Source organism: Cereibacter sp. Soil_C_27, from assembly GCF_057657095.1.
Window position 1 is genome coordinate 54,442 of sequence record NZ_JBDGJD010000008.1, and the last position, 55,038, is coordinate 109,479.

The window sequence follows — 55,038 nt, forward strand, 5'->3', positions numbered from 1 at the left end:
GAGACCGCACGGGACATCCTGAACGATGCGCATGTGAAGCTCGGGACCCTGCTGGAACGCGAAGGCGTGCTCGTGAAGGACGGTGTCATGGAAGACGAAACCACCGCGGAGAGGTTCCACTATCATCCCGAGGCGGTTCGCAGCATGGAGGCGACGATCCGGGCCGACATGCGGTCCGAGGGTCTCAGCTTCGATCAGATCGAGGCGCGGGACTGGGAGGTCACCAACAGGGCGGAACGTCGGATCGAGCTTGAGCAGCGGGACTATCTCGCGCGGCATCCGGAACTGCTGGCAAAGCCCGGCGATGTGATCGACCGGACGCAGCCTTACCGGGAGGAGATCACGGATGACGACCGGGCCGTTTCCATCACGAAGGAGGTGGACGCGATCATGGCGACGCGCGGTTCCAGGACCCAGATCGCTGATGCCGTGGCGGATGAATTCCGCAGCCGTTATCCGGATATGCCCGATCACCTCGCTCGAGGGCTTGGCGCCACCTACGCCTCTGTCGAGGACGCTTACAACACACGGGCGATTAACGCTGTCCGGCTGGCCAATGACACGCGCGAGAGCCTCGCCACCGCGGGACCCTCCGCCCGTGATGTCGATCCCAGGAGGGCCGAGGCGAGCACCGTCCCGAAGGCCGGTCTCCCGCCAGCGGTTCGCAGCGTGCTGGAGCATGAGCGGGCTGGGGAGTTGTCCGCCCCCTTCGAGACCGACGCGGATCGGCAGGCCTTCCGGGCGGAAGTTGCGCGGGTGCTGGACGACCGCCAACTCGACCGCCTCGCATCCGGCGATGCGGATGCGCTCGACAAGGTCCTCGAGGACCGCCTCGACCGGCTCTATGTCGCCAAAGTCTATCTGCAGTCCGATGCTGCGACGGCCAATACCGATGCCTTGCGCCAGGTCGTCGATAATCTGGCCGACACCGAGTACGAACGACACCGCGCAACGGACGTGGACGGCGAGACCGAGCGGGGCCAGGTCCATTGAGCGCCACGATGGGCAAGGCAAGGATCGCCACGGGTGTCCTTCTGGTGACGCTGGTGACCGCGGCCATGGGCTATGCCATCGCATCGGCCGTGATGACCTATCAGGATCTCGGCTTCGGGGCCGAGATCGACTTCGCCTATATTGCGCAGAACTACGCCTCGATCCTCGATCAGCGCCCGCAGGATGCCCAGCTCATCCATCTCATCATCGGCGGCTTCGCGGCGGCAGGGCTGATGTTGAGCCTCGCTCTCTCAGGGTCCGCCCTCACACGCTTTGGCCAGACCCATTGGCAGAGCGCGCGCGAGATGAAGGCCAATGGGTTTTTCGGGGCGCCTGGCACCGGGTTCATCCTCGGCAAGCTCGGGCCGCCGGGGTCCCGCGCGAACTACATCTGCTCGAAGGTCTTCCCCCATGCGCTGATCGTGGCGCCCACGGGCCGCGGCAAGACCTCGGGGTTCGTCATCCCGAACCTGCTGGCCTGGCAGGGCTCCGTCGTGACGCTCGATGTGAAGGGCGAGTGTTTCGAGGCCACGGCCCGGCACCGCGCCGCCCAAGGCGACAAGGTCTATCGCTTTGCCCCCACCGATTGGGAGGGGATGCGGACGCATCGCTACAACCCGCTCCTGCGCATCTATCAACTGAAGGACCCCGCCCGCCAGCAGATGGAGTTGCAGCTTCTCGCGACGCTCTTCCTGCAAAGCGACAATGACCGGGTGCAGGGCCTCCTCAAGGGTGGGATCGACCTCTTCGTGGCGGCGGGGCTTTTGGCCTTCCAGCGCAAGCGCCCGACCCTCGGCGAGATATACCGCATCGCGGCCTCGGGCGGGAACAAGCAGAAGGAGTATTTCGCGCGGGGCCATGAGGTCGACAACAGGGCGGCCAAGCTGATCTTCACGCGGCTGGCCTCGACCAACAACGACACGCTGACCTCTTACGTTTCGCTTCTGATGACCTCGGGGCTGGACCAATGGCAGAACCCGGCGATCGACGAGGCGACGGCGGTCTCGGATTTCGATTTCCGGACGATCCGCAAGAAGCCCTTTTCGGTCTATCTCGTGGTCCAGCCGCTGATGGTGAAACCGCTCGCGCCGCTGATCCGGCTGTTCTTCTCCGACTTGCTCTCGGCCATGCAGGAGAAGGATCCCGGGCCGGACGAGCCTTGGCCCGTGATGATCATGCTCGACGAGTTCAACCGCCTCGGGAAGATGCCCATCGTGGTCGAGAGCATCGAGACCCTGCGCACCTATCGCGGTCACTTGGCGATCGTCACCCAGACCATACCCGCCCTCGATGAAATCTACGGCGAGAACACCCGCCGCGCCCTGCAAGGCAACGCAGGCGTGAAGCTCTATCTGACGCCCTCGGATGAGAAGACCGTCGAGGAGCTGAGTAAGGCGGTCGGCAAGACCACGAAGACCGTGGTCACGCGGTCCCAGTCGATCGGCAAGAACCCCTTCGAGGGCCGTAGCCAATCAACCCGGACAGAAGAAAGCTCTCTGCTGCCAGAAGACGAAGCGCGCCGCCTGCCGCTCGACGAGATCGTCATGGTGATCGATGCGCAAATGCCTGTCCGGGCGAAGCGGATCCAGTATTTCGACGACCGGCTCTTCAAGGCGATCCACGCGGCGCAGACGGGGGAGTTGCCGTTTCCGAAGCCTGGGAGCGGGGGCGCGCAGGGGAACCTGCCGCTCAGTGTGCGGGCTATGCCGATGACACCGCCGGCGAGCGGGTCCCGCGGAGGTGAAGCCGATGTGGAGAGGGCACAACAGTCTGCTGGCGAGCGACCGTCAGGGCAGGCCCAGGTCACCCCAAAGAAGACCGCGCGTGTCGTTCAAGCCGTCGTCGCCGAGGAACAGCGTCAGATGGTAATGGATTTCGGGAGCCCGGTCGGTGATGCTGAGCCTGCGCGCGAAGTTGACCAGGCGCAGATGCGCTCTGCTGTCGACGGCTTGGATGAGATGGAAGCGGTTTTGCGCGAGGGGGATGGCGAAAAGCTGGGTGCTCGATAGGGTAGCAGGCATGGTTAGAGCGCCGCGATGGGCGAGAAGGCGACTTTCGGCAGCGTGTCGCAGCGACAGTTGCAACCGAGACAAGCCGGCATTCGGATGGTGCACCACAAATTGCAGATTGAAGGCCCCTGAACACCTGATATTGTGGAAGCACTTTAGAGCAGAGAAATCTGATGTTTGGTCGCCATGATCGAGTTTGAATGCGCAGTTAAAGCACTTCCGCACGATACGATCCTCTCTGCCGCAGGGTTTGAGGACGGTCCGAAAATCGACCTTTTGAAATTGATCTTCACCTATGATTCAGAAGAATGGGAAACATTCGTCGATGAGTGGGTTCATTCACTCACCGAACTGTATGCTGATGTAGTTCGCCCTACCGGCTCTGGAGACAAGGGGATAGACGTCGCGGGTTTCAGGGATGCTGACTGCTTCCTGGGTGACTGGGACAACTATCAGTGCAAGCACTATGCGCGTCCTCTTGGCTTCACTGACATCGCGCCGGAGATCGGGAAGATTCTCTGGTATTCGTTCTGCGGTGACTATACGGTGCCAAGGGCTTGCTACTTCATCTCCCCGAAAGGCACGACACCCGCACTTGATCTGTTATTGGGAAATGGGGCCAAACTCAAAGCAAAAATCATCGAAGGATGGGAAAAATCCGTTTCCAAGAGGGTGACGGACAAGCATGCAATCGATCTTGCCGGCGACTTTTCCGATTACGTTAATGATTTCGATTTCCGCATCTTTAGCGCTCCGGCCGCACGAAAAGTGATCGAGCAGCACGGCAAGACCCGGTATCATCAACGACGGTTTGGTGGCGGACTTCCACCGCGACCGAAGTCGGAGGCACCTCCGGATAGAATCGAAGTCCACGAAAAGAATTACGTCGAGCAGTTGCTCGAGGCCTACGCAGACCACACTGGCGAAGCGCAAATATCTTTATCGGAAATCACAAAGTGGAAGAAACTCAACGACCATCTCAAGCGGTCTCGTGAAGCGTTTTTCCATGCCGAATCTCTGCGTGTGTTTGTTCGTGACAAAACCGAACCAGGCACATTCGAGTCGCTGCAGGATGAAATCCACTACGGCGTCGCTGATACGCACGACAAGTCTCACCCAGATGGCTACGCGAGAGTAGTCGCAGTGACTGAGATGGCTCAGACCTTGGCTCTGGATGCGCATCCTCTTAATAGAGCCGCACGACCCGCAGACAGACGGGGCGTTTGCCATCAACTCGCCAACGACAGGAGGCTCACCTGGAAAAAGTAGATAGCCTCGACCGATCGCCATTCAACGGCGCACTTGAGACCGGCTTGAGAGCGGTCATGGTCCTGCACGCGAGTTATCCACGAGAACTCGACATACAGCGGCTCACGGCACTCGACTACCTGATCGTCAGAACGAGTCTGCTGGAAGGTCCCGAGGACCTGCATCCATCGACACCGATCACAACACCTGTGACGCAGGTCAGAAGGAAGGCGGTTTATGCAGCGCTGGATCTACTCATGTCTCGCGAGCTCGTCGAGCGTTCAATTACCGACCAAGGGATCTACTATCGCGCCGGGGAATACTCATCCTTTTTTGTTGAAGCACTGACTACATCATATGCAAAACGCATGATGGATCGCGCTAAATGGATTGCGAAGTACTTCGAAGAGTACAGTGAAACGCAATTCGACACACTGATGTCTCAGCTCTTGGATAACTGGGTTGCCGAGTTTCAGGACGATTTCGCGGGCTCCGAATGACCTATAGCGGTATTCAGATCGAAAGTCTTGCTTTCCATGGCCCCAACAAGGAGCCAGCCATTGTAAGATTTCGTTCTGGACTTAATATTCTCTATGGCGCATCGGATACGGGCAAGTCTTTCGTAGTTGAATCTATCGACTTCATGCTTGGCGCGAAAGGTCCCCTTACCGACTTCAAAGAATCCAACGGATACGATCGCATTCTTCTGGCGATTTCATCTGGTGATGCGAATTTTACGATTTCGCGAAGTATGGCTGGCGGAGCATTCGAGGTCTTTGATGGTCTGTTTTCGGACACCGTACCGGACGGGCCAAGCCGGGCGTTGGGAGATGTTCACAGCGCAAAAGACACCGAGAACCTGTCTGCGTTCCTGCTTGAAAAGGTTGGACTAGCCAACAAGAAGATCAAGAAGAACCAAAGAGATGAAACTCAGAACCTGAGTTTCAGAAATCTCGCTCGACTTTGCATCGTTAACGAGGAAGAGATCATCCAGAAGCGGTCGCCGCTTTCGGATGGAAATGATACCGCCGATACAGCCAATACGTCTGTGTTCAGGATGTTGCTAACTGGGCTTGACGATTCCGCTTTGACCGCAATTTCCCAAAAATCGCCGGAAGAACAAAAGCGAGAAGCGCAACTTGAATTGCTAGAACAACTGATAGACGGCACAGAACGTCGCATCAAGGAAATCTCTGGCAGTAAGGACGACCTGGAAGCGCAAGAGAATCGCCTTTCATCAGCCATGGAAGAACGCTCCAACCAACTTTCCATTACTGAGGAATATTACAAACGCGTATCTTCTGATCGTCGTAATTTGATGGGCCGCCGTGAAGAGAACCGAAATCGCCACGCAGAAGTTGCAACGCTTTTGGTGCGTTTCAAACTTCTTCGAGAACATTACCGGTCGGACATGGAGCGTCTTTTGAGCATTCAGGAGGCGGGAAGCATAATTGCAACGATAGACGCTAACATTTGTCCAGTCTGTGGTTCTTCCTCCAAGTATCACAAAACCGATGTGTGTACAGGTGATGTGGCCCGCGTAACGTCCGCTGCGACATCTGAAATCAAGAAAATTGAACGCCGTATAGGTGAGCTAGAAGAGACAGTCGCCTCTTTGGAAAAAGAGCAAAGCAGGCTTGAAGGCGCTTTGCCAGCTATCGAGGCTAGACTTCGGGAGAGGGAAACCGAACTGCAGCAGGTTGTTGCGCCTGATCTACGCAAGCAGCGAGCTTCCTACAAAGAACTCGCGGACAAGGGAGCAAATGTTCGAGAGGCATTGGGACTTTTCGAATCGATGCAGGGTTTGCTAGAGCGCAAAACACAGCTCGAACAGATTGTTAGTCCGTCAACGGGAACTACCACGTCAGTTTCCCGTCTTACCGATACAATGGTGGCGCCCTTCTCCGAGTTGGTCGAAAAGAATCTTAAAAGCTGGACCTTTCCCGGAAGTGAACGAGTGCATTTCGATCTTCAGGCGAACGACTTGGTAATTTCGGGAAAGGCCCGCATATCATATGGGAAAGGGCTCCGGGCGATAACTCAGGCAGCCTTCTCAATCTCACTACTCGAATACTGTGCGTCACACAACAAACCGCACCCTGGGTTCGTAATTCTGGACTCACCGTTGCTGTCTTACAAAGAACCGGAGAGCGCCGACGACGATCTGAGCGGCACCAACCTCAACGGCAACTTCTATCGATATCTCCTCCAGATTAAGTCCGATCGACAAGTGATTGTTGTTGAGAACACTGACCCGCCGTCGGATGTCGAACTTGGCGATCGTGTTGAACACTTTTCGGGGATGGAGGGTGAGGGTCGATCTGGATTGTTTCCCTTTTCTTAAGTTGACTTGAAAACTGGCGGCTCCCAGTTCGGTGGATCATACATCTTCGACCGCTTGATTTCTCCGGTAAAGCCCGTCTCCTTCTTGAGGCGGGCTTTATCCTTCACCCAATTCGTGCGGTTTCTGTTTGGGTCTGCCATAATCTGAGTGATCATGTCATTTGGCTCCACCACGTACCGATACAGACCCTTGTCGTCGCAATCTGTTGCGTTGCCGAAGTATAGAAGTCGCACCTCGTTTTCGTGTTTGAACGCACGTCGCTTCAGCAGTAGGGCACGTGCGAAGCTGACTGCTGATATCGACATCTGCCCTCCATCTTCGAGGAACGACTTTAGTCCCTTCTCCGTCTTGTAAAGAACCTTACCGAGGAAGCACGTGTCTTGAGGCATCGTGGGGTGCGCTGCAGCCAAGGCGTTGAGTAGCTTGCGCGGAGTAGATCTGATACGGAGGAAGCGCTTCGACGCGTCGTTTGCATAGATTCCCCACATCGCCTCGGACAGAGCGTGCCTGGTCCAGCATTGACCTACGAAGTCGTTCCTAAAAGCGAACTCGACTCGCTCACCATCGAGTATGCCGCCCAGGGCCATTTGGAAATTTTCGAATTTATCTTTCCAATTGTGGATTTGGCTCAATACGTTCCTCTGTTCCGCGAACAACCGGATCACATGTTCTTCTTTCATGATCCGGTAGATTGGCGTGTCGAGTTCTTTTTCTGTCAGATTCAGGAAATTCAGCTTCATCGGAATTCACCCACCCATGTGCTCAGAGTTTTCTCTTGGAATAGGCAGGCGTTGTCCATAGAAATCCCATTGCGTACCGAAAACGTTGGCCGTCACGTCAAGCGAGATCTTTGGTGCCATGACAGCGAAAGCTTCGCTGCGGGACCGCCTGAACGGCTGTTTCGGGGGACTCCATCTAGAAGCATGGAGCGAAGTCGACCGCCGGCTATGATCCATCACCGTCGCCCAAGCCGCGCCAGTCTCTCCAGCTGCGCCAGCATCTTCGACCCAGTGTCAGCGGACCCTGCGCCGCCTGCGGAACCTGACTGCCCCACGCCTTGCCGCGCCGGCATCTGCTGCACCCCCAGGATTTGCCGCGCCCGGATAGCTGCATATTCCGCACCGCTTGCGCCGCCGATGAGGTAACGGTTGTAGACTTGCTGGCTGCCCAGGGCGGCACGGGCGAAGCTGTAGGTGCCTCCGAGACCCCCGGAAAGAGCGGGCATCATGATGTTGCCGGAAATCGCCCGGACGATGAAGGGCGTCGCGATGATGAAGCCTTTCGCCATCAGGACCATCATGAAGAAGGGCAGGAGGGCCCCGATGTTTGAGGCCCCTTCCGGGTCGCCCAACTCGGCGATGAGCGCCGAGGACACCCCGGTGATGGTTGCGAAGACCCCCGCGATCACGATCGGGTAGATCGCGAAGGAGATGAGGGCCGAAAGCCAGCGCGCGAAGTAATCCTTGGTCACCTCGAACAGCGTCAGGAAGATCATCACCGGGGCGATCCCGATCAGGAGCGCGATCATCAGCCGGGAGGCCACGAGGATGAAGGCGGCCAGCCCGCCGAGGATCGAGAGCAGCAGCACCCCGACGATGTCGAGCATGGCACCGGCCATCCAGTTCAGCTCGGACCCGGCGGCATTGAGGTAATTGCCGAGCTCCGCGATCAGCCGGTCGAACTCCTCGGCGAAGGTTCCGGAGGGGCCCGGGCTGCCGCCACCGACGGAGGCCACAAGGGCGCCTGCGATGCTGTCGATCCCGGAGAGAATGGCAGAGGAGAAGGCGTTGAACTGAACCCAGTTGGTCGCGAATATCCCGATGAGGCCGATCTTGACCGCCAACCAGAACGCCGTGCGGCCATCCATGGCCCGGTACTGGAAAATCATGTTGATGAAGACGAGGAGGACCACGAGCGTTGTCGGGACAACGAGGAGCGTGCCTACCGTTGCCGCCACGGATCCGAACTGCGTCTCGGCCGCGCTGTCGAGGTAGCTCTGGGACGTCTCGACGAAGTAGGTGACGATGCTCATCGGGGGGCCGCCTTACCAGTTGCCCGCGGCTTCGCAGATCGCCTGAGCGGCCAGCCGGGCGGCGTTGGCGCGGCGGTTGTAGTCCTCTGAGGCTTGCAGCATCTCCCATCGCTCGTCGCGCGCGTATTTCTCCCCGAACACGCCCTCGGCCGCCTCCCAGGAGGGGAACCGGGTGTCGCAGTCGCAGCGGCCGGTCTCGACGACCCGCTCGAGGTTCTGGGCCCGGTAGATGTCCTGGACCAGCACGCGATGGTAGACTTGGCGGAGCGGGATTTCCTGCATCCAGAGCGGCTCTTCGGGCCGGTCCGGACAAACGTCAAAGCTGCGCTCGAGGGTCGGCACGAGGTTGCGCTCGGCGACGGCGGGGGCGGCCGTCAGGCTCAGGGCCAGCGCACTCAGCGCAAAGAGGCGCCGCGCCCGCCTCATGCTGCGGCTCGGGTTGGTGTGGTTTCGCGCTTCAGGAACACTGTGTGCCCGACATTGGCGAATTCCGAGGTGCTGACCGACACCACCTCCCACCCATCCGCGCCCTTCTGGTTCAGGCTGGCCCGCATCTCGCCAAGGCTGGTCTTCCGGGTCATCGGAAAGGTCAGGATGTCGTATTCAAAGGTCTTCATCGGGCTGTCCTCTCTGATCCGCACCGGGCAGGTAGAATTCAGTGATGCCGCGTCGGCCGTCGTGACGCCCGGCCTGGATGATCACGTCGATGGAGTTTTCGATGTATTGGATCATGTCGGCATAGGTCATCGGGATCTCGGTCTTGAGGGCCGCGATCGCGAGCCGCTGCACGGCCAGTTGCGGGGTCTCGGCATGGAGCGTGGTCATTGAGCCGCCATGGCCGGTGTTGATCGCCTCGAGAAAGGTCATGGCCTCCTTGCCGCGCACCTCGCCGAGGATGATCCGGTCGGGGCGCATGCGCAGCGTCGCGGTGAGGAGCACATCGGCGGATTGGAATTCCGCGTCGCGATTGGCGATGAGGGTCACGGCATTGGGTTGGGTCGGCAGAAGCTCGGCGGCTTCCTCAATGGTGACGATGCGTTCCTCGGCTGGCACATGGGCGAGGATCTTGCGCGCAGCCACGGTCTTGCCGGTGGAGGTGCCGCCCGAGACGATCATGTTGAGCTTGTTCTCGACGCAGAAGGCCAGCGCATCGTCGATCACGCCCGCGGCCACGACGGCGCGCAAGGCGCGCTTCTTTTCGACGCGCAGGTCTTCGAGTTTGCGCTCCTTGCCGTAGAGAAAATCGAGCGCGATGCCCTCGAGAGGCAGGCTTGAGAAGAACCGCAAGCTGATCGACATGGCCGAGAGTACGGCGGGCGGGGTGATGACCTGTGCCCGGATCGGGCGGCCCTTGTAGGTGATCGAGACCGAGACGATGGGGCGATCCTTGCTCATCGTCGTGTTGGCCGAGGAGGCGATCTGGTTGCCGAGATCCCGGACCTGCATGGCCGTGAGCCTCTGGTCGAGCGCGCGCATGAAATGGTCGCCCTGGAACTCACCCCAACAGGTCCCGTCGGGGTTGATGCAGATCTCGATGACATCGGCGCGGGCGGCGGCGTCGATCCGGTCAAGCGATGTCTCGAGATAGCTGAGCGACATGGGGTCAGAAGATCTCCAAGTCGCGGTCGACCATGACGGTGACGCGGGCCCCTTGGTCGACATAGATGACAGGCCCGATCGAGAGGTAATCGCCAAGCACGCTGTCCGTGGCATCGGCCAGATCATCGCCGACATCCTCGAGCGCGTTGGCGGCCGTCTCATTCGGAACCTCGGAGGCTGCGGCACTCGGTGCCGCGGAAATCAGCGAGATCAGAGCGGCCGACCCGAAACGCTCGGCAAAGCGCGTGTCCACGAAACCGGTGACACCGGAGCGGCCAAGTTCATCGCCCCCGAAAGAGCTGATCTGGACGGTCTGGTTGTCGGGCAGGATGATCCGGTCCCAGGCGATGGTGACGCGGCGCTCAGCGATATCCACGCCGGCGCGGTAGCGCCCGATGAGACGCGATCCGCGGGGGATCAGGAGGCGTGTGCCATCGACGCTGTAGACATCCTCGGAGACCACGGCACGGGTCTGGCCGGGAAGCGAGCTGTCGAGGGCGGTTTCCATGACGGCCTGGATCATGGTGCCCTGGATGATGGTGTTGGAGGGATTGGCGATCACCTCGGCCTGCGTCACCGTCGAGGGCAGTGCGCCGTTCAGCACGAAATCCGTCACCTCGCCAAAGCTGCGCTCTGCAAGCTCTGTCTCGGCGGCGCCGGACGGGCCGCCGAAGGCGATGGTAGGCGAGGCGATCCGCCGCTCCTGAAAGGCGCGTTCTTCTGTGGCGCGACGTTCCAGCTCGGCCAGCCGCCGGGCTTCCTCCTCGCGGCGCAACCGCTCCTCTTCGCGTGCGCGGAGTTCATCCTCCGTGGGGCCTGATGGCGCAGGTTGGGGGCGGTTGGCCTCGAGCTGGGCGAGTTCCAGATCCATGCGAAGCTGCTCGAGGGTGCGATCCCGGGCCGTCAGTTCGGCCTGGAACCGCTCCTGTGCGGCTTCCGAGGCGGTTTGCAGCGCCGCGATCTGGGCGGTCAATGCATCGATGGCCTCGGCCGCGGCGGTGTTGTCCTCGACGATCGCTTCGGGGGCGTTGCGCAACTCCTCGATCTGGGCCTGTAAGGCGCTGATCTGCGCCAGCAGTTCGGCATTGGGCTCGACCGGGTCCGGTGCGACGAAGACGACCTCGGGCTCGGGCGGGGGCAAGGTCTCGATGGCACCAAAGCCATCCCCCTCGTTCTGGAAGACATCCGGCGTAGCCGTCGGCAGGGCCACCTCTTCCTCGGGCTGCGAGAGCACATAGAGGAGCGCGCCGCCCGCGCCGATGATGCCGACCACGACCAGTGCAAGAAGGGGCGACCGGCGCGGCGCTGCCCTGGGCCCACGGGCACTGCCTTTCTCGAGGGCCGCGAGGCGTCGTTCCAGCTCGGGGTTCTCAGAATCGCTCATGAGGCCTCCGCGGGCGGGATCGCCTCAATGCAGACCAGCTCTTCGCCGAGGCGCAGGACCCATTGGCGGCTGACGCCGGAGACACGGATCACCCCGTCCTCTGGGGCTTGCGTGTTGACCGTGCGTTCACGGCCGTTCGCGTAGCGGAAGATCGCGGGCAAAGGCGCGTTCGGTGGGAAGGCGAAGTAGGTGAAGGTTCCGTCATCCCAGACCCGGGTCGGGGTGAACTCGGTCTGGGCGCTGGCCCCGTAATTGTCATTGGGGGCTTGCGCCGCGATGACGCGGGCCGGCCGCGCCTCATCCTCGGGATAGCGGAACTGGACGACATAGAAGGTCGGGCTCGGGGCTTCTTCGACGTTGAAGTAGTAGCTGCGTCGGTTCGTATAGACCGTCACGTTGGTGTGGACACCGCGCGCGACGGGCTTGATTGCAAAGGCCTGTCCGCCCGGCACGCCATCGATCTCGAAACCCTCGGTGTCGCCCGCGATGATCGAGCGGATGCTCTCTCCCTCGCCGAACTCGACGGTGGTGACATGGGTGAGCGAGACGCTGATGCGGTAGACCTGACCCTCCTGGTAGGTCGCCACCCGCACGCGGTTGTCATGCGGGCCGCTGCGCGGGATGGCTTCGGCGAAGGCGAGGCCCGGGAGAAGGGCAAGACAGAGGAGGGGCAGGCACAAACGAGACACGGGTCAATTCTCCAATCTGTCGGAGCGGATGGAATATTCGAGCACGGTGAAGCCGAACGGGTTGGTCCAGACCTCGTCGATGGAGCGGCGGGTCTCGGGGCGGAACTCGAAGAGGAGGGTCGCGGTGAAAAGCCCGGTCTGGGTGCCGTTGATGGAGGTCAGGCGCTTGCGCAGGCGTACCGTGGCGCGGTTCAATCCGATCTGGCTGATGCTGAGGATTTCCACATCGAGCCTGGCGTTCGGCCCATAGACGGTGGGGGGGTAGTCCGCATTCGCGCTGTTCCAGAGCTGGCGCAGCCCGCTTTCGGCGGCCCCGTCCGAGCGGCGCAGGACGCTGCGGATGCGCAGATCGTTGTCGAGCTGGTTGTATACCTCCCGGTCGGTCACATAGCGAAAGACCTCGGCCTCGATGATCGCCTGGTTGGCCGTCACCGAGGTCGCGCCCACCGAGGCCTCGGGGAGCGCAAAGCCGGTGGCGGGATCATAGGGAACAACGACGGGTGGCGGGTCGACATCGAGGATCGCGACTGCCGCCGCGCTCAAACAGCCGACGATGCCGAAGACGAGACCCGTCAGGCCAAGGCGTTGCCAGAGCCGTTCGCGGCGCAGCGCGCCATAGACCAGTTCTTCCTCGATGATCTCTTGTTCACTCGCCACGCGTCACACCCCGCACTCACTCGGCCCGCAGCTCGGGCAGGGTGAAATCCATGAAGCGCTGCTCCTCGGCGATGGTGGCGGCATCGATCACGCCGCCAGTGCCGTCGCCCACGGTCTGGATGGCTTCGAGCTGCCACATGGCGACCAGCGCGATGGCGAGCTCCGCCGTCACGCGGGTGTTGAGATCGATGCTTTCCTTGAGCTCGTCCATGTCGTCGATGAGCCCGACGAGACGGTCGACCCGTTCGAGGGACTGGCCTGCATCGTCATAGCTGTTTTGGGCGGCGGCCGAGACGAGCGCGCCGGCCGTGGCTTGCGTCGCCACGCGGTTGGCGCTCGCATTGTCGCTGCGGGCCATTTCCGCGAGCGTGTCCTCGTCAAAGCCGAGATCGGCCAGAACCCGGTCCATCTGGGTTTCGATCTCGGTGGCGCCCGAGCCCGAGAGGCCGGAGAAATCCCCGGTCTTGATCGCTTCAATGGTCGCGAGAATGTCGCCGAACTCCTGGTCGAGAAGGCCGTTCAGCTCGTCTTCCATCTCGGTGCGGATGATTTCGGGAAGCTCGGCGAGACGGGTCAGCGCCTCGTAGGTGCGCTGCAATTCGGCGAGTTGTTCCGTCAGGGTGGCCAGCTGTTCGCGAAGCTGGACCAGCTGCTCGTTCTGCAAGATCTCGTCTTCGATCATCTGCCGCAGCTGCTGGATGCTCTGCGCGATGTTCTGGGTGTCGACGACGGGTACGCCCTGCGCTGCGGCCGAGGTCATGGGTGCGATGTGCAGCGCAATCCCGAGCACCGCAGCCAGGCCCGTGTTCCAGAGGACAGGTCTCATCACTCAATCTCCCTGATCGAAAAATCCATGAAGGTGCTTTCCGCCATCCGGGCGCTGGCCTGGGCCAGTTCTTCGGCGGAGAGAACGCGGGTACGGGCGGCCTGAAGTCGAATGCGGGCGGCCACGAGGCGCACAAGCTCGGCGCGGGCATAGGTGTTGAGCGCGATGCTCTCCTGCACATCCTCTGTCTCGGAAATCCGCTCGACGATGTCGGCGATGCGCAGTGCGGCCTGGCGGATCGCTGTGGGTGAGTTGTCGCCGTAGAAGGCCGCGCCATGACCCGTGAGCGAGAGATTAGCATTGGCGAGATCGGCGGGATCGATCGTGCCGAGCGCATCGATCCCGCCGATCCGGCTCAGATAGAGGTTGTAGCGCTCCGGGATGACCTGGACGTAGTGCTGGGTCTCTCGGAAAGGGGGCACGCCGCCATATTCGAAGACCCGGCCAGGCCCGGCGTTATAGGCGGCGAGCGCGAAGATGATATTGCCGTCGAAGGTATCGAGCTTGGCCGCGAGGTAGCGCGCGCCGCCATGCACCTGGAGATAGGGGCTCGAGAAATATTCCGGGTTGATGCCGAGATCGCTGGCGGTGCCCGGCATGATCTGGGTGAGACCATAGGCGCCAACGGGGGACCGGGCATCGATGGTGAAGCGGCTTTCCTGCCAGATCAACGCTTGCAGGAGCGCGCGCCATTGGACGGGGGAGAGGCGTGCGCGGGTCACACCGGCAAAGCCGCTGGTCTCCTGGGCCACGCGGATGATGAGTTCTTCGACGTTCTCCGCGGCATCGCCGAACATCTGCGCGCCGCCCGGGTTGGGGTCGATCTCGCCTGTGCCATAGACCGCCTCGACGGAGCGGTCGGGATCGCCGCTGCCGCCTTCCAGCCCCGAGACCATGGCGGGCAAGTCCTGCCCTTCGAAGCTTGTCTGGGCGTCGAGGATGCGTTGCAGGGTGGCGAGCTGCTCCCGTTCGATCTCCCCGATGAGTTCGCGCACAGCAAGCTTGTCCGCTTGCAGGGCCAGATCTGCCTCGCGGTCGCCCGTCTGAACGATGTCGCGCGCGGTCAGCCCGCTGTCATCGGTCGGCACGCCTTGGGCGGCAACGAGACCCGGCAGCAGGCAGAATGCGAGGAGGTGGGGGAGCCTAGACGTCAATGCCGCCCTCCGACGCCCCAAGCGGCACGAAGGTGCAATCCGGGGCTGTCGCGCCTGCAGCATCTGTCGCGGCGAGAAAGGAAAAGCAGTTGGCCCGCGGCTCGCGGTACTGCGCACAGGAGGCGAGCAGGCCGAGGGCTGCGAGGGACAAGACGATGCGGATCATGAAAGCCTCCAGAAGTCCGGGCGGTCGCGGTAATCGGCGCCGACGAGTGCCTCGCCTTTCTCCATGCCGCCGAGGATGGTGAGCGTGGGACCAAGCGCGCTCAGATCGGCATCGACGACGATCGAGCCCTGATCGTCGCGGATCAGCGCCAAGCGGCTGTTGCTACCTGTGTTGAGAAGGACGTCGAGCTCCTTCTCCGTGAGGTTCAGCATGGCGTAATCCGAGGCACTGGCGCGGATATTGGGGAGCAGGATCTGCGTTGGCACGGCCTCGACGATGGTCTTGCCGGTCCGGGTGCGCTCGAGCTGGCTGGCATATTGCGTCATCATCACCGCGACGGTGTTCTGCTTGCGCGCGGTCACCAGCCAGTTCGACAGCCGCTCCGCGAAATACGCGTTGTCGAGCGCCTTCCAGGCCTCGTCGATCACGATGATGGTGGGGCGGCGATCCTCGATCTCGCGCTCGACCCGGCGGAAGAGATAGGAGAGGACTGCCATCCGCTCCTTGTCGGCCTCGCTGTCGAGAATGCCGGTCAGATCGAAGCCCACCACATCGCCCTTGAGCGAGAAGGTGTCCTCGAGGCTCTGGCCGAAGATCCAGCCATAGCGGCCGTCCTCGGTCCATTCGAGCAGGCGCTGGTGAAGATCGCCGCCATCATCGGTGGACACAAAAAGCGACGCGAAATCCCGCCAGTTCCGCAAGGCGGGGTTGGTGGCCTGCGCGTTCTGGCGCACGACTTCCTGGATGCGGTTGGTCTGCGCCGGGGTCAGGGGCTTGTCGGCGCGGTAGAGCAGGGTCGTGAGCCAATCCGAAAGCCAGGCCGTGCCGCGCGCATCGGTCTCGGTCCAGAGGGGGTTGAGGCCCGTGGGCTGACCGGCTTTCAGGGAGGCATAGCGCCCGCCATTAGCCTGGACGGCCATTTCCATCCCGAGGCGGTAGTCGAAAACGAAGATCCGGGTGCCCGCACGACGGGCCTGGGTCATCAGGAAGGCCGACAGCACCGACTTGCCCGATCCGGGGCGCCCCATGATCAGGGTATGGCCGCTGGTCGGTTCTTTGTCGGGCGAGCCTTGTTCGTGATAGGAAAACCGGTAGGCGCTCTGCTCGGGCGTGGGCAAATAGGTGATGACGCGGCCCCAGGGGGTTTGTGTGGCCGGCTTGCCGAGCTGCGTCCGGTGAAAGGCCGCGAAATCCGCGAAGTTGCGATTGGTGACGGCGCTGGCGCGGACGCGCTTGGGCTGGTTGCCGGGATGCTGGCTCAGGTAATGCGCCTTGACGGCGACCCGCTCGCCGATCATCTTCACGCCTTCGGTCGCGGCGGCATTCACGATCTCGGCGCTGAGGGTCTGCAGCTCTTCGAGCGTGTCGCAGAAGAGCGTCACGACCATGTGGTGCTCGCCGAAGCTCTGGCGCTTGGCCTCGAGATCATCGGCGGCGATGTCGAGGGCTTCCATGAGCGAGAGGGCGGCGTCCTGGCTCGCCTGCATCTGCCGCTTCTGCCGCTTGATCCGGCCCGCCATGAGGTTCGAATTGATCGGCGTGAAGGACTGAGTGACGATCATGTCGACCGGCAGGTTCAGCATGTCGAACATGGTGCAGGAGGTGCCTTCGGAATATTCGCCGATGGTGAAACTCTTGCCGTAGCGATGGCCCACGACGCCTTCGGAAAGCTCGAAATGATCGCCGTGAAACGTCACCCGGGTATTGGCGACGTTGAAGGACAAAAAGCCGTAAGTGTTTGCCGGGTAGAGCGGCAGCTCGGTGCCCGTGTTGAGCGCCCCCAGAAACCCCACCAACTCCCCCGATGCGGCCGAGAGGATTCGCGGCTTGAGCTCGGTGAGGCCCGAGAGGAAGACGTTCACGGCCTCGCCGAGACGCTGCATGCGTTTGCGGGTTTCCTCTCTCAGGCGATCCGGCGCACTGCGGCTGAGGAACGGCAGGAGGCTTTTGGGGGGCGGGCGGTGAATGACGGTGAGAGTCAGCGTCTTGTCGCGCAGCCCGCTGGTCGCGAGCCTGGCGCGCCAGCGCCGGTCGACCTCTCCCGCGAAGCTGTCCTCACGGATCGGGTCCAGTTCCGGTTTGATGGCCTTGGAGACCTTATGGACGTAGTAGCTGAACTCCGGCCCAAGCTGCGCGACGATGCGGGCAAAGAGTGCCGTCACCTTGTCGAGATAGGCATCGTCCGTTGTGTAGCTGTTGATCCCCTCGAGCCGGATGCATCGGAAGAGTTCGTTGACCCGGGTGCGCACGGTCTGGTCATCGACGAGGCTCACATAGGGCAGCATATGCGCAAGGCGGGTCTCGCGCGCATACCACTCCGGCGTCATCGTGCGAGGATCGAGCGCAGCATCATGGGCGTCATCACGGGGCATAGCTATCCCCGCCGTGGATGGACCGGTTGCGCGTGGGCGGTGTCTCCTGCAGGGACGTCATCATCACGTCGATGAAGCGCGGGTCCCAATCGGCGGCCTTCCAAAGCACCGGATAGAGCAGGGCCGCGACAGCCAGCACCGCGATATGCTGAACCCACACGAAGAGAAGCACCGAGCCAAAGAGCCAGACCATCGCATACATGATGGGCAGGCCCAGGAGCTTCGGCGGGCGCACGAGCCCAAGAAAAAGGGGCGAGCGTTCAGCCACCGGCAAAGACCGCAGCAACGATGGTAGGGGCGGCCGCGACACCCGCGATGCCGACCAGCACCCAGAGGGCCTGGCGCAGATCGATGATGTTGAAGAACCAGCTGAGAAAGACCCCGAGCACGGCCAGCGTCGCGATGACAACGCCAAGCGGGCCGGTCAGCGCATCGACGATGCCCTGCAACAGGCTCTGGATCGGGGAGAGGTCGATGCTCTGGGCGAGAGCAGGCCCTGCCACAACCAGGAGGAGCGCAAGGGTAACGGTCAGGAGGGTGGAAATCCGTCTCATGAATCTGATCCTTCCAATCGGGCCACGACGGCCAGGACACGGGCCACGTGGTTCTGGGTTTCCGGGTAGGGGGGGATGCCGCCATAGCGGTGCATCGCGGCGGGTCCGGCGTTGTAGGCGGCCAGCGCCAGCTGCGGGTTGCCGAATTCGCGCAGCATCAAGGCGAGATAGCGGGCCGAGCCATCGAGGTTCTGAAGGGGATCACTTGGGTCGACGCCAAGCTCTTCTGCCGTCTCGGGCATGAGCTGACCGAGACCGATCGCGCCGGCGGTCGAGATCGCCTCCTGCCGGTAGGCGCTTTCGACCTCGATATTGGCCCGGTAGAGCAGGAGCCAGTCGGTCACGGAGAGCGCGGCGCGGCGCAGACCCGGATGGCTTGCATAGCGCAACCCCGTCGCTTCGATCGCCGCCAGCACCTCGGGGCTTGGCAAAGCGAGAGGGCGTTCAGCCCCCGCAGAAAGATCGGGGTCGGAATCTCCCGAGGCATCCGCCGTCCCAAGGATCGTCAAGCCCCGGGTTCCCGGACCCACGGCAAACCCATCCTGATAATGGCGCGCGAAGCTGTCTTGTGAGCGGGAAGGGGTGAGAGATCCGTCGCTCTCCATCACCAGGACCATCTGCGCCGCGGCCGGTGTGGCCAGCAGCCAGAGGTAGAAGAGATTAGCTGTCAGCGCTCTTGTCTGACGCGGCTTTGTCTGTAGGGGCCGTGGCCGACGGGGCCAGCTTGTGGCTCCGGCTTGTGCCTGCGACGAGGGGCAGGTCGACATGCGTAAAGCCGAGGCCCAGGAAGAAGGACACCACGCCGGAGACCGTCTTGAACTCACGGATCTTGATGTCGTTGTAGGTCGTTCGGGTGCGGGCCGTGACGAGAAGCTTTTCGACGCCCTCGTCGGAGACAACGCGCATGATCCAGACCCCGTAATAGCTCGGGCCTTTCTGATGTGCCGTCTCCTGGCACAGGATTTCTGCGCTGTATCCGCGCTCCACGAGCTCGCGGAAGCGCGCTTCCGTAACCACATTTGGTGCTTCGATGTCCCAGCTCATGGCCCGGCTCACGCTTTCTTCGATGGCGCAACCCAGGGCATCCCCACTTGAAGCCCAGAGTTACGATAGTATATTATTAACCGCAAGCTATAATCATATCGCTCGTGTTGTAGCTTGGCACGCAAACACTAGCCACGGTCCACCTCCGCGTTCAAGGAGATAACAGGTTTGAGAAACCCACGGTTGACGGGCCTGGTCTGGTTGCAAGCTCTGGTCCTTCTGGCCTGCCTCCCTGGAGCGGGTTTAGCTGGATCGTGCCTCGCGCCGCCCCGTCCCTTCGTGCCCAGCGATTCGGGAGCGGCCCGTGACTATGCCGACCTCATCCGGGGCGATTTCGAGACCTACATTCAGGACATCCAGAGCTACTTCCGCTGTCTCGATGGCGAGCGCGCACGCGCTTTCGAGGAAGCGCGGGAGGTCAGCGAGGAGTATGGTCGGTTTCTGCAATTGGTAGGGGATTGATGGGCTGCGGCGGGAGCAGCAGATTCGCACCCCATGGAAACCCGACGCCGATAACACCCTCACTTATCTACTTTTTAGATAACAGATTTCCTCCGCTAGCGACGTCACAAGAGGTATGTGGCGCGTGGCGAAAATGATCAGAAGCAAGGGACAGGTGGCACTTTGCCAGGCTCTCGTCGAGGCCCGCATCAAGGCGGGTCTCGGTCAGGAAGAGCTGGCGGCAAAGCTCATGTGCCATCAATCCCTCGTGGCGCGCATTGAGAGCGGCCAGCGCCGGATCGACGTCGTCGAACTGGTCGTCCTCGCCCGCGCTATGGGCTTTGATCCCTCCGAGATGCTGGCGCTCGTTCAAGCAGCCACGGAGCCCGACCATCGGATTTGAGCCAGTCCGTGCATCGCGCGCCAAGCATCTGACGCCTCTCGGCGTGAGTGCCGGTGCCGCAAAGCCGAACACCCAACCAATTTCCACGAAACCCAGCATGCCGCCGCAGCACGAGCCCAAGGAAGCCGAGGCTGCAATCCGCACAGCCCAATTGTAGAAGGTCGGTAACCAGTGAAGGAAGATATGGTCGAAGCCGTTGCGATCGCCAATTTGATTGCAGCCGATCAGAGCAGTATTGTCGGTTGGGTTTATCGCTGGAATACAGGCGCGCTTGCAGTCCGCTGGGACGCGCGCGGGCCACAGCGTGTCTCGAAACTTTGCCCGGATCTCTGCGACGCTGACAAAGCCGAGATCGACTTCGCGTCTCTCACGCAACTGCCCTGTCGCAGCGACTGACATGGACGAAAACGGGCTTCATAAGCCCTGACCATGTGCCGGCGCCCGTGCCTGCGGGGCCGGGTCAATTCGTTCGTGAGCCTGCCCGACTTCGATGTGGCGCGACGTCAGTAATTGACCTGCTCGAAGCCGTACGTCCCGCTGTAGTCACGCCACTCCACGAAGACGGACCTGTGCCAGATCCCAGGGCAATGCTCGCCCCATCCCTCGAGACCGACATGCGCAGCAGGGAGCGCTGCGGGTGACGACGCGCTCCAGGAGAAGTCGCCCTGTGTGCCGTAGGAGCCGAGCACGACCGAAACGCTCCGGTTGCAGTCGCCATCCTCGCCGGATTCCCGCTGCCATGCGTGTCGGACATCGTACACGCGAATGGAGCGCACGAAGTTGAACTCCGGCCCGCTGATATCAATGTCGGCGCGGTCTTCGGCGAGATGAAGGGCGTAATCAGCCCTCACCAGGTTGCCCCAAGTGGCGTTCGGGCCTTCGAGATCGAGCCTGTCATCACCGACAGCGGCAAGGTCAAAGACTGCGGATGAAAAGTTTGCTGGAGGTTCAGCGCCTCGAAACAGGGCTTCGATGACCCGCTCCGTCGCGCGCGGCATCGGTGGACCTTCGAAAGAGGCACCCATCGGGCAGCGCCAGATCTGGAGCGGCGGCTCCACCGGCCAGGGCGTAATGCGCCGGATAAACTCGGCCCGCGCCCGGGCGCATGGCACGGACGCTGGCCACCCGCCGGACAGGCACAACAGGATGGCGCAGTCGATCGGATAGGTTTGGGCGCTTGCTTGCGTCGGAGATATCGGACCTGCCAAGGCGAGAGCCGGCAAGGTGACCTTAAGGAGGTTTTTGACTTGGACAAGCATGGCAAAGACCCTCAGAGATCTTCAATCACCATACCAACGAAAATATACTATCGCAACTCTAATGATACTCACGTTCGTCGCGGTGAGCAGTTACATCGCCAGATTACGGCGTCATCCACCATCATCCGCCACGCTGCGCGCGGCGCCAGTCCCACGGCATGTCAAAGTGCCCGGACCAGATGTTGCGCTGCGACGATCGGGCTTCCGTCTCATCGCCGATGTAGGCGCGGCTGTACTGGCGGTACGCGACAGCCCACCCCTCACGCACGAGCCAGCTGTTCAAATCGGTTCCGTCTTGATGACAGACTGCAAGGACGCGGCCATAGCGGTCGATATCGCGCACTGTGCAGCTGATCTGGCGACGCCCGATCCGGTCGGCGAGAGACAGCGCCGCTTGTTGTCCGCACCGCCAACGCTGGCCTTCGGCCGTGGCGCAAAGTTGCCCGCTTTCCGGCGCATCGATCCCATGCAACCGGATGCGCTGCCCTCGGATTTCCAATGTGTCGCCGTCGATAACGCTGGCGACGCCTGTCAAACGATCGGCATGGGCCTGGGTGACGGCAAGAAAGGAGAACAGAAGGAGGGTGGGAAGAGAGCGCATTGGGCGAACCTGTCATGGAATACCTTACAGGACATAGGCGGACGTTCGTGCCGCGAACACCCAAGCCTTGTGAAGCGTTGCCGATACGCTGCCATCGCAGCGCGGATAGGTTCAATCAGCAGCTGTGCGAGGTAAGCACTGACATCCTTTATCGTCATGTGTTCGCCCGATTTGCGTTGAAAAGCTGAACCCTACGCCCTAGGGTCAGTGGAGGCCCAGTTATTGGGCGCGCATAGTTTCAATGCGCACAGTTATACTGGGGGGAAGTCGTGTCCAACGACAAGTCGGATCTACGCTGGGGAGTCGAGCAACGCCTCGAGTTCATAGAGTTCCGGCTGTTCTGGGAGGGGCACGTGAACCGAAGTGATCTCATGGATCAGTTCGGGGTCTCAGTCAACCAGGCCTCCATGGACCTGAACCGCTATATCGGCTTTGCACCAGACAACATGGTCTATGACAAAAGCGCCCGGACCTACGTGCGCGGACCAAGGTTCAAGCCACAGTTTCTAGAGCCTGACGCCAGCCGGTATCTTGCCCAGCTGCGGTCTGTCGCTGACGGTATCCTCGACAGGGAAGACTCCTGGATAGCCGACCTGCCGCCCTACGCAGCCTCGCCTACGCCCGTGCGAGGTGTCGACCCGTTCACGCTACGGTCAATCGTGGCTGCCATCCGGCGTTCGGAAGCAATCGAGGTCAAGTATCAGTCCCTGTCGAACCCCGAGCCGCGCTGGCGCTGGATTGCGCCTCATGCCATCGCTTTTGATGGCTTCCGCTGGCACACTCGGGCATTTTGCCTGACAGACGGGAGGTACAAGGATTTCTTGCTCTCGCGAATGCTAGGGATCCGAGGGGCACGTGCACATGAGACGTCTCCGGCCGACGACTACGATTGGCATTCTGAGGTTACACTGGAAGTGGGTCCCCACCCTGAACTCTCGGAGACCCAGTCCAAAGTCATCGCTCTTGATTACGGGATGATGGATGGAAGAATCGAGATTAGGGTCCGTAGAGCGCTGCTCTATTACGCACTTCGTAGTCTTGGGCTCGATACTGACCCGAGAGCGCGGCGGCCACACGACCAACAGATTGTGCTTTTAAATCCAGACATAGCGACAAGAAACGACAGCTGAAACGATGCATTCACCAATAGTCTATCTCGATAACAATGCTACTACTCGACCTATGCCTAGCGTCGTAACTGCCGTCATTCGTGCGCTCGAAGCCGATTGGGCGAACCCATCAAGCGTGCACGGTCTTGGGCAGGAGGTAGCGCGGACAGTGGCTTCATCGCGTGAGCAGGTAGCGCAATTTCTTGGAGTACGGGCCGATCGAGTTGTTTTCACCTCTGGTGCGACTGAAGCGAACGAAGCGGTGTTGCGCTATTATGCCAATCTAGGCGCGGTGCTGATAACCTCAACGGCAGAACATCCAGCGGTAGCGGGGTACTATTTTCAGCACGCGCAACAACTGGTCAAAACAATTCCTTTGGAAAAATCCGGGCGCTGGCAACTAAGTGCACTCGAAACAGTTTTGAGAAGCACTAAAGGCCCAAAACTGATCGCTTTCGCTTGGGCGAACGGCGAGACTGGGGTTTTGCAGGATCTGGCGGCAATCAAAGTCTTGGCAGAGCATTATGGCGCGACTTGTCTGGTAGACGCCTCTCAAGCTGTAGGCCGGGTTACTTTTGTAGCGGAAAGTGGAGCTTATCTCACTTTCTCCGGTCACAAACTGCACGGGCCGAAAGGGGTTGGTGTTTTGGTACAGCCGGAAGCCGTCCAACCCGTGGAAATCACAGTAGGCGGCCGGCAGGAACGCGGTTGGCGGGGCGGTACATTGAACGTCCCTGGCATTGTCGGTCTTGGTGTCGCGTGCGAACTCCGAAAGCTTGTTCTGAATAGCGCTATCGCCAACATGACGCAATTGCGGAACCGGTTTGAGACGCAGGTAAAGTCTGCAATCCCCGACGTACGCGTAAATGGAGCGGACACGCAGCGAGTGCCGAACACAACTAATCTTACGGTGCCGGGGGTTGATGGGATGGCGCTGGTTGCTCGGCTTGAAGCGCGCGGCATCCTCTGTTCACAAGTTTCGGCCTGCTCTTCTGGGCAGCCCGAGCCGTCACGTACACTACTGGCGATGGGGCTATCGAGGGATGACGCTTATGCGAGCCTCCGCATAGCTGTGGCCGTGGACACGACGGAAGATGACGTAATGTTTGCGGCACAGGCGCTAGTGGATGAAGCGCTCTTTCTTCGAGAGATGATGGGTGGTTTTCAATGAAGCTTGGTGGGCATGAAACCTTCTATCCGCGCCCAGGCTGGTTAACGAAAGGCCTCCTGAATCTGCGCGTTAATGGCATAGGCGTCTTTTCAGATCCCGAGACAGCAGACCGTCTTGGGGTTGGGCGCAATATGGCTAAGTCTATTGGCTGGTGGCTCGACGCGACCGGCCTCGCGTCGCGCGCAAGCCGGAACAGCCCGCTGGAACTGACGCAATTGGGGACGGTTTTGGTAGAGCGCGATCCTTACATGGTCCGACTAGGTACGTGGTGGCTGGTGCATGCCAGTGCCATGACATGTGGGGTAGAGACGTCACTGCCTTGGTTCTTCTCACCACGACGGTCAGATCGTTGTGATCGGACGGTGCTAGTCGAGACACTTTCGCGTGACCTCTCGCCAAACCAGGGCAAGGCACCGGCCATAAAGACTGTGCAACGCGAGGTAGCCGCGGTCATGCAGACTTACGCTGTGCCGGTGCCGCGGCCACGGAGCGATCCGGAGGATAATCTTGGTTCACCATTCCACCGCCTTGACCTATGGCGGAATCTGCGTGGGGCTGAGCGTTTCGAACGTTCAGAGCCTACGCCCACCCCGCCCGAAGCTCTCGGGTTAGTACTTTCGGCGCTTGGAATGAGTCGGTCTTGCGCCGATCTAAATGAGGGCGTTTTGCAAGATATTGCTATCGGCAGTAAGCCGATGGCGCGCGCCGGGGCAATGCTGGGCCGGTCGCGCGAAACACTATTGGAGCTTGCGGCGACAGGGGAGCGGGAGCTAGGCAGCGAGGTATTGCGCGTGCGGACATTGGCTGGGGAACGCTACGTCTCGCTGCCGAGCGCTACCGCAGCCACTTGGGCGCGGCGCTTTTACGACCGCGTTGGCGCGGCGAGAGAGGCTGCATGAGTCTCTTTCGCTCCATCAACATTGCGGATGACCGCGCGCGAGAAGATGTGATCGCTGCATACCGGCCCACACGCAAGACTTTACAGGTGGTCCGCGCAATCTGCGGACTAGAGCGCAGCACTGCTACTCATGTCGTCGCCCCCTACGGCGCGGGCAAATCGCTTGCCGCGCTAGCAGGGATCACCCTTCTATCAGGCGATGCGGCTACAGCTGGACAGCTCCGCGCTCGCATTGCAGCGGTCGACCCCGGCTTGGCTACGGCAGAGACCCCAAGGTCAACGCTAGTCCTGCTACTGCATGGTGCCTGCCCTGACCTTGCTGCAGCTCTGGCCGAGCGGTCGGGGGTGGAAACCGGCCCCCTCGACAAGGTGCTAGCTTCGGTGCTCCGCCGCGCGCGGCAGGATGGGATGGCGCGGATCGCCATCGTCTGGGATGAGTTCGGCCAGCATCTGGAGACACTCGTGCGAGAAGGCCGTCCGGAGGATCTGCTTGCGGTGCAAGATCTGGCGGAATGGGTGGTGCGACGGGCTGAGCCTCGGGCCACGCTGACTACTCTCATGCATCAGGGGATTTATCACTACACCAAGCGCGCATCAGATACGGCGCAATCGGCCTGGAGAAAGATCGAGGGTCGGTTTGACACGCTCAGCCTGATTGACGATGGCGTCGACGCGCTAGAAATGTTGGCTGAGGCATTGAACAAGCGGCGCGACACGCCGGATGCGGCGACCATTGCTCGCGCCCGGGCCGTCGGCTTCTTTGCTGATGTGGCCGACGATGTGCGGTTGGCCGACATCCTCGAGCGCACTGCGCCTCTAACGCCTGCCGCGCTACAGATACTGCCGGGCCTTGCTGCTCAAGTTGCACAGGCTGAACGAACGATGTTCCGCTACCTCGCCGATGTAGCGGCAGTGGCCGAACCAGATGCCGCCCTAGGTGTCGATGCGCTCTACGACTTCTTCGCTCCGGCAATGCGTTCCGATACTGGTCCCGGCGGCACGCACCGCCGCTTTGTCGAGGCCGAGACAGCCCTGTCGCGCGCCGAGACGGATCTGGAACGCCGGGTGCTTAAGACCGCGGCGCTTCTACAACTAGGCCGCAGTGCGGAGCGGCTGAAGCTATCGCGTGCGCGGTTGGTCTATGCTGTCGCGGAGGGAACGGCGACGGCACTCGAGGCCGTCGAGGCTTCAATTGAAGCGCTGGTTGCACGCAAGCTGCTGCTCCATCGCCGCCGGGTGGACGACATCTCGGTCTGGCATGGCGCTGACATCGACCTCGGGCAAATGGTTGCTGAAGAGGCCGCTCGGCTGGCTATCGACTGCGACCCGGTGGCGGCGCTGGAGCGCATGTTTCCACCCGATGCCTACACCGCACCACCCTATAACCATGCCCGCGGGATCACCCGCTTTGCTCGGGCCCGCTTTGTGCGCGTAGGCGACGTTTTCTCTGCAACCGGTCTGGAAACACTGCGGGCCGAGGCCGATTGTCAGGATGCACTGGTGGCTCTGGTTATCGACGCCAATGCAGACCGGGCGGACCTTATTGACCTTGCACACGCTCTTCCTCCCCACCTGATATTGGCTCTGCCCCGCCGATCGGCTGAAGTTGGCCCGATCCTCGCGGACCTTCTCGCACTAGAGGCCCTCCTCGACCGCCGCGAGCTTATTGCTAGCGACCCGTTGGTGGAACGCGAGCTTCAAGAACTTAAGTCAGAGGCTGAGGCGGCGCTTCGTCAGAGCCTTGAACACCTTATGAACCCCGACCGCGGTGAGGTTGTCTGGCTTTCAGGTCGCACGCTGTACAACTTCGCCGAAGGTGGTACCGCAGGTGAAATCCTTTCGCGTCTGTTCGAAGAACGTTTCCCTCATACTCCTCAGATCGCCAACGAGCAGGTCGTCCGACGTAGGGTCTCTGCGGTAACCCGCTCAGCTCGCAAACGCTGCATGCTTGCGATCATCGAACGCACCGGCATCCGCGCGCTCGGCTACGAGGGCGCCACTTCCGCCGATGCCTCGCTCTACCGCACAGTCTTTGAGCGCACTGGCCTCTATGGCTGCATCAACGGGACCTGGCGGTGGCGAATGCCTTCTGAAGTTGATGATCTTCCGATGCGACATGTCTGGTCTGTGATCGAGCGCTTTTTCGTACAGCCCGCTGAACGACCAAAAAGCGTGGAGGAACTCATTGACCAGCTGACTGCACCACCGATTGGGCTGCGCGAAGGCGTGCTACCATTACTGCTAACTGCGGGTTTGGTCGCGTTTGGAAGAGCTTTGGCTTTGCGGGAACTGGTTGACGGCCGCGCACGGTATGTGGACGACATTCAGCCAAGCCTGATCGAAAAGATGTGCGAAGAGCCACAGCGGTTTGAGCTCGAAGTGCCGGCCCTGACGAAAGGGCAGTCACGCAACCTCGAGAAGATGATCCGGTGTCTCGTGGGAGACCTTGACCCTCAGGAGCCTGACCTTCTGCGAGGCCTGTACGATGCTCTACTGGAATGGAGAAGCGGTCTTCCGCCGACGGCCCTGAGCACACGAGGCTTGGGCAGGAATGCGGATTTCCTACAGCCTCTGTTGCGCAAGAAGGCGTTCGACCCCGTTGACTTCCTGTTCAGGGAACTTCCGCGGACGCTCGGAGAGCCAGCATTGAGCGCGGAGACTATCGAAGTGTTCGCAACAGCTGTGCTCCAAATCGAGGGCGTATCATCTGCGTTTGCCGACCGCGCAATAGAAGTCGCCGCGACGGTTTTCAGCCGTCGGCTAAGAGGTGGCCCACGCCTTCTCCTAGATGCCGCGGCGGAATGGGCGGCAAGTGTTCCTCTTGGAGAAGAAGAGGTACGCTCTCTTGACCATGAGGCGAGGGGCGTGCTTGCGCGGGCACGCAGTTCCAGGAACGCTCCCAGGGGTGCGCGCGGCTTTGTAACTCAGTTGAGCGGCATTCTCTGTGGGGAAGGATTCGACGCTTGGGATGATAGCACGGCTGACCTCTTCCGTGATCGCCTCGAAGAGGCGGTCGTGCGGATCGAAGATGTGGTGCTTGAGCGCGCAGACGGTAGCGACGTATTCGAGCCATTTTTGCGAAACAAGCTGGCAACGATATTTGATGTTTACGGCGCCAAGATCGGTCGTGCGCGCCTGATAAAGTACTTGGATGAAATCTACAGGGGGACGTCATGACGCCAACGAGCCTTTCCGACGCGGTTCAGGACCGGTCACGGCGCCACATCATCCCGCTGAGTGGGGGCAAGGACTCCACGGCACTAGCTGTCTATATGCTCGAACGGCACAGCGACCTGCCGCTGGAGTTCGTGTTCACCGATACCGGCGCCGAGCTCCCCGAAACCTATAGCTATCTGCGCCGGTTCGAAGCGATCTTTGGAGTGGAAATCAACCGTCTTACCGCCCTCGACTTGCCCGAGTTGCAAGTGCGATCGAAGGGCGGGCGCCGCTCGCCGTTCGACGTTCTGCTGAACGAGGTCTATTCGGGCTTCCTTCCGAACCCACAGGCGCGCTGGTGCACCCGCATGTTGAAGATTAAGCCTTTCGAGCATTTTGTTGGTGGCGATGAAGCCTATAGCTACATCGGCATCCGCGCCGATGAGAACAGAGAAGGGTTTCGTGGCGCTAAGGCCAGACCCTCGCCCGGGGAGGACGACGAGCAGACCGAGACCGGACGCGCCAAGCCAGTCGTTATGTCCAACCGCAACAACATCCTGCCGGTTTATCCGCTCAAGGACATCGGCTTCGGCCTCGACGAAGTCCGTGATCTGCTGCTGGGAAGCGGCCTGGGGCTGCCGCCCTATTACGACTGGCGGTCGCGGTCGGGCTGTTACTTCTGTTTCTATCAACAGGTTGGTGAGTGGCAGGGGCTGAAGGAGCGTCACCCCGAGCTGTTTGAGGCGGCCAAGACTTATGAGGCGCCCAAGGCAAACGGGCGCCGCTTCACTTGGTCCCAAACGCGATCACTCGAAGAACTTGAGAAGCTCCGCGAACGCTATGCAACCCCCACAGGCGAACCGGAAGACGGCTGCGCCATCTGCCATTTGTGAGGCCGGGATGACCAGTAACCCCATTGTCGATTTCCTGGCCTCCTATGGCCCCCAAGCGTCCTCGAATAACCTCTACGATGAGTTCGTGGTGGAGGCAGCTAAGAGGACTGGCTGTGCGGCCCTGCAAATTGACCAGCCGCTCACGGCCGAATTGGTCGCAATTCTGGGCTCAGCCGCGCCGAGATGCGTGATCCTTACCGGGACCGCTGGTGACGGTAAGACCTATACTGCCCGGAAGGTGGTTGAGGCGCTAACCGGCGAGGCACGCGTCTGGTCCAACACACAAAAAATTTATACCCTGCCCAATCTTTTGCCGTCCGGACGCTCGGCTTTATTCATAAAGGATCTGAGCGAGATCAACGAGGCTGAGAAAAACCGCATATTCCCTGATGTCTTGGCTGCGCTCATGGGCGAGGGCACTAACGTCTTCGTAATATGTGTCAATGATGGGCACCTTCTGAAGTTCTTCCGCGATCGCGGGGAGGTCAAGCTTCACGACCGGATCGCAGAGATGTTGCGCACCGATGCGCGGGACGATCCAAACGGGCACTTCTCGCTGTTTAACATGTCGCGGCAGTCCCATCGTCACCTCGTGGATCAGATTGTCGACGGTGTGGTGGCCCATGACGGATGGGGTGCGTGCGAGGGCTGTCCTACACTTGTCGATAAGGAAAATCCCTGTCCCATCCGCTGCAACCGCGACATCCTTCTGCGGAAGGATCCAGCATCCATGCGCGCCCGGCTCAAAGACATGATCCGCATGGCTGCCGCCGACGGACGGCACCTCTCGATCCGTCAGCTGATTTTGCTGACTGTCAACATTCTGCTTGGAGATGCACGAGCGGGCTCGACCCTTCTGACCTGTCAGAAAGCCCAGAGGCGGGCCCGGGAAAACGACTATGGCGCGACTAATCCCTTCGCCAACGCATTCGGAGTGAACCTGACTGAGCGCGAACGCAGACAGTATGGTGCCTTCACCGTGCTTAGCGAGTTTCAGGTAGGATTTGAGACCAACAACGTCTTCGACCAAGGGCTATTGTGGGGCGATGACAGCTTGCCTGACTGCCCGTGGTACGGAGAGCGAATCTTCGCGTCTACCCGAAACTTGTACAGGGGCGACCCGTCCCGACATTCAGCCGATTTACAGCGCGCTATTGTTGATCAGCGGCGCAGGCTGTTCTTTTCTATCGATCCGCAGGGTGCCGAAGTTCGAGCTAATCCGCGCCGCAGCCCGTGGAACCTGTCGGTTTTCAAGCATGGCGCTGACTACGTTGCCATGGTCGATGGCCTTCTTGGTGCGGGTATGCCTCAGCAAATTGCCCGCCAATTGTTGCGCGGTCTGAATCGGATGATGACCGGTGAAATGACAATTTCAGATGACCGGCTTTGGATCACGGCACCTTCGGGCGTCTACATGGGTAGCGAGATTCCGCTTTTAGTTCAGCATGCCGGTCATCCTCGCGCTGGCGGTATCAGCACGATGGCCTTCGTTATGTCAGGCAACCATCATACCGGCTCTACCGACAACGGTCGGCCACCTATGATTCGCGTGGTAACTCGAGGGCGGGAGGATCGGGCTGTCAACCTGGCCCTACGACCGACCCTTGTCGAGTGTCTTCTTCGGATTGCTGATGGCGCTCTGCCGGCTAGCTTTTCCTCCGAATGCCAGCGGGAGATCGAGCGCTTCCAGTTACAAGTTGCCACGGAAGTCCGAAAGGCATTCGAGCTCGACGGCGCAGCTCCAATGCCCAAGGAGGTGCGGATGCTCGACGGAAACCTGCAGGAACATGCGATAACAATCATGGCAGAGGGAGATGCTTGGTGACGAACATTTTGTCCACTAGCAGACTGCCGCCGCCGCCAAACGTCCTCGACAGCTCTGATATGCGTGTGCAGGAGCTCATTCACGGTCATCGCTTCATGCAGGAGCAGGAGCCGTTCATGATTGTCCTCGAGACCTTGGCAGTCTGCGCGGACAGGCCTCTGGGCAGCGTTCAGCCTAAACCGGATGCACATGAGGCATTTCACTATGCACTGCCGCACCGGCGCAAGATGCGGTTTCTGTTGTTTCAGGATCGGCACCTCGAGCAAGTTGTTGAGGACAGCTCCATCCCAGACCACGAAAAGTGGCCCGAATGGAAAACACGGGTCAACGCGCAGTTCGGGGAGGGACAGCGCGAGCTTAGCACCATGACGGGTCACGATGCCTTCGCTTATCTTGACGAACGGTTTTCACGGGATATCCACGCTCTGCACCAGGCAGTCCGGCTCCTCCAGTCGCGTGAACTCGATGTGATGCACAACCGGCGATGGACCTCGCGCTTCCTTGCCGTAACCGGTCCGGACATGATCTGCACGGATATGCGGGAGGCCCGCGGCAGTTGGACAGCCGACCGGCGCTTCTTCGGCCGCGGTGGCGAGCTTGTTTATCTGATGCTGAACCGCTCATCGGTAGCGAGTGGACTCAAACGGTTGATCCACGAACGGCTGCTTTCAGAGAACGATCCGATGAATCGGATTGCGCATGCACTGTCTGACCCGGCCGATACCAGCGCGTCTAATACACAAATCGGATATCTCCCGCATCTGACGCTGTCCGCCTACGACCGTCTTGCCGAGGACTGGCTTAACATTCTGCTTTGCAATCGCCTACCGGAGGGCCATCTTCTCGAACCGCTTTTCCGCATCACCGGGCTCAACATTGTCGTCTATTTGGCAGAGCGGGCGCAGGATGAGGTGAGGGCACCAAAAACGATACCCATTGTCGTCGATCTTACCGACGGCGGCAATCAGCAGCTCCGCGAGGAGGCCAAGGTCCACCTCAACCTGCATCGGGATGCCGCCAATCGCGCGGTACGAGCCTTCGTGGAGCAGGTTCTTGGGGGCTGCGATCGCTGGAAGATGGCTCGAGAGCGTAGCGATCCCGGCCTTGCCAAACAGGCGCTTAAGGAGCGGTTTGGTTTCACTAAGGGCGAAGATCAGCGTGGGAATGCATCTACACCTGAGCAACAGTTGGAGGCATTCATCGAGCATGCGACACAGCGCGACAAGAATAACATCTACAAGTACCTCTTGCCGCTCGCAAAAGCGTCGGGTTTAGCGACGTCTCGACAAAGGGTTGGACCGTGGTTCGCCCTCGACGACGGCATGCTATTTGCGCTCGTTCTCGCCAACGTCACGCAGACCATCGAGCTGCGAGACTTCGTCGCCCAACTCTACCGGCGTTACGGGCTGGTCATTGGCCCCGAAGAAGCGCGGGATGCATTCGGGCGTATCCAGGTCGAGCGTTACGAGGCGAACCTGGCCGCCCTCGAGGCGCGCATGACACGACTCGCGCTGACACAACGGCTTTCGGATGACTGTGCTTTTGTGATGAACCCATACAGGTTGTGAGATGAATTTATCGACGACACTTTCCCAGGTTTCCGCACCTGATGCCCGAAGAGGCGATTTGATTGCCCGTGTAGTCTGGGGGATCGTACTGCGCGCTGTGGACAACGCGGCGGCGGGACAGCGTGTCACCTTTATGCTCGCCGGCCTTAAGTCGGAGGCTCTTGAGGGAATTGCCCGCAACAAGCCTTCGGATTTGCACGGGCGGAGCCTGCTTCTAAAGATGAATCCGAAGGCCGCCCCCGGCATGTTGGTTCACGAGGACTACTTATCCGAGGAATCTGCCGTCCACTGGCGTCATAACGATGCAGCCGAAGTAATTGTGTTTGCGCCGCCTGACGCCGAACGCGAGGGTATCGGTGCCGGACTTGGACCTATATCCCGCATCGACGAGCCGAGGATCATCGACCAAATCCCGGCATGGGTCTTGGAACTGGGGGAGACAGGAGAAGCCAATAGCTACCTTCGAGCCGCTCTCGAAGGACTTCGTGATGCACGGGAGGTATGCCTCGACCTTCAGATGTGGGTCGATTTTATTTTTGCCATCGTCGATCAGGGATTTGCTTACAAGGTCGATGTCCGCATCAGAAATGCGATGCCGGCACTTCGGATCCCCAAAGACGGCATCGTGAAACTTCCCGCATTCAAGCCCGAAGGTAATCCGAAGGCCCGCGCACGGGACTTCTCTGCAGCGTTCCGCGATGCTCGTCTCGAGGCCGGGGTCTACGCTACTCTCATGACGCCCAAGCACGAGCGCGTCGATGTTGTGGCAGTGCGGGCGCGGGTTGAGGAGTTCCAACACGACAACGAGCCCGATGTGATTGAGGCCCTGGACGCTGTCCGCGCACTTCTGGACGACGCCGACCTAATCCTACCCGGCGGATGGCAGCCGAGCCAGGAATCGTTCTGCCGCAAGGTGTCATGGGAGCGCGTGGGAGCCAGCCTGTTCGGAGGTAGACGGAATGCTGCTACGGAAAGCCTTGGCCAGCGAACCCTGCGCTTCATCGAAGGCAATTTCGGCCATGATGTCACCAAGGAGGACAAAGACCTCCTCGACAGCCTGACCAACACTGCACCACGAGAGCCACGCGATGACGAGGTGGAGTTCTTTAATCGCTGGCAGGAGCGCCTCGGCCGCGAGGTCAGGCTCTTTAAGCCATGGCAGAAGCGACTATTTTCAAAGGAGGTCATGGGGCACGATCTTTTGTCTGCCTTCGCCGAGGGGTTCGAGGCGCTTATCATCGCCGGCGACGCGGCTCTGGTGGAGATGAAGGAGCCGCGGGTCCTCGTTCGGGCTACACAGCATGATAAGGCCCGCTTCTGGGAGGGCCTCGATCCAGATATCCATCGGCTTTTCTGCTTCGAACTGAGGGCCCTAAAGGCGCTCTTCGGGCCGCATGTACTATGGGATCTTACTGCAGCCGAGAAGTATCAGGGCACCGGCGATGCTGGCGGTAATGAAGCGCGGAAGATCGACTTGGAGCTCTATCTGGTGGAGGCAAAGGATCTGGCCGACCTAGGCGGTCTTCGCACCCCCCCCAAGCAGGCGCCCCGGGTCAAGACTACGTGGCAACCTGGCAAATCTCCGAAGGATGAGCCGATCAGCCTCGCCCTAATTGACGATCTCGACGCCCTAGCAAAAGCTGCCGAGGCAGGCGACAGCCTGTTCCGACCACTGAACTTTGCGCCGCGATCAAGCAGGGAGAATACTCGCCTATCCTCGACGAGCCTCTTCGACCGGAATTCCTTCAGCGACGTAGCCCAAGGCGAGCAGGGGCGCACCTTCGATCTGGTGGTCCGGCCACAAGAGGATCTACTCGGAGAAATTCGGTTGCGCCTTCAAGAGCTTGAACGAAGCCGATCGCTGGACGGCGAAGCTGTGCTGGCCCTCGTCTCGGCGGTTGAGGCTTTCGACGCATCGTACCGTAAGGCAGTGCAGCAACTATCTGAGAAGTCTGGAGCGGCCTTCGCGTCAAACATCCTCGAAGAACAGGCAGAGGACTATGGGCGCCTTTGCCGCGCGTGCCGTCTTCCCGCGACAACGGGGCGGGCGGGGCGGGACATCCGTTCGCTCGTCGCCGGGATCGGCGTGATCGCTTCAGACGGTGCCGAGCTAATGGCCATACTTGCCGCTTGGCATCCGCTTCGGTTGGCCGAGCGGCGCGCGAAGATAAGTGAACTTTCCTCCTTTGTGGAGGCCGTGCTGACGTCCAAACCGGCTCGCAGCGCCGATCTATCCGGAGCTTTTCAAGAACGGCGGCTCGCGCGCTCCCGTTGGGTTTTTCCGGAGGTTTTGTTCGCTCACGAGACAACAATGATCGCGGTTGAGGACCTTGGCGGCTACAGCCTGATGGTCCCTGCAGATTGCGTTGCGCGCAACCAAGAGGCGCTTGAGGCCTCTGCGCCATCGGCAGCTGTGAAGTTCATGGAGGGAGTCGACCAGTACCTCGCGGTTCACCCCCACGAGGCGACGAATTTATCGGCTGCAATTTTCGACTCGGAGAGCCAAACTCTGCCGCGTGAGGTTGCGCGAGAGATGGCCAAACTTCTTCAACGAGAAGCAGACTTGCGCTGCGACCTAGTCATCACGCACCGTGATCAGGATCGCATGCGCAGGATCTACCGCAACCAGAACCTCCGCCTTGGCGCAGAGAACATCAGCGAGACGGCACGCGGGTTTCTATCAAGGCTGCGGGTCGATGTACGCTCCAACCGCCCTTCGGATGGCGCGGACAGCAAGGTTCGGGACCTCGATCTTGTCTTTCTACATGATGTCATCAGCCATCATGCTGATCCGGTCTGGATCGAGGAAGCCGGTGGCTCTCAGGATCTTCCCGTCTCTTTCGATCCCGCCTTGGCCCGGCGTCCGCGGCGCCGGATGACCGAGACTGATGCCTCGGGCGTGGGTATCTACCTCACACTTCCACGGCCACCTCGCGCTGTAGGTCAGTATCAGGATCTACTCTACGAACTCGCTAAGGGCTTCTTGCCGGACAGGTTCCATGGTGTGCTGATCCGGCAGGCCCAGTTCGGGGACGCCAAGGTGGTCGATTTGATCCGCCGTGCACACCAGCTCGCGGAATGGGTGATCACCTATGACAAGGTGGCTAGCCGAACGCTTTTTGAGCGAAGCGGTGTTCAAATCATCAGCGACATCTCGGTTCCTGGGGCGGACGGTCGGGTGATCATTAGCGCCGGCAAAGTAGATGATCGACTGAAACGGAACGTACGCGATGATCTCATCGAGGCTTGCGGCATCTCTGCGCCGGATGCAGAAAAGCTCGCGGATGTGGCCATCCGCGACGTGCTGCGGATATCAGGGCAGAAAGTCCTGTCGGCGGCCCGATACACCAACGCCTCACGCGAAATGATTGGCCTCGCAGTGATGCGCGCTTGGATGGAGGGCGCGCTTAAGGGCACCATCGATAACGACCCGATCTGGATCTCTCTCGATGATTACCGTGGCTGGTTCATGTCCGAAAAGGGGCGGGTAGCCGATGCCATCGCAGTCACCATCGACCACAACAATTCGGCGTTTCGGGTATTCCTGCAGGTGGGTGAAGCCAAGTTTGTGGAGAAAACCTCCGAACTAGCCACGATCAGGGAAGCACAACAACAGGTGAAGGATACAGTGGATCGCCTGATCAGTCTATTCATCGACAACGACGATGCGATCTCCCGAGCGGCGGCCTGTGCAAGGTTGGCCGATCTCCTAGTCAACCGAGACGGAGTGACGGAGCGCCTTCCCGATGCCGTCCGGCGTGCCGCATTCTTCAACGCCCTGAGTGCCGGCGAGGTATCGTTCGAAATCAGTGGCGAAGCCGTCGTGTGCCTGCACGACGATCATGGACCATTGTGGCGGTGCGAGGCGGATCTAGATCGGCCGTATCTCCGACACCACGTGCTGACCACGCCAGCGATCCGCCAAACACTGCAGCGCACGGTAGCAGGAGAGCTACCTCAGCGTGAAGGTCTCGGTGATATCTACTGGTATTGCGAAGGTGATATCCGTAAGCCTCGACTGGCAATGCAGCCTGCGGCCACCACGGCAGCTGTTGGGCAAGACGCTACCACTCCTGAGCATGTGTCGGATGAAGACCCGAAGTTGGTGCCGGCCAAAGCCGCGCACGATGAAGGTGCCAACACGACCGGGACGGAGCCCGAAGTGGCAGAAGAAAAAATTCCTGATGCGGAGCCGGTACCGGAGCCGCCGCGTTTTCTCCCGCCTCCGATCTTCGCGGTCCTGCAGGACATGGCGGCAAGCGAGCGCGGGGCGGTCACCGATGCCGACTCCCTCGCTTGGGCCGAACGGATGGCGCTGGAAACCCAGCGTGCCCTAAGCCACTTCGGCATGCAGGCCGAGTTCGCGGACCCTAAGCCGAGGCTGACGCCCAATGGCGCATTAATCGCCTTCCGCGGGCACCCGTCGCTGACCGTCGACAAGATCGAGAAGCGCACCAGCGAATTGCTGACGACCTATGGCATCGAGGTTGCAGATGTACGACCCGGGCGCGGCCGTATCTCGGTCTTCGTGACGCGGGAGAAGCGGGCCCGGGTGCCGCTTGCCTCCACCTGGCTAGACGCCCTCTGGCCTGACCGTGACCCCGGGCATGCCACCTCCTTCATCCTCGGGGCGCGCGAAGATGAGGACCGGCTGCTGTATCTGAACCTAGCCGAGCCCTTCGCTGGGTACGACGCGCACGGTCCGCACACGCTGATCGCCGGCGAGACGGGCAGCGGTAAGGGGATCCTGACACAAGGTATCCTGCTGCAGCTGATTGCTTTCAACGATCCTGAAGAGGCCGAGCTGATCGTCGTCGACCCGAAGAAGGGGGTAGACTTCACCTGGCTGGAGGGCGCTCCGCAGATGAAGGTGCCGATCGTGACAGAGATGAGCGACGCGCAGACGATTCTCCAAGAGCTCGTGGTCCAGATGGACGCCCGCTACGACAAATTCGCCGCGGCCGGTGCTGCCAACATCATGGAGTACAACCGCAAGGTCACCCCAGAGCAAAGGATGTCGCGGATCTTTCTGGTGCATGACGAGCTGGGAGCCTGGATGGCGCAGGAGAAAGAGTATCAGGAAGTAGTGCTATCCTCCGTGGCCAATCTCGGAATGAAGGCGCGTGCGGCGGGCATTCACCTGACGTTGATTACCCAGCGCGCCGACGCGGAGGCTGTGCCCGGGCGGCTACGCGACAACATGGGCAACCGCCTGTGCCTGAAGGTACAGAATGGCACGGGCTCGCGGATGGTGCTCGGGGTCGGCGGCGCCGAAAAGCTCCTAGGCAAGGGCCATCTCGCCTGCGTCCTGGCTAATCAGCAGCTGCCCCCAGGGCAGAACTTCTTCGTGGTGCAGGTGCCCTTCGCCGAAGCGGAGGACATGCATCGCCTTGCCAATGCGGCAAAGAGTTATTGGGCCTCCCGACGTAGCTGATACTCGCTTGGCACCCGATGCCGCGCCGGGCGAGAGGGGAATGAATGGAGATAGACCGGTCTAGCGTGGGCAAGCGGGTTGGCGGTGCGCTCTATGTGCACCGCTCTGCTGTGGACAGCCTTCTTCCCGAACAGTCTAGGCTCATCGCTGCCGCTGCCGGGCACGTGCCACAGGGCAACTGGAACGTGGCGAAGATCGATCTAGCAGACGGCCGCGCCGTATCTCTCCTAGACTACGAGGACTTTGCGGATCGCGCGTTTCCCGCGCTGCGCCAGAGCCGCCGTGTCGATCTCGAGACCGGTGCGGTGACCGTGCGGCGCTACGGGACGAACCCGCCGATCCTCCATCGTAAGGAACTTCTGCTGTCCCCCGATGCCCCCGGACGCGAGGCCTATGTGGCGCTGACGAGGGAGCTGGAGCAGCGGGGCCTCTTTGTCGACATGACCCGGCGCGGGCGGCAAGACGCCTGGGAGGCCGCGCTGGCCCGGGCAGGGATCGAGGTGCGCGATCACTGTGTGGTTGCCGTAGGACCGCTTGTGGAAGTTGCGATGACATCTGAGAGGGCGGAAAGCCCCTTTAGTGACGGCATGCCCCCGATCGCCCGGTATAGGACGGCGATTGGGCGAAACAGCCTGTCGGCTCCCATGGCCGCACTCAACGCAGCCGGGCTCCTAGAGGAAGGGGTGAGCGTTCTTGACTACGGCTGCGGCCGCGGCGACGACGTGCGTGCGCTCAGAGCCGCCGGGATTGATGCGGTCGGCTGGGATCCGCACTTCGCACCAGATCGGAGTGTGCTTGTGCCGCGGCATGTCGTGAACCTCGGCTTCGTCCTGAACGTGGTAGAAGACCCCGCGGAGCGGCGCGACATACTGAGGCGGGCCTTCGATCTGGCCGAGCGTTGCCTAACCGTCGCTGTCATGCTGGTGGGAAAGGGAGACGTGTCTGGCCACCGGCCGCATGGCGACGGCTTCCTCTCCTCTCGCGGGACCTTCCAGCGCTACTACACGCAGGCGGAACTGCGGACTTTCCTGCGCGACACGCTAGAGGTGACGCCGGTGGCGGCGGGTCCGGGCATCTTCTTCCTGTTCCGCGATGAAGAGCTTGAACAACGCGTTCTCTCGCGCCGACAGATGGGAATGATAAGCTCTCGGCCGATCCTGTCAGTGCCCCGCCTGCCGTCGAACCTCGCGTCGGGGTCCTCCTGGCGGCAGGAAGCTCTGGATTCGGTACGGGACGATCTCGTAGACCTTCTCTTGACGATGGGCCGCGTCCCCCATCCGGATGAAATGCCCGTAGATCTGCGAACGCGCCTCGCGGGCGGCCGCTTGTCCATCAAGGCGGCGATGGCAGCTGCGCTGGCGACTATCCCGAGCGAGGAGATGGCTGCCACTGCCGCTCGTCGCTCCAACGAAATCGGCCGCTTCTTCGCCCTCGGTGCTTTCTCTGGCCGTGCCCCGTACCGCCGGCTGTCGCCCGAGCTGCAACGTGATATCCGTGCCTTCTTCGGCTCGCTAGCGGCGGCAGAGGGGGCCGGCCGGCGCATGCTTTTCGACGCTGGCGACGCCGAAGCCCTTGCGAAGGACGCGCAGTCCCATGCGATGGCCGGCCTCGGGCACTTGTCCGGTGACAAGTACCAAGTCCACGCGCGCGACCTACCAAGTCTAACCTCGCGCCTGCGTACCTACATCAGTATTGCCCAAACCCTCGCCGGCACTCTGGAAAATACCACGATCTACCGCGTCCACCTCGCGTCTCGGAAGCTGACCGCACTCATCTACACGGACTTCGACACCAGCGCTCTGCCTAGGCTTTCAGAGCGCACAAAGATTGACTTGCGTACGGGGGACGTAGCCATTTTCAATCACCAATCTGAAGGGCGAGTGAGCGTTCTAATAAACAAGTCAGTATTCATGACTGAGGAAGATGAACGGTACTTTGATCAATTAAAGTTCGAGTCAACGCTTCGGCAGCTGTTTGAAGATCCGATCGAAGATATACCGTTCATCGAGGTGGCCCACGCTATGATTAAGGCCGGCCTGAAGCTTCCATACTGAAAATTGGCAGACCAAAGACCTCGGCTTCATCCCGAGCTTTGCCGACTAGGTGAAGGCCATCCGGCCCGAGCCGTGGATGGGCCGGGCCGAGCGGATCGACGCGATGGTCGATCCGCATCTCGCTTCGCCCATCGTCGAGGTCACCTGACCTGACCGACCCGGCCTATCAGCGGCTCGGCCTGCGCGCGGCGGTCCGGGCGCTTCAGGCCCGACAGCAGAAACTAAACGAGGCAGGTGTCTAGGAAACTAGGGGCACCTCACACGTTGCAGCTTAAGTACGGACACGCTGCACTACCGGCAACGGACAGCTACTGCTATGGTTGAGGTGAGGTATGCCATCATGCTACTTAACGCTACTACTGCGCGTAGGTGAAACAGAGCAATCGCGTAGGGATTCAAAGGAGTAAAATTTGAGTCTGGAAAAAGAGGCTTACGAGCAGAATTATCAGCAGTTCAGGTCGCTCAACCAAATTATGTGGCAGATACCCGTTCTTGCAATGACATTGACTGGTGGACTTTGGTTTGGGGTATCAAGAATTTCCGATAACTCAATACTCGTTACAGTACTGTTAGTAACAGCAGTCATCGGAAACATAATACTCTTGGCCGTATTGATGAGGTTTCGACATGTCATGGGGTGCTATTTAACATGGCTTAAAAATGCACACCCAACTGGCTTTGTTGATGCAAGCCCACTAGCCCAAACAAGTTCGAGGCTTGAAAGACTTTGTAACCGCGACAAAACTGTTCGCACTTTGTTCTCCCTCATGCTAGGATGGGCAGCATTGGGTAGCTTCATTGTGTTAGCAGCACACTGGATAGGGAGACTGGATGTGACTGACTTTCGTAACAGCACAGCGTCGGTTGCGTACTATGACCGACACGCAGTTGCTTTGGCTGATGGATATGAATCCATCGACTTCGAAAGCGCATACCCTTTTTTAGTCGATTTCTTCGACCAAAACTCTGATCCGATCCAAGTTCTGGATGTTGGCTCTGGCACTGGACGCGATGCGGCATGGATAGCTGCAAGAGGGCATTCCGTTGTTGCAGTTGAACCCTCGACGGCCATGCTTCAGATTTCTCAAAGGCTACATACTGAACAAGGTATTTCGTGGGTTCAAGACTCGTTGCCGTCGTTAGGCCACGAAACACTTAAGGACCGACTATTCGACGTTATTTTGATTAACGCTGTTTGGATGCACATAACTCCAGAACAGAGAAGACCTTCCTTATCAAGAGTTAAGTCATTGCTTATCCCCGGTGGTCAAGTTTTTATTTCTCTTCGTCTGGGACCATCAAGTGCTGAGCGTGGTATGTATGAGGTGTCTAGCTCTGAATTTGTTGAGGATGCCCAAGCTTCGGGGTTCAACGTGACGCCTGTTGGTGATTTTTCGGATTTGCTTGGGCGGCCCGAGGTCAGTTGGAAGGTCTTCAAACTTATGTCGCGTAGCCCTTAACTTCGAGACGGGGAGCTTTAGGCGCCCTATTTTGCCCCAAAATACGAGATTCTAGGGCCTAGAGGCGGAGTTTCCCCATCGTTGCGTAGGGCCTCCGGTTGAAACCTGTCTCACCTTTTGCGGCAAGAATGTCAGATTTAAAAGCAAGATCCCACATCTAAGGGCAACGGTTTCCAATTTATTTCATTGACTTATTCATCTCGGAATTAAGGGCAACGCGACAATGGGAAAGCGTTGCAATTCGACCCGAATAGATATTTTTACAAGGCTAATAACCAGGACATGACGGTTGCGGCGATGCGGATCGTGGAGGGGACGTGACTGCGGTCGAACTTTCTTCACTTCTTGCGAGCCTAGCGGCGCTTAAAGCGCAGCCTGAGCGAGCCCCGACCGACCACGGAGAAATGAGACTGCGTCTCCTTGTCCATCGGGTTGGGTAGTTCGAAAACACACCACTTCTCGGGGGAAAAGACGTAGGGAACATAGAGTATACGATAACGTTTGCGGCCGGTGCGGGAGACAGAACTGGCGACACGGAGTTCGTTCGATGTCAGTTCAAACTCGCATCCGTCTTCCAAGGTAGACTTGACTTCAAACATCCAGTCGACTGCTGGCGTCTGGACTAGAAAATCGTAGCCAGCTGCATCGTCACCTTGGCCGCCGCCGAAGAATTTCGTTCTGTTCTCCGATATCCAAGAGTCCTCGTTGACTGAATCGGGAAATCTCCGCTTGAGATACTGATAGGCCAACCACTCACTTGCGACGCCCATTGCTACCTTTTGCGATTCCGTCAGTCGCGCAACGCGTTGCCCCTGTTTGCCACTTTTGCCGTTCCCACCGTCGGAAGCGGATACTCCTGGATCATCGAACTGTACGAGCTTGGTGCGCTGACGACTCCGCCCAAACCAGCTATCGTCGGATGCGAGCGTAGCCTCGGCTATGTTTTGCATGGCTGCGGCAAATGAGGGATCACTTGGATCAAGATACTGTCCAGCGAATTGAATGATCCGTTTTCGACGATCTTGTTCTTGCTGCTCTTTGGCTTTCCGCTCCTGCTCCTCGCGCACAGCGTTTTCGTCAAGGCCAAGGCTTTCTGGATCAATCCGTGCAGGCATTTCTTTAGGCCAGGCAAACGCGCGCACGCAGAGCGCTGGCATGAGGTCTGCGTTGATCGGATCGAAATCAAGTAAGCCAGCGTTCTCGACCACGCGCACAATGTCTTGAGCTTCTCCTCGCTCCCACACGTCCGGAACGTCTATATGGTTTTGGCGGCACCACGCCCCAACTAGGGGTTTCGCTTCGGCCGCGAAGGCGCGAGCTATCTTGCGGTTCTCGCTGATCAACTTCTCGAAGGGCGCAATTTTTACTTCCGGAATCTCTCCGATCGCCTCGGAGAACGACGTCTCGACATGCTCGACGGCCGTCTGTCGGTCGAGTGTTTCGCACTCGAGGACCCACGCTGGGACAAACGGAATGAATTTCAGTTCGCGCCTTGAGAGGTAAGTTGAAAGATCAGTCCCAAGCCGATAGTCGGCAACGTGCAGGCGCCGTAGCCGGTCTCTTAATTCGGGCGCCATTTCATGTAGATACGCCTCGAAAGTGGCCCTCAACTCTGCTTCGCTAGATAGGATTTCCTCCCCAAGAGATTGAAGCACTCGGTTAAACTGCCCGTAGTCAAGGTTCAGCGCCCTTACAATAAAGCGTCGATCAGGGCTTTCTTCACATGCGGCAAGCAGATCGCCACCAGTAGGGGAGCTCGCCGAAAGATGAGTCTCAAGCCAGACCCGAAGGCTGAACTCGCCTCCTTGATCCTTGGCTGCATCAGCGAGGTCTCGAGCTAGGTTGAGATTTTCAAAGTATGCGACGACTGGAATGATGAGGTGAAGGACGTGGGCTAGGTCGGTCCGCATCCCCGCGCGCATGTCTTCGACAATTCTGACATCACACCCAAGCGCAACAGCAAGTTCGTTATCAGTGGGGCGTTCGGAAATACCGTCGGGGTGTCCAGCCGCCAGCCGAAGCAGGATCAACTCAAGGGAGCGCAATCGACCGTCGATAAGCCTGGAGAGCTCAGCCGCAAGGCCTTTGGCAAGCCGCGGCCAGTCAATCGTGACACCGTCCGTCAGAATGAGCGTCGGGCTGGACTCGTCTCGGTAGGCGTACCACTCCATGCGGCTACCACTCGCCACTTCCTGGCCGACGACTGTGAGTGATATCGACCTGCACACCCGAACTCTAATTGACCGAATCCGCTTGTCTAGTGTCGAATGCTGGATACCCCGTTCAAGGTTCTCTCCAATCAACTCGTTGGCGATCACAGCAACCTCGGGAAGCCAATCAAGGCCCAGCGACAGGAGATATTCGTCGTCGGCAGTGGGTACGAAAATCGAACCGTCCACTAACAATCGAACAGAGTCACGGTCCAATTTCTTCGGGGAATAGCACTCGATATCCGCCAGTCTTCTCTCGACGATCCCGAGGTCCACTTCACCTACCTCGAGCACCGCCAGACCGGCTGAGGAAAGCGCTCGCGCCTCGAAGCTCTGTGCGTTTTCCACAAGGATCACAGTGGACGGCGCAGCTTCGTCGCCCTGGATGCGAGTCAGGTTTCCCGAGCGATGAACCGCAAGATGGAGGTCAGATGGAAGCGCGGCCTGGCTCTCCACGAGTTCTCCCCAGGCCCGACTGTATTGGCGTCGAAAGGTCGCCATATCCCCAGACTGAAGATTCTCGACACAGTTCGCCAAAGCACCGAGGCGAAGCGCTGCTGTCTCTGGATCAGCCCAATCCCGAAGTCCAAGCGCCTCACCGAAAGCGATCTTGGCGACGTCTTCCCTGTCAATTAGTGCCCTCGCGTCGTCGGAAAGACGCGGTATGAAGGCCGGAACTCCTGGTCTCTTGGTTCTTGATGCCCAGCACTGACTCGGTGGCAGAAATATGCGCTCTCCGCGCAGGTCTCCCTGCAACCAATCTTCGGACCGAAGGAAGGCACCTAGAGGCGTGACGACGCGGCGCTCATCCCATTCACGTTCTGAACGGCCATAGCGTCCAATCCTGGCGAACAAGAATTTGCCACCGTAGCGGGTGATGTGGTGGACGAGCAACTCATAGAATACTTCGCGCAAATGATCTGGCAACTCATCGTATTCAATCTGACCCGGCAATCGCCAGAATTCGCCCTTGAGCGTGTAATCTTCGGTATATGGGTGATGGAATGAAATCTGCTTCGCTAGCTTTGTCCATATTCGGGTGAGTCCTCGGCCGGCATCACCATTTTTCAATAAGTTGTGCCAATAATACGAGGGAGAGCCCTTTTGCTGGACTCCAGATGCAATTTCTTTCAGGCCGTCGGTGACGCCAAGGAGTTCCAGAAAACTTCCCCATTTTCGGCTACTCTCAGCGCTCGGCAGACCCCAATCGTTGAGTGGCTTAAGAAGCTGGTTCGCCGCACGCTCGCAGTCCTGCGAGTAAAGTGAGGCTTCGCTCAGGAACGCTTCCAGACGTCTTCCAGTTTCAGTCCAAGTTCCTGAAAAGACAGCACAATCAGCTGACGTCCAACCTCCGCGTGCGGGCACGTGCAAGTCGGCGGCCTTGATTGCTTGTTCTGCGCTCTTTCCTGCGGCGTCCCACACACGAAAAGCCCAATCGAGGGCGTCCATTCGCCTCTGGTCACTGGGCGTCTTGCCTAGCGCAGAGCCGAGACCAGCAAGCGCCTCCAGCGGATCAAACTGTCGAACAAGCCCTGCGTCTGATAGCGCCTCAAGAACGTCATCGGACAAAGGTATCTTCTCATCGAAAAAGCGATAGCCTCTTGTCAAGGAGGACGGCGGTAGCGGAACATCGCCCTTCTTGCGCTTACCGATCTCACTTTCGCTGCGAACGTAGAGACCGCGCCGATCATCCGAGTCATGTCCACCCGCCGAACGCAGCTTCCCCGCCCTGTCGACAAGTATCTCAGTACCGTCGAGGCAATCCAGATTTACCTCTGACGCTTCGCACAGGGTAACCAAGTCCTTGTAGAATTGAGCCCATGTTGTTGGGCTTGAGGCGCGGTCAACGAGCGATCTTGCATAGATTTCCGACCACTCGGGAATCTCATTTGGCGAAGGAAGCCGCGTGAACTCATACCCATACCGTCCAAAACAACGCCCAGCCATTTCGCGCAAGCGGCCAAGGCGATCACTATCCAATTCGATGGACGTTATATGCACGCCAACCCGCTTTACTACTTCACGCGGCTTCAACAATGAGAAGTTTTCGTGGGGCCAAATAGTCACCTTATTGATAGTTGACCATTTCTCGCCGTCTACCGTTGGGATGATCGGAATTATACTAAGGTCCTTGAAAGCCAAGCCTGCGGCCTTGATTGCGGCGTCCAACTTCCGAGCACCATTCCCGGTCCACGCAAGTAAGTCAAAAACGCTGCGACCCGGAACATCTAAGCGCTCCTGCACTGCTGTCAGAGCACCGGAAAGACAAGTCTCGGCTACTGCATCCATTAGACAACTGTTTAATGGTAGATCTAGATCAGTATTTCGCCTGTCGATATCAGCGAAGAAAGGTGCATCTATGTGCCCCAAGAGCGGCGAACCAGCTTCACTCCCCATTGGCAAGAAGTTGTAGAGTTGCCCGTCTAGAACTGCAGCTGTCGACAACCCCACAGCAACCGAGACAATTGGCTGTCCTTTCCAGTCCAACCAACGTTTTAGAGCTGGCGCTCGATCAATGCTTTCTCTGACGGCTGCAAGGATACGCTCCTTGTCGACCTCCTGCTGCACCAAAAGGAACCGACGCCGCTCACCAACGTCAATCTCGGATATCCGCGGGTTCCCTGGGCTACCCCCTTCTCGCAGGATTGTCCGGCGCCGGGTCAATCGACGGCTTCCAGTCCGCTTTCCCTCAATTTCGAGGTCGATACGAACCTCCGCGATGCGATCAAGGAAGAGGAGAAGTGGGTGTTCCAAATTCGCAATCGCTTCGACTTGCTTTCGCACAAGCGCGACAGCTGCAGAGGACCGAAGAGGCGCAGAGATCACGGAAGCGTAGCCAATGGTGGCGAAGCGCTCGATCTCAGGGGGAATCTCATCTAATGGCTGAGGAACTAAATATCGCGGAATTGTCTCAGAAATTCGGCGAGCTTCATCAGTTTCGACATCTTCATCAGGCAGCTCCGAAATAAGAATCTCTCGGATTTCGTCAGTCTTCGCGAATCTGAGACAATATCCGTTGAATGATTTTGTAGCTTGACTCGGCAAAGTCGAGTAGATGTGCACGTCGTCGGTGATAGCCTCAATGCTCCGAAATCCGAGCCCCTTGTTTCCTATCCCCTCACCGATCTCTTTGCCGCTGGTTGCAAGGTTGATAATTGCATTTATGTCACGATCACGGAAGCCTCGCCCGCGGTTTGCTACATAAAGGCAACCCTGAGATTCCGATGTCACAATTAGCTTGATTGCGATTCCACCGTCTTCGCCGATCTCGTGAGCGTCGTGAGCGTTTTGTATGAGCTCGAAAAGAACTCGATCACCGTACTCAGTCCCAATGACTTCTCCAAGATTCTTTAGGCTTTCATAAACTTGCAAGCCCTTTCGATGTGCATCGACTGCATTCGAAAGAGCTTTTCGCGCCTTCATCCGGAGCGCCTCAGCAGGGCTGAGAGAAGTCAAATCAGCAGCAAGATTCAATTATCTGGCCTCGTTTTTCACGGAACAAAGGAGATGATAGTGCTCAAGTGACCTCCTTGAGCGTTTTTCCGTCGTTTTCTCTCCGCCAGCTTTGCGGGCCACTGCAATTGCCATCCTTGACTATGCCACCTGCCAAGCTTGCACTATGGAAAAGATGGTCACGCTCAAAACGGAGGAGATCAGGATCTTGGTCGGAGACGAGTACGCCCGCTTTTATTAAGCGGTCACGCTCCTCGCGATCCCGCTTCACACGAGGGGAGCCTTCCCGCATCGCCGTCGAGCCCTTGCGGACAAGGAAGCCACTAGCCTCGGGGCGGCCATAGGCCTGAGCCTTCTGCGGACGCAATACAAACCACTCGTTCTCGCTCATGCGTTTCCTCTTTCGTTCTGTTTGAATACTTGGAGAGCACAGAGCGTGTTCACCAGCCGCATCTGCTCGACTGTTTCGCATTTTGCCTCGCGCAGACGCGGCGCGCCGAAGACCAGCGCCAGACCTTTAGCGCGTGATACTGCCACGTTGATCCGGTTGAGCGAGAACAGAAATTCCATCCCGCGCGAAGTTTCTTCGGCCGATGAGGCAGTCATCGAGACGAGGCAGACCGGGGCCTCTTGTCCCTGGAACTTGTCCACCGTGCCCACGCGGATGGTGTCCAGAAGCGCGTCGCGCAGGGCGTTGACCTGTGCGTTATAGGGGGCGACGACGATGATATCGCTGGCCCGCATCGGGCGGGTCGTGCCGTCCTTGTCAGTCCATGTGCCTTTCAGCAGTTCGGTTACGGACGCGCGGATCGCTTCGACCTCCTCTGACGCAATCTGGGCATTGCCCTCATGTTGGACCGGCACCCAAAAGGCCCCAGCCTCGGGGAAGCGCGTGCCGCGGACAGCCTGACGCGCGGTGTCGGGGTGGCTGGCCAGCCGCCCCTCATAGACCTGATCCGAGATGAACCGGCAGACCTCGGGGTGCATCCGCCGCGAGACGGGCAGGAAAATGCCGCGGTTCGGCGGTACGGTCGCATGTCCGCTCAGCATCCAGTCGAGACAGGACAGGTTTGCAGGATCGGGATGCGCGCCCTGGATTACCTGGGGCAACTGGCGCGGGTCGCCGACCAGCACGATGTTGCGTGCGGCCCGGCCCATAGCCACCATGTTGGCCAGTCCGACCTGCCCTGCCTCATCGACGAAGAGCCAGTCAAAGGCCTGCACATTCTCGTCGCGTGAGAAGAACCAGGCCGTCGCTCCAACGACATGTCGTCCACCCGCCGCGTCGTCATTGCTGGTGGCGCGGCGCACCGGGCAATCGTCGGGGTAGCCGTCATCGCCGCCGCTAGTCTTGTGGACCAGATCCAGCGTGATCGGCAGATCCTCATCCTCGAGAGCACTCAGGCAACCCATCAGGACGTTGCGGATTGCTTCGTGGCTGTTAGATGTCACGCCGACCCGCGCGCCTTTCCGCACGAGGGACAGGATCGCCCGGGAGGTGACATAGGTCTTGCCGGTGCCTGGCGGTCCCTGGATCGGAAGTATCGTGTCGTCCATTGCTCCGACCGCTGCGATCGTCTCCGCAACGGGATCAGCAACCGGCATCAGCGGGCCAGTTTTCAGACGGGGCGCCGTGCGCGATAGCAAGTCATCGACCGCACGATATGCCCCCGGACCGCATTGGTCGGCAATGACGTCACGCAAGGCACCAGGGATGGGTTTCGGATCAAGCGGCCAGTCGGGGTGCAGGTTCACCCGGTCGCCGAGAACATGATCTTTCCCGGGCCCAGCCTTCACCGTAACCTGCCGCGCCTTGCGATCCATATCCGTGATGCTGACCGAGATCGGCGGGCCATCAAACACCGGCACCGTCGCGCCCTTGCCGGGGCGAAGTTTCGTTTCTTGCAAAGGAAAGCGATAGTTGCGGGCATACGAACGCTTGACCGCCTCGACCGGGCCAATCGCCTCCAGCCCCGCTAGCGCGTCCAGATCATCGAGGAGGTCGTCCTCTTCCTTGGACGCGGAGTCGAAAACCGCCCATTGCGCGGGCTTGGCCTCGCGCTTGTGAAAGAGGCCGAGGTTAAACAGCAGCGCCTGCCGATCCTCGGGTAGGCCCGTTGCTGCGAGTGTGGCGCGCAATGCTTGCGCATCGGCGTCTTCCTCCGCCTCTTTCGGCCCGGCATCCGGGGCAAGCGCCGGCCACGCCCCCGCAGGGCGGATGCCCACAAGCCAGTCGCGCAGCTCCTCAGTCGAGATGCAGTCGATGCGGTTGTAATCCTCAATCTCATCGAGGATCTGCTGTTCGCCCGTCTCGCGCCAGCGCTCGTAGGCCACAACCGATCCGCCCGCTGTCTTGACCTCCCCCTCGCGCACGCGACCGTAGAAGGCCTCCATCGACTTGATGGAATAGTTGCGTTCCGACCCAATCAGTCCGCCGCGCACCACGGCGAAGAGATCGACAAAACGCCGTTCGCGCAGCAGTCGGTCAAGGAAAGCCTCGCCGATCCCATATTTCGTGGTCAGGCGGCGCAGCGCGGTGATCTCATAGGCCGCGTAGTGGTAGATGCGCGCCGCAGGGAACGCCTCAAGTCGCGCGCGGAAGAAGGCGAGAAGATCCGAGAGGGCCTTGGCCTCGGCCTCGTGGTCATGCGCCCAGAAGGCGCGGAACTGCCCATCGCACCAAACACCGTGCAGGTATTCGAGGCCACCCTCGTAGTGGGGATCGCCCTCGATGTCGTAGAACAGGTCGCCCGGCTGCGGCTCGGGAAGCAGGTCAAAGCCCTTGCCAGGTTCGGGTGCGCGCAACTCGAAGGACGGGGCGCCGGCTTTGCGGGCGTGCTGCAACCGGGCCTGCGTCACGAGACGCGCGCGGGTGCCCTCGGCTATGCCCCGCACCGGGCGATCCAATTCCGCAAGGGCCGTCATCGTGCCAATCCCCGCAGCCTCCAGCTTCTTGACTTGCCCTCTGCTCATATTGGCCACGTTGAAAAGGCTGTCCTCCGCCTGCCAGACGCTTTCGCAATGATCGGCCCAACGGCAAAGGCCGCAATCAGCACAAGGCACGGGGCGCGTGGGCTTTGGTGCGGCAACAAAGGTCTCCAGCCGCGTCCGCGCCGCCCGGGCGTAATGGGCATAATCCGCCAGCCGCAGGGTCGCGCGTGCGCCGGTGCCCAGTTCGACATGAGCGAACTCCGGCGCGACACCCTGCACTTCGGTCAGCAAGTCAGAGTAGAGAACAAGTTGCAGAACATGCTTGGGATGCGGTGTGCGTTTCAGCTTGGTATCGGTCACCTCATAGCTGAACGGACCAAGGGCCGAACGCCGATTCACGCGCAGCAGGAAATCCGACCAGCCGCCCCATGTGCCGGACAGGAAGGCCCCCTGAAAAACGACCTCGGCACCCTGCGCAAGCGCTTCCCGGGTCGCCTCCGCATCGGAGGCCAGATCGCCGCGGGGAATCTCCAGCACAGCTTTTCCAGCGGACTTCAGCTTCTCGAGATGCGCCGCTTCATGCGCGTCGCCCTGTTTCTGCAACAAGGCGGCGTCTTCGGTATCTTCACCCGGCTCTGGCCCCTCTCCGCGCAGCCGCATCAGATCGAGCGTGGTTGCATGGGCACAGCCCATGAACCGCATCAGGTCGGTCGCCGAGAAAAGGATTTTGCTGCCGAGGATCCTCATGGTCGCCCTGAAATCGTAAATGAGCGCAACCCGAAGCGGAATCGTCTCGTCAGGTCACAGGTTCCACAATAAGCGCCTTGGGTGTCAATTCCTGTCGGGCTCAGCACGCCAATAAATCGGCGTGCCCACCGCTGAAGCTTGTGCAGGTTCAAGACAACGGCACATCATCCTCGCGCACGATCCGGAGGCTCGTCGGCGCGATCAGCGAGGGCGGTTTGCCTTTTGCGCCCATGCGCAGCGAAAAGCCACGACTGACAAGCGAGGCCGCCTCGTCCAGCGTCCGGACATAGGTCGCGTGTTCGGCGTAGTGCTTGTGTTTGCCACGCGCCATATCCGCAAGCTGATAGCCGTTAGACGTGAAGACAGGCTCCTCGACGGTGCCGCCTCGCGATGAAACCCTTTCGATCCTGATAGCACGACCAGCCATTGTTCTTCCTCTCGATGCTTTGGTGCGCCCGCCGGACCAAGGAACTGGTGATGGAAATCACTCGGGAATCAGCTCGACAGGTCGCACCAACCTTCCTAGCCTGCAGGGGTGTCAAACTCTGACAGGCTTGCGAGGGTGCATGTCCTTTTCCAAGGCTCAGGATCTCATCCGCCTTGCCCAGATGGCCGCCGCAAAGCGCGGAGGCGTCAGTCTTGAGGATATCTGCGAGGAATTCGGCGTCTCGCACCGCACCGCGCAGCGTATGACCGATGCGCTTGAGGAGACCTTCGGCAATGTCGAAGCTGCCGATGGTGAGGACCGCAAAAGACGCTGGCGGATTATCAATCCCGGCTTGTCGCAGTTGCAGCTGCGGCACGAAACCGGTGTTGAGGCGCTGGACATCGCGGCTCGGACGGCTGAGTCCGAGGGAAGGCTGCGCCACGCCAAGGCCTTGAACGACCTGCGCGATGGCATGCTCGCGCGGGTTCCCGCCCGGGCGCGGGTCGAGGCGGATGCCGAGGCAGTGCTGATGGCGATGGGCCAAGTCACCCGGCCGGGGCCCAAGGTCAGCCTTCAACCGGAAATCCTCGACGCCATCATCGAATCCCTGCGTGGTCCTTTCCGTCTGCGGGTGCGCTACAATCAGGACGCTGCTTCCCGTATCCTAGAACCGCACGGGGTCCTTTTGGGCCATCGGACCTATCTTGCTGCTCGCGATCCGGCCAAGGCGGACGAGGTGCGCAATTTCCGCATCGACCTCATCCAAGAGGCAGAGACGCTCAACGAAAGCTTCGCGCTGCAGGACGGGTTCACGATCGCCGAATACGCCGCGCAGGCCTTTGGCGTCTGGCAGGATCCGGCGCAATACGGCGAGGTGGTCTGGCGCTTTGCCCCGGGGGCCGCCGACCGCGCCGCGGGCTTCCGCTTCCATCCGCAGCAGGTGCTGGAACCGCAGGCCGATGGCGGCCTGATCGTACGTTTCCACGCGGCGGGTTGGCTCGAGATGGCCTGGCATCTCTACCAATGGGGCGACAAGGTCGAGGTGATTGCCCCACAGGCGCTGCGCGACTTGGTCGAAAGGTATCGCCGCTCTGACTTTGCCGCCATGCCATGACCAGATTTGGAGAGGATGAGTTTGATGCCTGACACCCTGACCTTCGCCACCCTCAAGGAAAAACAGCGTGCCATTCGTGCGGGTTTCCCCGAGACGATGGGCCTGCGCGTTCATCGCGCCATCAGCTGGATTGGTCGGGCCGAGGCCTGCGACGGGGACGACGACGCCCGTTTCATCTTCCTCTGGATCGCCTTCAACGCCGCTTATGCAGACGAACGGGAGTTCCAATCCATTCCGCAGGGCGAACGTGCGGCCTTCCTCGACTACTTCGGACGGCTGACCGCATTGGACAGCGAACGCCGCATCTACAAGGCTGTCTGGCAACGCTTCTCCGGGCCGGTGCGACTGCTTCTCGAAAACCGCTATGTCTTCAATCCGTTCTGGCAGCACCATAACGGGATCGACGGATTCGCGGATTGGGAGGATCGGTTCAAGACATCGGCCAGATCCTTTGCGCAAGCATTTCAGGCTGGCGACAGCGCGCGGGTCCTGAGCTTTGTTTTCGACCGTCTCTATGTCCTGCGCAATCAGCTGGTGCATGGCGGGGCGACATGGAACAGCGGGGTCAACCGAGCCCAGGTGCGCGACGGGACTGCGATCCTTGCATTCCTCGTTCCGGTGTTCGTTGACCTGATGATGGAGAATCCTGCAGGTGACTGGGGCCGCCCCTTCTATCCGGTCGTTCCCTGAGAAACCGATCTACTAGAACAGTAACCTGACGTCCTGCCGTCGTCCCACAAAGCCTAGGCCGAAAACGCCAAGAGTGGTGCTTTACTCCAGCTCGACGCGACTAAGGCGCGGCGCATGGAAATGCGTTCGCACAGTGAGTGCAGCGGCCGCGCCCGCATAAGCGCCGAAGCGGTGCTTCTCCTGGGAGACACCACGTTGACCCGGCAGAACGCCCCGGAGGATGACTCTAATAAGACACCGACCACCAGTGCCGTACAGGACGTGATTAAAGAGAGATCGACGAAGCAGCGCGTCATGAGGAAATCGAACCAGCCGAAGATCAGGCCTGAAGTACCAATGTGGATTGCCGAATTTCCGAACAGCCAGACGAGACCACCATCAAGGCCGACTCGGTGCGCGACACAATCCCTTCCTAAGAACAGGAAACTCCCAGAAAATTTTTCGGGCAACGACTTTTAGATATACTTCCGATAATCGCTGCTCACCTTTTGACCGGCGGGCACATATTTCAAAACTTCGCCTACCTTTCGGGCTGCTCGGATCGGAATCGGCCAGCGTTGGTTCATCTGGGTCGAATTCCAGTTCACCTTCGTGAGGCTAAAAACTTCCTTCGCGATCTGTTCGATCGTGCTTTCGCTTCGCGGGTGAGGACAGAGCAACAAGGGGTTCGGGACATAGAGGCCGGGGTAGGTCCCATAGTAGGGAATGCTGCCGTTGGTATAGAGCAGCCCATTGCCGTCCAGATCAACGAAGGTCCCGCGGAGGACAGGGAAGTCGCCGTTGCGCAGCACCTTGACCGAATAGCTCTCGTGAACCCAAACGAGATCGCGCAGTTCCACACCCGCCTCGTCGAGCGCCTTGCCAACACCATCGGCCTCATCTTCGCGAAAGCGCGACGTCTTCATGACGATTACGCGTGCAGGCATCGTTCTGTGGACCGACTTGTAGGCGGCAAGGGCGCTCTCGGTGAGCTTGTGAGCCTCGTCAGTGGTGAGGAACGGGTGGCGACCTCGCGACTCTGACTGCGCAGGGCCACCTCTAAGGATGAACCCTCTGCCCCGCTCATCGAACATTTGTGCAGCGCTGGTCCATATTTCGTCGGTTTCGGCATCCTTAAAAAAGCTGATGCCAATATAACAGGCAGTGAACTCGCCTTCTTCCGGTAATCTGCGCCAGGGCACCTTGCCGCTGCCCTTGTAGTAGAGCGTAGTCATAAGGTTCCATGCGAGGTCAGCTCGATCTTGGGTTTGGCGGTCAGAGTTCTCCTTGATCTTGCGAGGTATCTTGGCATCGGGGTTGATGACATCCTCCCAGACAATCTGAATCGGGAAGCTGAGGCCCATCGCTCTGGCCTTGAGCAAGCCGCGGAAATTCGGAGAGGTTTCTTTGCGAGCTTTCGCCTCAGTCGCTTCGTCTTCTATGACCTCGTCATCGCTTGCCCGCTCATTCCTCCAGACCCGTTCGATCAGCTCGACGGTGTCGCGTTGCCCCTAAATCCGAGACACGGCGCGTTTTCCGGCCTTTCTTGCTCTTAAATATGAGATGAGGTGGCTGAACCACCGACGCGTAGTCGCATCCGCTGAGCAATCTGGTCGACCGTTGCAAGCAGCCGGGGCTCCTTATCGTAGGCGCGAAGCAGGGCAACTCGTGAATAGACGTCGATGTCCATGCTGCACAACGCAGCCTTTACCAGTGGACGTGATTGGGCGGAGACAACAGCGGCAAGGCAGAAGAGCCTTATGTTTGACCGGGGACTTTGAAGCGCGAAGAACGGATCTCCACGTAAAGCATTCAGTCCCATCGCGAAGGTGACCGCCCGCACTGCTCGGCGTAGTTCACGCGCGCTGCCGGACATAGCGACGCGCTCCAGCACCCGTGCCCCGTTCCGGGCACGATTAACCAGCTTTTCGGAGACCACTGCGCCCTTCTGCTTGTCTGCCTTTGGAAGAAGCCGGTCACCACACATCTGGCAGTCGAACGCCCAGGCCCTACGCCAGTGCCTGAGCTCAAGTCCGCCATCGGCGCAGTTTGGGCAAGTTTGAAACGGTGGTCTGCCCCCTGAAAAGTGGTCCTCCCTGAGGTAGGCTTTTGAGCCCATTGGAGGATGAGAAAATGGCACAGAA

General features: G+C 60.0%; 44 protein-coding genes and 1 pseudogene (1 of these 45 only partly in view). 21 read left to right on the top strand and 24 right to left on the bottom strand.

Annotation, left to right across the window (positions count from 1 at the left end; translation table 11 throughout):
- From AC3A5Z_RS21730 to AC3A5Z_RS21750, 5 genes are all read left to right on the top strand, one after another.
- Window positions 1–993, top strand: partial view of a relaxase/mobilization nuclease domain-containing protein gene (locus tag AC3A5Z_RS21730; protein ID WP_487521359.1) — the 3' end only. 1,341 nt of this gene lie to the left of the window's left edge; the window shows 993 of its 2,334 coding nt (coding positions 1,342–2,334); its start codon lies off the left edge, out of view; its stop codon occupies window positions 991–993.
- An 8-nt stretch (window positions 994–1,001) separates the two neighbouring features.
- Window positions 1,002–3,002 carry a type IV secretory system conjugative DNA transfer family protein gene (locus AC3A5Z_RS21735; RefSeq protein WP_487521360.1) on the top strand — a complete coding sequence of 667 codons (2,001 nt, stop codon included), beginning with the start codon at window positions 1,002–1,004 and terminating at the stop codon, window positions 3,000–3,002.
- Window positions 3,003–3,188: 186 nt separating this feature from the next.
- Complete coding sequence (locus AC3A5Z_RS21740) at window positions 3,189–4,271, top strand: ABC-three component system protein (protein ID WP_487521361.1); 1,083 nt, start codon at window positions 3,189–3,191, stop codon at window positions 4,269–4,271.
- Window positions 4,226–4,750, top strand: a complete 525-nt coding sequence (locus AC3A5Z_RS21745) for an ABC-three component system middle component 2 (RefSeq protein ID WP_487521362.1) — start codon at window positions 4,226–4,228, stop codon at window positions 4,748–4,750. The genes AC3A5Z_RS21740 and AC3A5Z_RS21745 overlap by 46 nt, the downstream gene beginning before the upstream one ends.
- Complete coding sequence (locus AC3A5Z_RS21750) at window positions 4,747–6,594, top strand: hypothetical protein (protein ID WP_487521363.1); 1,848 nt, start codon at window positions 4,747–4,749, stop codon at window positions 6,592–6,594. The genes AC3A5Z_RS21745 and AC3A5Z_RS21750 overlap by 4 nt, the downstream gene beginning before the upstream one ends.
- Here AC3A5Z_RS21750 and AC3A5Z_RS21755 read toward each other — a convergent pair.
- The 16 genes from AC3A5Z_RS21755 to AC3A5Z_RS21830 form a co-directional block, all read right to left on the bottom strand.
- The gene (locus AC3A5Z_RS21755; RefSeq protein WP_487521364.1) at window positions 6,591–7,334 is read right to left on the bottom strand and encodes a hypothetical protein; all 744 of its coding nucleotides are present in this window, start codon (window positions 7,332–7,334) and stop codon (window positions 6,591–6,593) included. The two genes, AC3A5Z_RS21750 and AC3A5Z_RS21755, sit on opposite strands and share 4 nt — an antisense overlap.
- A gap of 215 nt (window positions 7,335–7,549) precedes the next feature.
- On the bottom strand, window positions 7,550–8,626 hold the full coding sequence (locus tag AC3A5Z_RS21760; protein WP_487521365.1) for a TrbL/VirB6 family protein: 1,077 nt from the start codon (window positions 8,624–8,626) through the stop codon (window positions 7,550–7,552).
- A 12-nt stretch (window positions 8,627–8,638) separates the two neighbouring features.
- Window positions 8,639–9,052 carry a hypothetical protein gene (locus AC3A5Z_RS21765; RefSeq protein ID WP_487521366.1) on the bottom strand — a complete coding sequence of 138 codons (414 nt, stop codon included), beginning with the start codon at window positions 9,050–9,052 and terminating at the stop codon, window positions 8,639–8,641.
- Entirely contained in the window at window positions 9,049–9,243 is a 195-nt protein-coding gene (locus tag AC3A5Z_RS21770; protein ID WP_487521367.1) for a hypothetical protein, read from the bottom strand. Before AC3A5Z_RS21770 ends, AC3A5Z_RS21765 begins: the two co-directional genes overlap by 4 nt.
- Window positions 9,230–10,225: an ATPase, T2SS/T4P/T4SS family gene (locus tag AC3A5Z_RS21775; RefSeq protein ID WP_487521368.1), complete on the bottom strand. Its 996-nt coding sequence runs from the start codon at window positions 10,223–10,225 to the stop codon at window positions 9,230–9,232. The genes AC3A5Z_RS21770 and AC3A5Z_RS21775 overlap by 14 nt, the downstream gene beginning before the upstream one ends.
- Before the next feature lie 4 nt (window positions 10,226–10,229).
- Window positions 10,230–11,609 (bottom strand): TraB/TrbI/VirB10 family type IV secretion system protein, encoded by a 1,380-nt coding sequence (locus AC3A5Z_RS21780; RefSeq protein ID WP_487521369.1) that lies wholly within the window; start codon window positions 11,607–11,609, stop codon window positions 10,230–10,232.
- Window positions 11,606–12,298: a TrbG/VirB9 family P-type conjugative transfer protein gene (locus AC3A5Z_RS21785; RefSeq protein WP_487521370.1), complete on the bottom strand. Its 693-nt coding sequence runs from the start codon at window positions 12,296–12,298 to the stop codon at window positions 11,606–11,608. Before AC3A5Z_RS21785 ends, AC3A5Z_RS21780 begins: the two co-directional genes overlap by 4 nt.
- A 3-nt stretch (window positions 12,299–12,301) precedes the next feature.
- On the bottom strand, window positions 12,302–12,955 hold the full coding sequence (locus AC3A5Z_RS21790) for a VirB8 family type IV secretion system protein (protein ID WP_487521371.1): 654 nt from the start codon (window positions 12,953–12,955) through the stop codon (window positions 12,302–12,304).
- Window positions 12,956–12,971: 16 nt separating this feature from the next.
- Window positions 12,972–13,781: a type IV secretion system protein gene (locus tag AC3A5Z_RS21795; RefSeq protein WP_487521402.1), complete on the bottom strand. Its 810-nt coding sequence runs from the start codon at window positions 13,779–13,781 to the stop codon at window positions 12,972–12,974.
- Window positions 13,781–14,869, bottom strand: a complete 1,089-nt coding sequence (locus tag AC3A5Z_RS21800) for a lytic transglycosylase domain-containing protein (protein ID WP_487521403.1) — start codon at window positions 14,867–14,869, stop codon at window positions 13,781–13,783. Before AC3A5Z_RS21800 ends, AC3A5Z_RS21795 begins: the two co-directional genes overlap by 1 nt.
- A gap of 55 nt (window positions 14,870–14,924) precedes the next feature.
- Window positions 14,925–15,101: a hypothetical protein gene (locus tag AC3A5Z_RS21805; protein ID WP_487521372.1), complete on the bottom strand. Its 177-nt coding sequence runs from the start codon at window positions 15,099–15,101 to the stop codon at window positions 14,925–14,927.
- Complete coding sequence (locus AC3A5Z_RS21810; RefSeq protein ID WP_487521373.1) at window positions 15,098–17,473, bottom strand: VirB4 family type IV secretion/conjugal transfer ATPase; 2,376 nt, start codon at window positions 17,471–17,473, stop codon at window positions 15,098–15,100. The genes AC3A5Z_RS21805 and AC3A5Z_RS21810 overlap by 4 nt, the downstream gene beginning before the upstream one ends.
- Entirely contained in the window at window positions 17,463–17,741 is a 279-nt protein-coding gene (locus AC3A5Z_RS21815; protein WP_150282801.1) for a VirB3 family type IV secretion system protein, read from the bottom strand. The genes AC3A5Z_RS21810 and AC3A5Z_RS21815 overlap by 11 nt, the downstream gene beginning before the upstream one ends.
- A complete protein-coding gene (locus AC3A5Z_RS21820) occupies window positions 17,734–18,027 on the bottom strand; it encodes a TrbC/VirB2 family protein (RefSeq protein WP_487521374.1) in 294 nt (97 codons plus the stop codon). The genes AC3A5Z_RS21815 and AC3A5Z_RS21820 overlap by 8 nt, the downstream gene beginning before the upstream one ends.
- On the bottom strand, window positions 18,024–18,644 hold the full coding sequence (locus AC3A5Z_RS21825; RefSeq protein ID WP_487521375.1) for a lytic transglycosylase domain-containing protein: 621 nt from the start codon (window positions 18,642–18,644) through the stop codon (window positions 18,024–18,026). Before AC3A5Z_RS21825 ends, AC3A5Z_RS21820 begins: the two co-directional genes overlap by 4 nt.
- A 43-nt stretch (window positions 18,645–18,687) precedes the next feature.
- Window positions 18,688–19,071, bottom strand: a complete 384-nt coding sequence (locus AC3A5Z_RS21830) for a hypothetical protein (RefSeq protein WP_161768496.1) — start codon at window positions 19,069–19,071, stop codon at window positions 18,688–18,690.
- Window positions 19,072–19,281: 210 nt separating this feature from the next.
- On the opposite strand from AC3A5Z_RS21830, the gene AC3A5Z_RS21835 reads away from it, so the two are divergent.
- The 3 genes from AC3A5Z_RS21835 (at window position 19,282) to AC3A5Z_RS21845 (ending at window position 20,311) form a co-directional block, all read left to right on the top strand.
- The gene (locus AC3A5Z_RS21835; protein WP_487521404.1) at window positions 19,282–19,533 is read left to right on the top strand and encodes a hypothetical protein; all 252 of its coding nucleotides are present in this window, start codon (window positions 19,282–19,284) and stop codon (window positions 19,531–19,533) included.
- A 124-nt stretch (window positions 19,534–19,657) separates the two neighbouring features.
- Entirely contained in the window at window positions 19,658–19,915 is a 258-nt protein-coding gene (locus AC3A5Z_RS21840) for a helix-turn-helix domain-containing protein (RefSeq protein WP_487521376.1), read from the top strand.
- A gap of 171 nt (window positions 19,916–20,086) precedes the next feature.
- Window positions 20,087–20,311, top strand: coding sequence for a hypothetical protein (locus tag AC3A5Z_RS21845; RefSeq protein WP_487521377.1), 225 nt, complete (start codon window positions 20,087–20,089; stop codon window positions 20,309–20,311).
- A 107-nt stretch (window positions 20,312–20,418) separates the two neighbouring features.
- Here the strand turns inward: AC3A5Z_RS21845 and AC3A5Z_RS21850 are convergent, their stop codons facing one another.
- Together AC3A5Z_RS21850 and AC3A5Z_RS21855 are read right to left on the bottom strand one after the other, a co-directional pair.
- A complete protein-coding gene (locus AC3A5Z_RS21850; RefSeq protein WP_487521378.1) occupies window positions 20,419–21,174 on the bottom strand; it encodes a hypothetical protein in 756 nt (251 codons plus the stop codon).
- Window positions 21,175–21,295: 121 nt separating this feature from the next.
- Window positions 21,296–21,775 (bottom strand): thermonuclease family protein, encoded by a 480-nt coding sequence (locus tag AC3A5Z_RS21855; protein WP_487521379.1) that lies wholly within the window; start codon window positions 21,773–21,775, stop codon window positions 21,296–21,298.
- Between the two features lie 269 nt (window positions 21,776–22,044).
- Between AC3A5Z_RS21855 and AC3A5Z_RS21860 the strand changes: the two genes are divergently transcribed.
- The 11 genes and pseudogenes from AC3A5Z_RS21860 (at window position 22,045) to AC3A5Z_RS21910 (ending at window position 41,343) form a co-directional block, all read left to right on the top strand.
- Complete coding sequence (locus AC3A5Z_RS21860) at window positions 22,045–22,905, top strand: BrxR family helix-turn-helix transcriptional regulator (RefSeq protein ID WP_487521380.1); 861 nt, start codon at window positions 22,045–22,047, stop codon at window positions 22,903–22,905.
- A gap of 4 nt (window positions 22,906–22,909) precedes the next feature.
- Window positions 22,910–24,055, top strand: coding sequence for a cysteine desulfurase family protein (locus AC3A5Z_RS21865; protein ID WP_487521381.1), 1,146 nt, complete (start codon window positions 22,910–22,912; stop codon window positions 24,053–24,055).
- A complete protein-coding gene (locus tag AC3A5Z_RS21870) occupies window positions 24,052–24,954 on the top strand; it encodes a DUF4007 family protein (protein WP_487521382.1) in 903 nt (300 codons plus the stop codon). The genes AC3A5Z_RS21865 and AC3A5Z_RS21870 overlap by 4 nt, the downstream gene beginning before the upstream one ends.
- Window positions 24,951–28,130, top strand: coding sequence for a hypothetical protein (locus AC3A5Z_RS21875; RefSeq protein WP_487521383.1), 3,180 nt, complete (start codon window positions 24,951–24,953; stop codon window positions 28,128–28,130). The genes AC3A5Z_RS21870 and AC3A5Z_RS21875 overlap by 4 nt, the downstream gene beginning before the upstream one ends.
- Entirely contained in the window at window positions 28,127–29,002 is an 876-nt protein-coding gene (locus AC3A5Z_RS21880) for a phosphoadenosine phosphosulfate reductase domain-containing protein (RefSeq protein ID WP_487521384.1), read from the top strand. Before AC3A5Z_RS21875 ends, AC3A5Z_RS21880 begins: the two co-directional genes overlap by 4 nt.
- A gap of 7 nt (window positions 29,003–29,009) precedes the next feature.
- Entirely contained in the window at window positions 29,010–30,827 is a 1,818-nt protein-coding gene (locus AC3A5Z_RS21885) for a hypothetical protein (protein WP_487521385.1), read from the top strand.
- Complete coding sequence (locus tag AC3A5Z_RS21890) at window positions 30,824–32,395, top strand: hypothetical protein (RefSeq protein ID WP_487521386.1); 1,572 nt, start codon at window positions 30,824–30,826, stop codon at window positions 32,393–32,395. Before AC3A5Z_RS21885 ends, AC3A5Z_RS21890 begins: the two co-directional genes overlap by 4 nt.
- A gap of 1 nt (window position 32,396) precedes the next feature.
- Entirely contained in the window at window positions 32,397–37,829 is a 5,433-nt protein-coding gene (locus AC3A5Z_RS21895; RefSeq protein ID WP_487521387.1) for an FtsK/SpoIIIE domain-containing protein, read from the top strand.
- A gap of 44 nt (window positions 37,830–37,873) precedes the next feature.
- Entirely contained in the window at window positions 37,874–39,883 is a 2,010-nt protein-coding gene (locus AC3A5Z_RS21900) for a DNA phosphorothioation-associated putative methyltransferase (protein ID WP_487521388.1), read from the top strand.
- Window positions 39,884–39,896: 13 nt separating this feature from the next.
- A pseudogene (locus AC3A5Z_RS21905) lies at window positions 39,897–40,031 on the top strand (DUF6915 family protein); the annotation flags it as partial.
- 262 nt (window positions 40,032–40,293) lie between these two features.
- On the top strand, window positions 40,294–41,343 hold the full coding sequence (locus AC3A5Z_RS21910; RefSeq protein WP_487521389.1) for a class I SAM-dependent methyltransferase: 1,050 nt from the start codon (window positions 40,294–40,296) through the stop codon (window positions 41,341–41,343).
- Window positions 41,344–41,696: 353 nt separating this feature from the next.
- On the opposite strand, the gene AC3A5Z_RS21915 is transcribed toward AC3A5Z_RS21910, so the two are convergent.
- The 4 genes from AC3A5Z_RS21915 to AC3A5Z_RS21930 form a co-directional block, all read right to left on the bottom strand.
- Window positions 41,697–47,027 (bottom strand): sacsin N-terminal ATP-binding-like domain-containing protein, encoded by a 5,331-nt coding sequence (locus AC3A5Z_RS21915; RefSeq protein WP_487521390.1) that lies wholly within the window; start codon window positions 47,025–47,027, stop codon window positions 41,697–41,699.
- Between the two features lie 43 nt (window positions 47,028–47,070).
- Complete coding sequence (locus AC3A5Z_RS21920) at window positions 47,071–47,397, bottom strand: DUF4357 domain-containing protein (protein ID WP_487521391.1); 327 nt, start codon at window positions 47,395–47,397, stop codon at window positions 47,071–47,073.
- Window positions 47,394–50,684 carry a TM0106 family RecB-like putative nuclease gene (locus AC3A5Z_RS21925; protein ID WP_487521392.1) on the bottom strand — a complete coding sequence of 1,097 codons (3,291 nt, stop codon included), beginning with the start codon at window positions 50,682–50,684 and terminating at the stop codon, window positions 47,394–47,396. Before AC3A5Z_RS21925 ends, AC3A5Z_RS21920 begins: the two co-directional genes overlap by 4 nt.
- Before the next feature lie 148 nt (window positions 50,685–50,832).
- Window positions 50,833–51,111 (bottom strand): hypothetical protein, encoded by a 279-nt coding sequence (locus AC3A5Z_RS21930; RefSeq protein WP_487521393.1) that lies wholly within the window; start codon window positions 51,109–51,111, stop codon window positions 50,833–50,835.
- Between the two features lie 139 nt (window positions 51,112–51,250).
- Between AC3A5Z_RS21930 and AC3A5Z_RS21935 the strand changes: the two genes are divergently transcribed.
- Together AC3A5Z_RS21935 and AC3A5Z_RS21940 are read left to right on the top strand one after the other, a co-directional pair.
- Window positions 51,251–52,225, top strand: coding sequence for a helix-turn-helix transcriptional regulator (locus tag AC3A5Z_RS21935; protein ID WP_487521394.1), 975 nt, complete (start codon window positions 51,251–51,253; stop codon window positions 52,223–52,225).
- 24 nt (window positions 52,226–52,249) lie between these two features.
- A complete protein-coding gene (locus AC3A5Z_RS21940) occupies window positions 52,250–52,915 on the top strand; it encodes a hypothetical protein (protein ID WP_487521395.1) in 666 nt (221 codons plus the stop codon).
- Window positions 52,916–53,370: 455 nt separating this feature from the next.
- Here the strand turns inward: AC3A5Z_RS21940 and AC3A5Z_RS21945 are convergent, their stop codons facing one another.
- The gene (locus AC3A5Z_RS21945) at window positions 53,371–54,258 is read right to left on the bottom strand and encodes an argonaute/piwi family protein (protein WP_487521396.1); all 888 of its coding nucleotides are present in this window, start codon (window positions 54,256–54,258) and stop codon (window positions 53,371–53,373) included.
- A gap of 188 nt (window positions 54,259–54,446) precedes the next feature.
- Window positions 54,447–55,038, bottom strand: a 592-nt coding sequence (locus AC3A5Z_RS21950) for a hypothetical protein (RefSeq protein ID WP_487521397.1), incomplete at its 5' end; no start/stop codon positions are given.

Excerpts from the sequence above, each read along its gene's own strand:
- AC3A5Z_RS21735 (WP_487521360.1), top strand. The coding sequence starts at position 1,002 with ATGGGCAAGGCAAGGATCGCCACGGGTGTCCTTCTGGTGACGCTGGTG.
- AC3A5Z_RS21740 (WP_487521361.1), top strand. The coding sequence starts at position 3,189 with ATGATCGAGTTTGAATGCGCAGTTAAAGCACTTCCGCACGATACGATC.
- AC3A5Z_RS21750 (WP_487521363.1), top strand. The coding sequence starts at position 4,747 with ATGACCTATAGCGGTATTCAGATCGAAAGTCTTGCTTTCCATGGCCCC.
- AC3A5Z_RS21755 (WP_487521364.1), bottom strand. The coding sequence starts at position 7,334 with ATGAAGCTGAATTTCCTGAATCTGACAGAAAAAGAACTCGACACGCCA.
- AC3A5Z_RS21760 (WP_487521365.1), bottom strand. The coding sequence starts at position 8,626 with ATGAGCATCGTCACCTACTTCGTCGAGACGTCCCAGAGCTACCTCGAC.
- AC3A5Z_RS21765 (WP_487521366.1), bottom strand. The coding sequence starts at position 9,052 with ATGAGGCGGGCGCGGCGCCTCTTTGCGCTGAGTGCGCTGGCCCTGAGC.
- AC3A5Z_RS21770 (WP_487521367.1), bottom strand. The coding sequence starts at position 9,243 with ATGAAGACCTTTGAATACGACATCCTGACCTTTCCGATGACCCGGAAG.
- AC3A5Z_RS21775 (WP_487521368.1), bottom strand. The coding sequence starts at position 10,225 with ATGTCGCTCAGCTATCTCGAGACATCGCTTGACCGGATCGACGCCGCC.
- AC3A5Z_RS21780 (WP_487521369.1), bottom strand. The coding sequence starts at position 11,609 with ATGAGCGATTCTGAGAACCCCGAGCTGGAACGACGCCTCGCGGCCCTC.
- AC3A5Z_RS21795 (WP_487521402.1), bottom strand. The coding sequence starts at position 13,781 with ATGAGACCTGTCCTCTGGAACACGGGCCTGGCTGCGGTGCTCGGGATT.
- AC3A5Z_RS21805 (WP_487521372.1), bottom strand. The coding sequence starts at position 15,101 with ATGATCCGCATCGTCTTGTCCCTCGCAGCCCTCGGCCTGCTCGCCTCC.
- AC3A5Z_RS21810 (WP_487521373.1), bottom strand. The coding sequence starts at position 17,473 with ATGCCCCGTGATGACGCCCATGATGCTGCGCTCGATCCTCGCACGATG.
- AC3A5Z_RS21820 (WP_487521374.1), bottom strand. The coding sequence starts at position 18,027 with ATGAGACGGATTTCCACCCTCCTGACCGTTACCCTTGCGCTCCTCCTG.
- AC3A5Z_RS21825 (WP_487521375.1), bottom strand. The coding sequence starts at position 18,644 with ATGGTCCTGGTGATGGAGAGCGACGGATCTCTCACCCCTTCCCGCTCA.
- AC3A5Z_RS21830 (WP_161768496.1), bottom strand. The coding sequence starts at position 19,071 with ATGAGCTGGGACATCGAAGCACCAAATGTGGTTACGGAAGCGCGCTTC.
- AC3A5Z_RS21850 (WP_487521378.1), bottom strand. The coding sequence starts at position 21,174 with ATGCTTGTCCAAGTCAAAAACCTCCTTAAGGTCACCTTGCCGGCTCTC.
- AC3A5Z_RS21855 (WP_487521379.1), bottom strand. The coding sequence starts at position 21,775 with ATGCGCTCTCTTCCCACCCTCCTTCTGTTCTCCTTTCTTGCCGTCACC.
- AC3A5Z_RS21865 (WP_487521381.1), top strand. The coding sequence starts at position 22,910 with ATGCATTCACCAATAGTCTATCTCGATAACAATGCTACTACTCGACCT.
- AC3A5Z_RS21870 (WP_487521382.1), top strand. The coding sequence starts at position 24,052 with ATGAAGCTTGGTGGGCATGAAACCTTCTATCCGCGCCCAGGCTGGTTA.
- AC3A5Z_RS21875 (WP_487521383.1), top strand. The coding sequence starts at position 24,951 with ATGAGTCTCTTTCGCTCCATCAACATTGCGGATGACCGCGCGCGAGAA.
- AC3A5Z_RS21880 (WP_487521384.1), top strand. The coding sequence starts at position 28,127 with ATGACGCCAACGAGCCTTTCCGACGCGGTTCAGGACCGGTCACGGCGC.
- AC3A5Z_RS21885 (WP_487521385.1), top strand. The coding sequence starts at position 29,010 with ATGACCAGTAACCCCATTGTCGATTTCCTGGCCTCCTATGGCCCCCAA.
- AC3A5Z_RS21895 (WP_487521387.1), top strand. The coding sequence starts at position 32,397 with ATGAATTTATCGACGACACTTTCCCAGGTTTCCGCACCTGATGCCCGA.
- AC3A5Z_RS21900 (WP_487521388.1), top strand. The coding sequence starts at position 37,874 with ATGGAGATAGACCGGTCTAGCGTGGGCAAGCGGGTTGGCGGTGCGCTC.
- AC3A5Z_RS21920 (WP_487521391.1), bottom strand. The coding sequence starts at position 47,397 with ATGAGCGAGAACGAGTGGTTTGTATTGCGTCCGCAGAAGGCTCAGGCC.
- AC3A5Z_RS21925 (WP_487521392.1), bottom strand. The coding sequence starts at position 50,684 with ATGAGGATCCTCGGCAGCAAAATCCTTTTCTCGGCGACCGACCTGATG.
- AC3A5Z_RS21930 (WP_487521393.1), bottom strand. The coding sequence starts at position 51,111 with ATGGCTGGTCGTGCTATCAGGATCGAAAGGGTTTCATCGCGAGGCGGC.
- AC3A5Z_RS21935 (WP_487521394.1), top strand. The coding sequence starts at position 51,251 with ATGTCCTTTTCCAAGGCTCAGGATCTCATCCGCCTTGCCCAGATGGCC.
- AC3A5Z_RS21940 (WP_487521395.1), top strand. The coding sequence starts at position 52,250 with ATGCCTGACACCCTGACCTTCGCCACCCTCAAGGAAAAACAGCGTGCC.
- AC3A5Z_RS21945 (WP_487521396.1), bottom strand. The coding sequence starts at position 54,258 with ATGGGCCTCAGCTTCCCGATTCAGATTGTCTGGGAGGATGTCATCAAC.